The 57671-nt window shown below is 68.7% G+C and carries 54 protein-coding genes and 1 other RNA gene (2 of these 55 cut by a window edge); 30 read left to right on the top strand and 25 right to left on the bottom strand.

Annotated elements, in window-relative coordinates; translation table 11 throughout:
* From hisS to KF709_00515, 6 genes are all read left to right on the top strand, one after another.
* Positions 1–794: the 3' portion of a histidine--tRNA ligase gene (hisS, locus tag KF709_00540; GenBank protein MBX3172876.1), read on the top strand. 574 nt of this gene lie to the left of the window's left edge; only the last 794 of its 1368 coding nucleotides appear in the window; its start codon lies beyond the left edge, outside the window; its stop codon occupies positions 792–794.
* Between the two features lie 26 nt (positions 795–820).
* Positions 821–2293, top strand: a complete 1473-nt coding sequence (proS, locus tag KF709_00535) for a proline--tRNA ligase (protein MBX3172875.1) — start codon at positions 821–823, stop codon at positions 2291–2293.
* On the top strand, positions 2293–3582 hold the full coding sequence (lysA, locus tag KF709_00530; GenBank protein MBX3172874.1) for a diaminopimelate decarboxylase: 1290 nt from the start codon (positions 2293–2295) through the stop codon (positions 3580–3582). Before proS ends, lysA begins: the two co-directional genes overlap by 1 nt.
* Positions 3582–4091 (top strand): YfcE family phosphodiesterase, encoded by a 510-nt coding sequence (locus KF709_00525; protein MBX3172873.1) that lies wholly within the window; start codon positions 3582–3584, stop codon positions 4089–4091. The genes lysA and KF709_00525 overlap by 1 nt, the downstream gene beginning before the upstream one ends.
* A complete protein-coding gene (guaA, locus tag KF709_00520) occupies positions 4088–5641 on the top strand; it encodes a glutamine-hydrolyzing GMP synthase (GenBank protein MBX3172872.1) in 1554 nt (517 codons plus the stop codon). The genes KF709_00525 and guaA overlap by 4 nt, the downstream gene beginning before the upstream one ends.
* 288 nt (positions 5642–5929) lie before the next feature.
* Positions 5930–7258 (top strand): MATE family efflux transporter, encoded by a 1329-nt coding sequence (locus KF709_00515; protein ID MBX3172871.1) that lies wholly within the window; start codon positions 5930–5932, stop codon positions 7256–7258.
* Here KF709_00515 and KF709_00510 read toward each other — a convergent pair.
* Positions 7255–8802, bottom strand: coding sequence for a DUF853 family protein (locus KF709_00510; protein MBX3172870.1), 1548 nt, complete (start codon positions 8800–8802; stop codon positions 7255–7257). The genes KF709_00515 and KF709_00510 overlap by 4 nt on opposite strands.
* Before the next feature lie 241 nt (positions 8803–9043).
* Positions 9044–9496: a PTS sugar transporter subunit IIA gene (locus KF709_00505; GenBank protein ID MBX3172869.1), complete on the bottom strand. Its 453-nt coding sequence runs from the start codon at positions 9494–9496 to the stop codon at positions 9044–9046.
* Between the two features lie 82 nt (positions 9497–9578).
* Here KF709_00505 and dusB point away from each other — a divergent pair, with 82 nt between their 5' ends.
* The 4 genes from dusB to ssrA all read left to right on the top strand — a co-directional run bounded on the left by dusB (position 9579) and on the right by ssrA (position 13434).
* Entirely contained in the window at positions 9579–10577 is a 999-nt protein-coding gene (gene dusB / locus KF709_00500) for a tRNA dihydrouridine synthase DusB (GenBank protein MBX3172868.1), read from the top strand.
* Between the two features lie 61 nt (positions 10578–10638).
* Positions 10639–11388, top strand: a complete 750-nt coding sequence (gene larB / locus KF709_00495; GenBank protein ID MBX3172867.1) for a nickel pincer cofactor biosynthesis protein LarB — start codon at positions 10639–10641, stop codon at positions 11386–11388.
* A gap of 10 nt (positions 11389–11398) precedes the next feature.
* Entirely contained in the window at positions 11399–13030 is a 1632-nt protein-coding gene (locus KF709_00490) for a GGDEF domain-containing protein (GenBank protein ID MBX3172866.1), read from the top strand.
* A 43-nt stretch (positions 13031–13073) separates the two neighbouring features.
* Positions 13074–13434, top strand: a transfer-messenger RNA (tmRNA) gene (ssrA, locus tag KF709_00485).
* A gap of 152 nt (positions 13435–13586) precedes the next feature.
* Here ssrA and KF709_00480 read toward each other — a convergent pair.
* Both KF709_00480 and chrA read right to left on the bottom strand, forming a co-directional pair.
* Positions 13587–14027: a GNAT family N-acetyltransferase gene (locus KF709_00480; GenBank protein MBX3172865.1), complete on the bottom strand. Its 441-nt coding sequence runs from the start codon at positions 14025–14027 to the stop codon at positions 13587–13589.
* Positions 14028–14092: 65 nt separating this feature from the next.
* Positions 14093–15295, bottom strand: a complete 1203-nt coding sequence (gene chrA / locus KF709_00475; protein MBX3172864.1) for a chromate efflux transporter — start codon at positions 15293–15295, stop codon at positions 14093–14095.
* Positions 15296–15501: 206 nt separating this feature from the next.
* On the opposite strand from chrA, the gene KF709_00470 reads away from it, so the two are divergent.
* Complete coding sequence (locus KF709_00470; GenBank protein ID MBX3172863.1) at positions 15502–17655, top strand: hypothetical protein; 2154 nt, start codon at positions 15502–15504, stop codon at positions 17653–17655.
* A 4-nt stretch (positions 17656–17659) separates the two neighbouring features.
* Here KF709_00470 and KF709_00465 read toward each other — a convergent pair whose 3' ends face one another.
* Positions 17660–18052: a Rid family detoxifying hydrolase gene (locus KF709_00465; GenBank protein MBX3172862.1), complete on the bottom strand. Its 393-nt coding sequence runs from the start codon at positions 18050–18052 to the stop codon at positions 17660–17662.
* A gap of 106 nt (positions 18053–18158) precedes the next feature.
* Positions 18159–19025: an HDOD domain-containing protein gene (locus KF709_00460; protein MBX3172861.1), complete on the bottom strand. Its 867-nt coding sequence runs from the start codon at positions 19023–19025 to the stop codon at positions 18159–18161.
* Between the two features lie 149 nt (positions 19026–19174).
* Between KF709_00460 and KF709_00455 the strand changes: the two genes are divergently transcribed.
* Positions 19175–19987 (top strand): creatininase family protein, encoded by an 813-nt coding sequence (locus tag KF709_00455; GenBank protein MBX3172860.1) that lies wholly within the window; start codon positions 19175–19177, stop codon positions 19985–19987.
* 61 nt (positions 19988–20048) lie between these two features.
* Here the strand turns inward: KF709_00455 and ppdK are convergent, their stop codons facing one another.
* The 13 genes from ppdK to truA all read right to left on the bottom strand — a co-directional run bounded on the left by ppdK (position 20049) and on the right by truA (position 34482).
* A complete protein-coding gene (ppdK, locus tag KF709_00450; protein ID MBX3172859.1) occupies positions 20049–22721 on the bottom strand; it encodes a pyruvate, phosphate dikinase in 2673 nt (890 codons plus the stop codon).
* Positions 22722–22753: 32 nt separating this feature from the next.
* Positions 22754–24130: an amidophosphoribosyltransferase gene (locus KF709_00445; GenBank protein ID MBX3172858.1), complete on the bottom strand. Its 1377-nt coding sequence runs from the start codon at positions 24128–24130 to the stop codon at positions 22754–22756.
* A gap of 3 nt (positions 24131–24133) precedes the next feature.
* The gene (gene purL, locus KF709_00440) at positions 24134–26344 is read right to left on the bottom strand and encodes a phosphoribosylformylglycinamidine synthase subunit PurL (GenBank protein ID MBX3172857.1); all 2211 of its coding nucleotides are present in this window, start codon (positions 26342–26344) and stop codon (positions 24134–24136) included.
* Between the two features lie 92 nt (positions 26345–26436).
* Positions 26437–26748, bottom strand: coding sequence for a zf-TFIIB domain-containing protein (locus KF709_00435; GenBank protein MBX3172856.1), 312 nt, complete (start codon positions 26746–26748; stop codon positions 26437–26439).
* A gap of 71 nt (positions 26749–26819) precedes the next feature.
* Positions 26820–27512: a phosphoribosylformylglycinamidine synthase subunit PurQ gene (purQ, locus tag KF709_00430; protein MBX3172855.1), complete on the bottom strand. Its 693-nt coding sequence runs from the start codon at positions 27510–27512 to the stop codon at positions 26820–26822.
* Positions 27509–27766 carry a phosphoribosylformylglycinamidine synthase subunit PurS gene (purS, locus tag KF709_00425; GenBank protein MBX3172854.1) on the bottom strand — a complete coding sequence of 86 codons (258 nt, stop codon included), beginning with the start codon at positions 27764–27766 and terminating at the stop codon, positions 27509–27511. Before purS ends, purQ begins: the two co-directional genes overlap by 4 nt.
* The gene (gene pssA / locus KF709_00420) at positions 27763–28572 is read right to left on the bottom strand and encodes a CDP-diacylglycerol--serine O-phosphatidyltransferase (GenBank protein MBX3172853.1); all 810 of its coding nucleotides are present in this window, start codon (positions 28570–28572) and stop codon (positions 27763–27765) included. The genes purS and pssA overlap by 4 nt, the downstream gene beginning before the upstream one ends.
* Complete coding sequence (locus KF709_00415; protein MBX3172852.1) at positions 28569–29219, bottom strand: phosphatidylserine decarboxylase family protein; 651 nt, start codon at positions 29217–29219, stop codon at positions 28569–28571. Before KF709_00415 ends, pssA begins: the two co-directional genes overlap by 4 nt.
* Positions 29216–30148: a phosphoribosylaminoimidazolesuccinocarboxamide synthase gene (locus KF709_00410; GenBank protein MBX3172851.1), complete on the bottom strand. Its 933-nt coding sequence runs from the start codon at positions 30146–30148 to the stop codon at positions 29216–29218. Before KF709_00410 ends, KF709_00415 begins: the two co-directional genes overlap by 4 nt.
* Positions 30145–31584 (bottom strand): adenylosuccinate lyase, encoded by a 1440-nt coding sequence (locus KF709_00405; protein MBX3172850.1) that lies wholly within the window; start codon positions 31582–31584, stop codon positions 30145–30147. Before KF709_00405 ends, KF709_00410 begins: the two co-directional genes overlap by 4 nt.
* On the bottom strand, positions 31581–33005 hold the full coding sequence (locus KF709_00400) for a trypsin-like peptidase domain-containing protein (GenBank protein MBX3172849.1): 1425 nt from the start codon (positions 33003–33005) through the stop codon (positions 31581–31583). The genes KF709_00405 and KF709_00400 overlap by 4 nt, the downstream gene beginning before the upstream one ends.
* 11 nt (positions 33006–33016) lie before the next feature.
* Positions 33017–33685, bottom strand: a complete 669-nt coding sequence (locus KF709_00395; protein MBX3172848.1) for a hypothetical protein — start codon at positions 33683–33685, stop codon at positions 33017–33019.
* Positions 33685–34482 (bottom strand): tRNA pseudouridine(38-40) synthase TruA, encoded by a 798-nt coding sequence (gene truA / locus KF709_00390; protein MBX3172847.1) that lies wholly within the window; start codon positions 34480–34482, stop codon positions 33685–33687. The genes KF709_00395 and truA overlap by 1 nt, the downstream gene beginning before the upstream one ends.
* 170 nt (positions 34483–34652) lie before the next feature.
* Between truA and KF709_00385 the strand changes: the two genes are divergently transcribed.
* Both KF709_00385 and trpD read left to right on the top strand, forming a co-directional pair.
* Positions 34653–35954 (top strand): GAF domain-containing protein, encoded by a 1302-nt coding sequence (locus KF709_00385; GenBank protein MBX3172846.1) that lies wholly within the window; start codon positions 34653–34655, stop codon positions 35952–35954.
* Positions 35955–35958: 4 nt separating this feature from the next.
* Complete coding sequence (trpD, locus tag KF709_00380) at positions 35959–36981, top strand: anthranilate phosphoribosyltransferase (protein ID MBX3172845.1); 1023 nt, start codon at positions 35959–35961, stop codon at positions 36979–36981.
* A gap of 39 nt (positions 36982–37020) precedes the next feature.
* Here the strand turns inward: trpD and lexA are convergent, their stop codons facing one another.
* Complete coding sequence (lexA, locus tag KF709_00375; GenBank protein ID MBX3172844.1) at positions 37021–37629, bottom strand: transcriptional repressor LexA; 609 nt, start codon at positions 37627–37629, stop codon at positions 37021–37023.
* Between the two features lie 97 nt (positions 37630–37726).
* On the opposite strand from lexA, the gene KF709_00370 reads away from it, so the two are divergent.
* Genes KF709_00370 through KF709_00335 form a run of 8 tightly spaced genes read left to right on the top strand, consistent with a single transcriptional unit; the run spans position 37727 to position 45411 of the window.
* Positions 37727–38551, top strand: coding sequence for an indole-3-glycerol-phosphate synthase (locus KF709_00370; GenBank protein MBX3172843.1), 825 nt, complete (start codon positions 37727–37729; stop codon positions 38549–38551).
* Positions 38544–39200 (top strand): phosphoribosylanthranilate isomerase, encoded by a 657-nt coding sequence (locus tag KF709_00365; protein ID MBX3172842.1) that lies wholly within the window; start codon positions 38544–38546, stop codon positions 39198–39200. Before KF709_00370 ends, KF709_00365 begins: the two co-directional genes overlap by 8 nt.
* Entirely contained in the window at positions 39200–40390 is a 1191-nt protein-coding gene (gene trpB, locus KF709_00360) for a tryptophan synthase subunit beta (GenBank protein MBX3172841.1), read from the top strand. The genes KF709_00365 and trpB overlap by 1 nt, the downstream gene beginning before the upstream one ends.
* Positions 40387–42135: a HEAT repeat domain-containing protein gene (locus KF709_00355; GenBank protein ID MBX3172840.1), complete on the top strand. Its 1749-nt coding sequence runs from the start codon at positions 40387–40389 to the stop codon at positions 42133–42135. The genes trpB and KF709_00355 overlap by 4 nt, the downstream gene beginning before the upstream one ends.
* On the top strand, positions 42132–43640 hold the full coding sequence (locus KF709_00350) for an HD-GYP domain-containing protein (protein ID MBX3172839.1): 1509 nt from the start codon (positions 42132–42134) through the stop codon (positions 43638–43640). The genes KF709_00355 and KF709_00350 overlap by 4 nt, the downstream gene beginning before the upstream one ends.
* Before the next feature lie 5 nt (positions 43641–43645).
* Positions 43646–44413, top strand: coding sequence for a tryptophan synthase subunit alpha (trpA, locus tag KF709_00345; GenBank protein MBX3172838.1), 768 nt, complete (start codon positions 43646–43648; stop codon positions 44411–44413).
* Between the two features lie 24 nt (positions 44414–44437).
* On the top strand, positions 44438–44974 hold the full coding sequence (locus tag KF709_00340) for a hypothetical protein (GenBank protein MBX3172837.1): 537 nt from the start codon (positions 44438–44440) through the stop codon (positions 44972–44974).
* Positions 44974–45411, top strand: coding sequence for a LytR C-terminal domain-containing protein (locus tag KF709_00335; GenBank protein MBX3172836.1), 438 nt, complete (start codon positions 44974–44976; stop codon positions 45409–45411). Before KF709_00340 ends, KF709_00335 begins: the two co-directional genes overlap by 1 nt.
* Here KF709_00335 and rlmN read toward each other — a convergent pair.
* Positions 45340–46413, bottom strand: a complete 1074-nt coding sequence (gene rlmN, locus KF709_00330; GenBank protein ID MBX3172835.1) for a 23S rRNA (adenine(2503)-C(2))-methyltransferase RlmN — start codon at positions 46411–46413, stop codon at positions 45340–45342. The genes KF709_00335 and rlmN overlap by 72 nt on opposite strands.
* 85 nt (positions 46414–46498) lie before the next feature.
* Between rlmN and KF709_00325 the strand changes: the two genes are divergently transcribed.
* Genes KF709_00325 through meaB form a run of 7 tightly spaced genes read left to right on the top strand, consistent with a single transcriptional unit; the run spans position 46499 to position 53341 of the window.
* Positions 46499–46897 (top strand): VanZ family protein, encoded by a 399-nt coding sequence (locus KF709_00325; GenBank protein MBX3172834.1) that lies wholly within the window; start codon positions 46499–46501, stop codon positions 46895–46897.
* Positions 46894–48687: an aspartate--tRNA ligase gene (aspS, locus tag KF709_00320; GenBank protein MBX3172833.1), complete on the top strand. Its 1794-nt coding sequence runs from the start codon at positions 46894–46896 to the stop codon at positions 48685–48687. Before KF709_00325 ends, aspS begins: the two co-directional genes overlap by 4 nt.
* Positions 48684–49646, top strand: coding sequence for a PhoH family protein (locus KF709_00315; GenBank protein ID MBX3172832.1), 963 nt, complete (start codon positions 48684–48686; stop codon positions 49644–49646). Before aspS ends, KF709_00315 begins: the two co-directional genes overlap by 4 nt.
* On the top strand, positions 49646–50107 hold the full coding sequence (gene ybeY / locus KF709_00310) for an rRNA maturation RNase YbeY (protein ID MBX3172831.1): 462 nt from the start codon (positions 49646–49648) through the stop codon (positions 50105–50107). Before KF709_00315 ends, ybeY begins: the two co-directional genes overlap by 1 nt.
* Entirely contained in the window at positions 50104–51354 is a 1251-nt protein-coding gene (locus KF709_00305; protein MBX3172830.1) for an HlyC/CorC family transporter, read from the top strand. The genes ybeY and KF709_00305 overlap by 4 nt, the downstream gene beginning before the upstream one ends.
* Complete coding sequence (locus KF709_00300; GenBank protein ID MBX3172829.1) at positions 51354–52313, top strand: DUF21 domain-containing protein; 960 nt, start codon at positions 51354–51356, stop codon at positions 52311–52313. Before KF709_00305 ends, KF709_00300 begins: the two co-directional genes overlap by 1 nt.
* Positions 52310–53341, top strand: a complete 1032-nt coding sequence (gene meaB, locus KF709_00295; GenBank protein MBX3172828.1) for a methylmalonyl Co-A mutase-associated GTPase MeaB — start codon at positions 52310–52312, stop codon at positions 53339–53341. The genes KF709_00300 and meaB overlap by 4 nt, the downstream gene beginning before the upstream one ends.
* Positions 53342–53415: 74 nt before the next feature.
* Here the strand turns inward: meaB and KF709_00290 are convergent, their stop codons facing one another.
* Complete coding sequence (locus tag KF709_00290; protein ID MBX3172827.1) at positions 53416–54387, bottom strand: ParB/RepB/Spo0J family partition protein; 972 nt, start codon at positions 54385–54387, stop codon at positions 53416–53418.
* A gap of 178 nt (positions 54388–54565) precedes the next feature.
* Here KF709_00290 and KF709_00285 point away from each other — a divergent pair, with 178 nt between their 5' ends.
* Positions 54566–55336: a methyltransferase domain-containing protein gene (locus KF709_00285; protein ID MBX3172826.1), complete on the top strand. Its 771-nt coding sequence runs from the start codon at positions 54566–54568 to the stop codon at positions 55334–55336.
* 85 nt (positions 55337–55421) lie between these two features.
* Here KF709_00285 and KF709_00280 read toward each other — a convergent pair whose 3' ends face one another.
* The 3 genes from KF709_00280 to KF709_00270 all read right to left on the bottom strand — a co-directional run.
* Positions 55422–56594 carry a DUF2156 domain-containing protein gene (locus KF709_00280; protein MBX3172825.1) on the bottom strand — a complete coding sequence of 391 codons (1173 nt, stop codon included), beginning with the start codon at positions 56592–56594 and terminating at the stop codon, positions 55422–55424.
* Positions 56595–56728: 134 nt separating this feature from the next.
* Entirely contained in the window at positions 56729–57535 is an 807-nt protein-coding gene (locus KF709_00275) for a transporter (protein MBX3172824.1), read from the bottom strand.
* A 7-nt stretch (positions 57536–57542) separates the two neighbouring features.
* Positions 57543–57671, bottom strand: the final stretch of a protein-coding gene (locus KF709_00270) for a branched-chain amino acid transaminase (protein ID MBX3172823.1). 795 nt of this gene lie beyond the right edge of the window; 129 of the gene's 924 nt are visible here — the last part of the coding sequence; its start codon lies off the right edge, out of view; its stop codon occupies positions 57543–57545.

The raw sequence follows: 57671 nt of genomic DNA, 5'->3' as shown, positions 1-57671 counted from the left end.
CGCGGCAGCCGCGTGAGGTGAGCGCGGAGAAGCTGGCGGCGGCTGGGCTTTCGGCGCAGCTCGTGGAGCGCGTGCTTGAATTGGCGAGCGGGACGACATTCGAGACGCTCAAGGAGGAGTTCGGTTCGGCGTCCGCGGCGACACCTGCCCGCGAGGCGATCGCGCGCTTCGAGAGGTATCTCGAGCACTGCGAAGCGCTGGGCATCGGCGACTGGGTCACGCTCGATCTCTCGATTGTCCGCGGCCTGGCCTACTACACGGGCGTGGTGTTCGAGCTCTTCGACGCCAAGGGCGAGCTGCGCGCCATCTGCGGCGGTGGCCGATACGACGACCTGCTGAAGGCCTTGGGCGGCGCCGACCTCCCCGCGCTGGGCTTCGGCATGGGCGACGTGGTGCTCGGCGAGTTGCTCACCGAGCGCGGCCTCTGGCCCGAGGACAAGCAGGACGCCCTCGACTTCCAGGTTGTGACCGGCAACGGATCGCTCGCGCGTCCCTACGCGGACGCGTTGCGTATGGCGACGGCACTGCGCGCCGCGGACTTCAGCGTCGCGCACGGAATGAACGAGGAGCGCTACAAGACGCAGGCGACGCGCAACCAGGTGGACGGCGCAGTGAAGGCCGGCGCCAGCGCGGTGATCTACTTCCGCGAAGACGGGGCTGTGGAGGCGATGAGCCTGCTCGGCAAGCTGACGGGGGCCGCGACGCACGCGGTGGATGCCGGCGCGCTGCTCTCGGGCGACGCGCAGGTGATGCAGGGCCTACGCCACTGGCTGCAAACGCAGCGCCAGCGTTAGGCGCGGTTCTATCTGACGACGAGACGATGGCTGACGACAAGAAGCTGACGACCCGCGCGGAGAACTTCTCCGACTGGTACAACGAACTGGTGCTGCGCGCCGAGCTGGCGGACTACTCGCCGGTGAAGGGCTCGATGGTCATCCGGCCCAACGGCTACGGCATCTGGGAGCGGATGCAGCGCGCGCTGGACGACATGTTCAAGGCCACGGGCCACGAGAACGCGTACTTCCCGCTGTTCATTCCGCAGAGCTTCCTGAGCAAGGAGGCGCAGCACGTCGAGGGTTTCGCGCCGGAGACGGCGGTGGTGACGCACGGCGGCGGCAAGGAGCTGGAGGAGCCGTTGGTCGTCCGGCCGACGTCGGAGACGATCATCTACCACATGTTCGCGAAGTGGACGCAGAGCTATCGCGACCTGCCGATCCTGATCAACCAGTGGGCGAATGTCGTCCGCTGGGAGATGCGCACGCGGCTCTTCCTGCGCACGCTGGAGTTCCTCTGGCAGGAAGGCCACACGGCGCACGCCACGCACGACGAGGCCGAGGAAGAGGCGCGTCGCATGCTCGGCGTGTATCGCGAGTTCATGGAAGGCTTCATCGCGATGCCGGTGGTGACGGGACAGAAGACCGAGAGCGAGAAGTTCGCCGGCGCGCTGCGCACGTACTCCTGCGAAGCGATGATGCAGGACAACAAGGCGCTGCAGGCCGGCACCTCGCACAACCTCGGGCAGAACTTCGCCAAGGCCTTCGAGCTGCAGTTCCAGGACGAGAAGGGCGACATGGCCTTTGCCTGGAACACGAGCTGGGGCGTGAGCACGCGCATGATCGGCGGGCTGGTGATGACGCACTCCGATGACAACGGCTTGGTGACGCCGCCGCGACTGGCACCCACTGAGGTGGTGATCGTCCCCATCTACAAGTCGGACGACGAACGTGCCCGCGTGGTCGAGGCGGCGCACAAGGCCAAGGCCGAGCTCACGGCGTGGACGGGTCGTGGCGCGACGGACCGCCTGCGGGTGAAGGTGGACGACCGCGACGGCATCAAGCCCGGCGCCAAGTACTACGAGTGGGAGATGCGCGGCGTGCCGCTGCGCCTGGAGATCGGGCCGAAGGACCTGGAGAAGGGCAGCGTGTTCTCCGCGCGTCGCGACATTCGGGCCAAGGCAGCGCTGCCGATGGCCGGCCTGCCGGAGACGGTGGCCAAGTTGCTGGAGACGATCCAGGGCGACCTGCTGGCGGCGGCGAAGGCGCGCCGCGAGGCCAACTCGCACCGCAACGTGACCTCCTATGCGCAGTTCAAGGAGATCATGGAGGGCCCCGGCGGCTTCGTGTACGCGGGATGGAACGGCGATCCGGCGGTGGAGGCCAAGGTGAAGGAGGAGACCAAGGCGACCATCCGCGTGATTCCCGATGCGGAGTTCCGATCGCCTGATGCGCCGACGACCTGCCTCGTGACGGGCGAGCCAGCCAAGCACGAAGTCGTGTGGGCGAAGGCGTACTGATGGCGCAGGGCCTGGAGACCGCGACGGGATTCACGCGACGCAATGGCGAGCTGCACGTCGACGGCGTGCCCTTGTCGCGCATCGCGGAGGTCGCGGGCACGCCGAGCTACGTGTACAGCGCGTCGGTGCTGCGCGAACGGGCGCAGCGGCTGACGCAGGCGTTGGCGGGCATCCCGCATCGCGTGCACTTCGCGGCCAAGGCCAACGGCAGTGCCGCGGTGTTGCGCACGCTGCGCGAGCAGGGCATCGGCGTGGATGTAGTCAGCGGCGGCGAGCTGTTCCAGGCGCTGCGCGCCGGCTTCAAGCCGGAGGACATCGTGTTTGACGGCGTCGGCAAGACGCCGCGCGACATGTCCGAGGCGCTGGACGCGGGCGTGAAGCTGATCAACCTCGAGAGCGAGGACGAGGCGCGCCGACTGTCCGCACTGGCCGTGAAGCGCGGCCGCAACGCCACCGTCGGCCTGCGCGTGAATCCCGACGTCGAGGTGGAGAACGCGCACCACTACATCGCCACGGGCGACAAGGAGCACAAGTTCGGCGTGCCGTTGGACGACGCCGCGCGTGTGGCCCGTGTGATCATGGGACTGCCGGGCCTCACGCTGAGCGGCTTCCACATGCACGTCGGCTCGCAGCTCTTCTCGTATGGCGCCTACGACACGGGCTCGCGCAAGCTCGTGCAGTTGGCGCACACGCTGCGCGGCGAGGGTGCGCCGATCAAGTATCTCGACCTCGGCGGTGGCCTGCCGGTGCCGTATCGTCCCGAGGAGCCGGAGCCGGATCTCGCGGCCTATGCCGAGTTGATGAAGCGCGCCGTGGACGCCCTCGGCGACGTGGAACTAATTCTCGAGCACGGCCGCTACCTCGTGGCCGCCTCAGCGGTGCTGCTCACCGAGGTGCTGTACCGCAAGCACAACGGCGGCGTGGAGTTCGTGGTCTGCGACGCCGGGATGACCGAACTGATTCGCGTCTCGCACTACGATGCGTATCATCACATTGAGCCGGTCGCGCAGCACGGCGGCGAGATCGTGGCCGACGTGGTGGGCCCGGTCTGTGAGAGCGGAGACTTCCTCGGCGTGGATCGCACGCTGCCCGACGTGCCCGCCGGTGCGCTGATGGTCGTGCACACAGTGGGCGCCTACGGCGCGGCAATGGCCTCGCGCTACAACGGCCGCCCCTTCGCGGCCGAGGTGATGGTGGATGGAACACGGTTCGCCGTGGTGACCGAGCGCGAGGCGTACGATGCCCTCGTGCGGCAGGACGTGGTTTCCCCCCAGTGGCAGGAGGCGTGATGCGGATCGGCCTGTTGGCAGACACGCATGATCGGGTTCCGGCGGTGGACGCGCTGTTGCGTGAGTTCCTCAAGCACGAGGTCACCTTCGTGCTGCACGCGGGCGACTACTGCTCGCCGTTCGCGCTGAAGCCCTTCCAGGATCACGGCATCGCCATGGCCGGCATCTTTGGCCGCAATGACGGCGACCCCGAGGGCCTGCGCGGCGCGGCCGCCCAGGGCATGGGCCTCGAACTCTTCGAGTCGCCGCACGCCATGAAGGTCGGTGACCACAAGGTGCTGATCGTGCACGACATCGGTGAGGTCGTGGAGCGCTCCGTGCTCGCGCACTCGATTGTGGTGCACGGCCACACGCACCTGCAGGAAATGAAGACCCGGAACGACACCTTGATCGTGAATCCCGGCGAGGCCTGTGGTTGGCTCTACGGGGCACCGTCCGCGGCGGTGCTTGACCTTGATACCAAGCGCGTCGAGTTCATCAAGCTCGACGGCGCGGAGTGGAAGACGTGACCCACGAAGGCTCGCGCGTCCTGATCCTCGACTGCGGATCGCAGTTCACCCAACTCATCGCCCGCCGCGTCCGTGAGGCGCGCGTGTTCTCGGAGATCCATCCGCCGGACCGCTCGCTGCAGTGGATCAAGGACTGGAAGCCGACGGCGATCATCCTCTCGGGTGGCCCCAGCTCGGTGACCGACGCCGATGCGCCGGACTTCGATCCGGCCATCCTCGACCTCGCGCCGATGCTCGGCGTGTGCTACGGGATGCAGTGGCTGGCGAAGCTCGCCGGCGCCGACGTGAAGGGTGGGGGACGCCGCGAGTACGGACGCGCCGAGATGGAGGTCAAGGAAGCGTCGGGCCTGTTCGCCGGTTTCGACGTCGGTGAGCGCTCCGTGGTGTGGATGTCGCACGGCGACCACGTGGAGACGGTGCCCAAGGGCTACGTGCTCACGGCGGCCAGCGACTCGAACCCGGTGGTCGGCTTTCGCCACGAGTCGAAACCGATCCATGCCATCCAGTTCCACGCCGAGGTGGCGCACTCGGTGCGCGGCGCGGAGATGATCCAGAACTTCCTGTTCCAGGTGGCCAAATGTTCGCCGGACTGGACGCCTGGGCACTTTATCGAGCAGGAAGTCACGCGAATCCGGGAGTTGGTAGGCGACGCGCAGGTGATCTGCGGGCTCTCGGGCGGCGTAGACTCGTCCGTAGCGGCCGCGCTGGTGCACAAGGCGATCGGGGACCAGCTCACCTGCATCTTCGTGGACACGGGCCTGCTGCGCCTCCACGAGCGCGAGCAGGTCGAGCGCACGATGGGGCAGCACCTCGGCATCAAACTGATCACGGTGCGGGCGGAGGATCGCTTCCTGAACGCGCTGAATGGCCTCGACGACCCGGAGAAGAAGCGCAAGGCGATCGGCCACACGTTCATCGACGTGTTCGAGGACGCCAGCGCCGAGGCGGGGAAGGACGCGAAGTTCCTGGTACAGGGCACGCTGTATCCGGACGTGATCGAGTCGGTGAGCGCGAAGGGCGGCCCCAGCGCGACGATCAAGACGCACCACAATGTGGGCGGCCTCAAGCCGGACATGAAGTTCAAGTTGATTGAACCGCTGCGCGAGCTGTTCAAGGACGAGGTGCGGAACGTGGGCCGCGAGCTGGGCCTGCCGGAGGAGATGGTGGGCCGGCATCCGTTCCCGGGGCCTGGCCTGGCGATCCGCGTGCTGGGTGCGGTGGATCCGGTGAACGTCGAGACACTACGACGCGCGGACGCGATCTACCTCGAGGAGATCCGCGCGGCGGGCCTGTACAATGAGATCTGGCAGGCCTTCGCGGTGTTCCTCCCCGTGCGCTCGGTGGGCGTGATGGGAGACGGGCGCACCTACGAGCACGTGATCGCGCTGCGCGCGGTGACGAGCACGGACGGCATGACGGCGGACTGGTACCAGTTCCCGCACGAGGTGCTGGGGCGGATTTCGAACCGCATCATCCGCGAGGTGCGCGGGGTGAACCGCGTGGTCTACGACGTGAGCTCCAAGCCGCCGGCCACGATTGAGTGGGAGTAGGGCAGGGTTTGGTGCGCTGAGCTTTTTTGCCACAGAGGCACAGAGACACAGAGGGTACTCGCGCGAGCCGAGACCTCTGTGTCTTCTTTCTTTGAGTGCTTTGGGGTCTGGTCGCAGGGATCTCTCCCCCCGGACCCCTTAGAATTCCATTGAAGCGGCCACGGCACGATGCACCTGCGCCCCGTGGCCCTCTGTGTCTCTGTGCCTCTGTGGCATCCCCAAGGATTCATCCAAGAGAAGATGCCCGCTCTCACCCACCTGATCCCAAAGAGGCATGAGCTAAGAGAGATGGCGCGCCTCGCGGCGCCCATCGTGCTTGTGAATCTTGGGATGCACGGCATGGGCCTCGTGGACGCGGCGATGCTCGGGCGTGTCTCGGCCGCCGACCTCGCGGCCGGCGGGCTCGGCAACTTCTACTTCTTCGGCGTCGCCATTATTGGGATCGGCATCCTGATGGCGCTCGATCCCGTGATCGCGCAGGGTGTGGGCGCCGAGGACGAGGCGCAGATCGCGCGCGGCATCCAGCGCGGCGTGTTGATGACGGCGCTGATCAGCGTCGTGGTCTCGCTCAGCTTCCTCGCCGCGCGACCCGTGTTCAGTGCGCTGCGCCAGCCGGCCGAGGTCGTGCCGCTCGCCGCGGGCTACGTGCTCTGGAGCATCCCGGGCATGCTGCCGTTCTTCGCGTTCAACATGCTGCGGCAGACGCTGCAGGCCTTCCATCGCGTGTGGCCAGTGGTGCTGTGCGTGGTGGCCGGCAACCTCGCGAATGTGTTCCTCAACTGGGTGCTGATCTTCGGGCACCTGGGATTCGAGCCGGGTGGCGTCATCGGCTCCTCGCAGGGCACGGCCATTGCCCGGTGGGTCATGGCGCTGGTGCTCCTCGCGGCGAGCTGGCGCGAGTTGCGGCCATACCTCACGGCCTGGCGCCCGGAATCGTGGCGCTGGGGTCCGCTGTCGCGGATGTTCCGCCTTGGCTTCCCCATCGGCCTGCAGTTCCTAGCCGAAGCCGGGGCCTTCGGGTTTGCGACGGTCATGAGCGGGTGGTTGGGCACCATCGTCCTGGCCGGGCACGAGATCACGTTGGCGCTGGCGGGCATGACCTTTATGGTGCCCATGGGCGTGGCGGCTGCTGGCTCGGTGATGGTGGGGCGCGCGATCGGGCGCGGCGACGTCGCCGCCTCGCGCCGCGACGCCGTCGCGGCCTTGGTCGTCGGCGTCGGGTTCATGGTGTCGACCGCCATCGTGTTCGCCATCGTACCGAACGGACTCGCCGGGCTCTTCACGGTCGACGCCGCCACGCGGCAGCTCGCCGCGCTGCTGATTCCCATCGCCGCGGTGTTCCAGGTCTTCGACGGCACGCAGGTCATCTCGGCGAGCATCCTGCGCGGCGCGGGGGACACGCGCGTCCCAGCCATCCTACACGCGCTGAGTTTCTGGGCCGTGGGGGTGCCGCTTGGTGCGTGGCTGGCCTTCGGCCGCGGGATGGGCGCGGCCGGCATCTGGTGGGGCCTGACCGCCGGGCTCTCGGCGGCCGCCATCCTCCAGTTGCAGCGCGTGCGGCGGAAGCTCGGACGCGAGGTCGCGCGCGTGATTATCGACCACGCGCACGCGCCCTAGCGGCGCTTCGACCCGCCGAGCAATCCGCCCAAGACGCCGCGCATGATTGAGCGCGAGATGGCCGTCCCCGTGCTGCGGGCCGCGCTCTTGGCCATGATGTCGAGCAGTCCGTCACGCTTGCCGCCGCGCGGGCCGGTGCTGCCGAAGATCAAGCCGCCGAGCGCACCGGCGATGCCGCCGGCGGCTGCGGCGCCGCCTGCGCTCGCCGCACCCCCACCCATCAGGCCGCCACGACCTTGCGCCTGCTGCGGTGCCTGCGCCGCCGCCGACTCGGCGCGTGCCTTCAGGAGTTCGAACGCCGACTCCCGGTCCTGCGCCTGCTCGTACACGCCTGCCACCACTGACTGTTGGATGATGCCCTTGCGCTCGTCGGCGTTGATGGGACCAAAGCGCGAGCCCGGCGCCAACATCCACGCGCGCTCCGTGATGCCCGGGCTGCCCTTGGCGTCGAGCAGCGAGACCAGCGCCTCACCCACTGACAGCTCAAGGATGGCCTGCTCGATGTCGATGGCCGGGTTCGGTCGCATCGTCTCGGCGGTGGCGCGCACCGCCTTCTGGTCGCGCGGCGTGAAGGCGCGCAGGGCGTGCTGGATGCGGTTGCCCAGCTGGCCGAGGACCTTGTCGGGAATGTCGATGGGATTCTGCGTGACGAAGTACACGCCGACACCCTTCGAGCGAATGAGCCGCACCACCAGTTCAACCTTCTCCAGGAGCGCCGCCGGCGCATCAGCGAACAGGAGGTGCGCCTCGTCGAAGAAGAACACCAGCTTGGGCTTCTCCGGATCGCCGACCTCGGGCAGGTTCTCGAACAGCTCGCTGAGCAGCCAAAGCAGGAACGACGCGTAGAGCCGTGGGCTCTGCATCAGCTTGTCGGCGGCGAGGATGTTCACCACGCCGCGGCCATCGACCGTCTGCATCAGGTCGTCGATGTTGAGCATCGGCTCGCCGAAGAACCGCTCGGCGCCCTGCTGTTCGAGCTGCAACAGCCCGCGCTGGATCGCCCCGATGCTGGCCGCCGACACGTTGCCGTATTGCGTCTTGATCTGCGCGGCGTTGTCACCGATGAACTGCAGCATCGAGCGCAGGTCCTTGAGGTCGAGCAACAGCAGGCCGTTGTCGTCGGCGACCTGGAAGGCAATCGACAGCACGCCTTCCTGCGTGTCGTTCAGGTTGAGCAGCCGCGCGAGCAGCAGCGGCCCCATGTCGGAGATGGTCGCGCGCACGGGATGCCCCTGCTCGCCGAACACGTCCCAGAAGGTGACGGGGCACTCGCCGAAGCTCGGTTCGGGGAGCCCGAGTTTCTCGAGCCGCTCCTTGAGCTTCGGGCTCATCTGCCCGCTGGCCGCGAGACCGCTCAAGTCGCCCTTCACATCCGCGAGGAACACTGGCACGCCGATGCGGGAGAACTGCTCGGCCAGCACCTGAAGGGAAATGGTCTTGCCCGTTCCCGTCGCACCCGTGATGCAGCCGTGGCGGTTGGCGAGAGCGGGAAGCAGGGCCAGTTCAGTGGCCGCGTTCTTGGCGATGGTGAGGGGATTGGTCATGGCAGCATTCTGGTGTCGGGGAGTGGGTTTGGGAACTGCTGGCCACAGAGGCACAGAGACACAGAGGGTCTCGAGCGCACCGATGCCTCGGTGCGAAGTCCAACTGCCAGTTCACGAATGGGGCGGCGAACGGATCTCTGCGCCGAGCCACCGTCAGTCCCAAAGAAAGAAGACACAGAGGTCTCGGCTCGGGCCGAAGGTCTCTGTGTCTCTGTGCCTCTGTGGCAAAGCAGTTCGCCTTTTAAACGCCCTTCTCCTTCAGCAACGCCATGAACTGGGCGGGCTCCGTGAGTCCCAGCAGCTTCTCCGGCACGTCCGGCTCCTTGGAGAACTGGGCGATTTTGCCCAGCACCGGGAGGTATTGGTTGGACACCTCCAGCGGCGGCGCGACGATCAGGAAGAAGAAGTGCACCGGCTTGTCATCGATCGCCTTGAAGTCCACGCCGGCCTTCTTGCGGCCGAAGGCCACGCGAAGCTTGCTCACGACGAGCGAGCGGCAGTGGGGGATGGCGATCCCGCGCCCGATGCCTGTGGAGCCGAGGTTCTCCCGGCGCTTGAGCATCTTGTAGAGCATCGCCTCGTCCTTTTCATCGAGGCGGAGGAGCCCGATGAGCTCCTTGATGATGTCGTCCTTGTTGGTGCCCGCGAGTTCGAGTTGAATCGCGTCTTCAGAGAAGAATTCCCGGAGTTCCATAGAGGGGAATGGTAACCCCACCCCCGAGGGCCGTCAAACCGTGATGTTGCAAGCGTTTGGGGCACTTTCTAGCTTTCCCTGAATGGCCTTCCCGTACCCCACCGGCCCCGCCGCCGTCCCCGTGTTCCTGGCCCCGATGGCCGGGGTCTCGGAGTCGCCCTTCCGCCGTCTCTGCCGGCGATGGGGCGCGGATGTCGTCGTCACGGAGTTCCTGTCCGCCGAGGGCATCCGTCGGGAGAACGAGGCCACCATCAACAAGCTGCGCTTCACGCCGGATGAGCACCCGATCGGCGTGCAGATCTTCGGTGCCGAGCCGGACGCGATGCGCGAGGCCGCGGCGCTGGTCACCGATGTGTTCCAGCCGGACTACATCGACATCAATTTTGGTTGCCCGGTCAAGAAGGTCGTGAAGCGAAACGGCGGCTCGGGCTGCCTGCGCGATCTCGACTTGGTGCAGCAGGTGATTCGGGCCGTGATTGCCGGCACGCACCTGCCCGTGACCTGCAAGATTCGCAGTGGCTGGAGCGAGGAGATGCGCGATCCCGTGAAGATCGCGCTCAAGTGCCAGGACGCCGGCGTGAAGGCCATCGCGCTGCACCCGCGCACGCGCACGCAGATGTACACGGGGCACGCGCGCTGGGAGGAGATCGCGGCGGTGAAGGCGGCGATCTCGATTCCGGTGATCGGCAACGGCGACATCAAGACCGCCGAGGACGCGTGGCGCATGCAGCGCGAGACCGGCTGCGACGGTGTGATGATTGCCCGCGGCAGTTTCGGCCAGCCGTGGATCTTCCAGCAGGCGCGGGCGCTGCTCGACGGCAAGCCCGTGCCCGCCACGCCAGGCGTCGAGCAGCGATTCCACATCGCGTTGGAGCACGCGCGGATGGTGCAGGCGTACGAAGCGGATCCGATCGGTGCGGCCATCGAGTTCCGCAAGCACCTTGGCTGGTACGTGAAGGGTCTTCCCAACTCGGCGGACCTGCGCAAGAAGCTGCACGCGGTGAATAGCTTCGACGAGGTCGAGGGCATCTTCGTCGAGTATCTCGCCAGCGACTGGGCGCGCGCGGCGGAAGCCGCATGAGCGCAGGATCCCGCCCATCCGCCCGCAGCCGGCGGCTGCAATGCGGTGATGGTGAGCGCCGATGAGACGTGAACGCGTTCGCGCCCTGCTCGACGATGTCGCGGCAGGGCGCTCGACCGTCGAGGCTGCGCTTGCGCAGCTCGACGCAGCACCCGTGGATGAGCTGCCGTTCGCGACGCTCGATCGCCATCGGGCGCTGCGGCAGGGCTTCCCTGAGGTCGTGTTTGGACAGGGAAAGACTCCCGAGCAGCTGGTGGCCATTACGGAGCGGCTGGCGGAGCACGGCGAGGGATTTCTTGTCACGCGAGTGGACGAGCAGGCGCAGGCGGCACTCGTGAATCGGTGGGCGAAGGCGGAACGCAACGCACTGGCGCGAACAGTGTTGCTGCGTGGCCCCAATCCGCCGGCAAGCGGGACGCGCGGTGTGGCGGTGGTCACCGCCGGCACCAGCGACCTCCCGGTCGCCGAGGAAGCCGCGGTTACACTCGATGCCATCGGGCACCCTGTGCAACGCGTGACCGATGTCGGCGTGGCCGGCATCCATCGCGTGTTGGCGCGTCGCGAGACCTTGGCCGAGGCTGCCGTCGTAATCGTGGTGGCCGGCATGGACGGCGCGTTGCCGTCTGTGGTTGGCGGTCTCGTGCGCGTGCCAGTCATCGCCGTGCCGACCAGCGTGGGCTACGGGGCAGCGTTTGCGGGCCTGGCGCCGCTACTGACCATGCTCAACTCCTGCGCCGCCGGCGTGACGGTCTGCAACATCGACAACGGGTTCGGCGCCGCTGTGGCTGCTGCCCGCATCCTCGAAGGCTGAGGCCGCGACGGTGTTGTGGATCGGGCTGATTGTCGTGGTGGCGGCGGGAGCCTGGCTGCTGCGTCGTCGCGGCGTCCCGCGCCTCGTCTGGCCCGGCGACGACTCGCAGCCGATCGTCGAGCGCTCCTCGGTGCCGCCGTTGCCGATGGCCTCCGAGGAGCAACGGAAGAGCCGCACGCTGCTCACGGCGTTCCGCTCGGACGAGTTCCCCGCGCCGGTGGATGCGGAGCAGGAGGATCGTCGTGTCATCGAGCGAGCGCTGCAGCTGCTCGCCGAACACACGGGCGCCGCGCAGTCCGTGCTCTGGCGACCCGACGACGAGCACGACGGCGTGTTGACGGCGGTCGCGTGGTCGCCGGGTGCGGAGCCGCCGGTCCTGCACGAACAGCACGCGCTGCTCGTGCGGCTGAGCGCGCAGGAGCAGCGTTCCACCTACAATCCCGGTGGCCCGCACCTGGAGGTCGTGTCCGTTGGTGCGATGCTCGGCGTCGAACGCGGGGCGGTCAGCGTGCACTTCCGCGAGCTGCCCGTGGACGACCGCACGACGATCACCGAATGGGTCACGCGGCACGGGCGTGGAATCGCCGACCTCTACGACGCGGTGCGCGCCCGCTCGGTGCTGGCCACGCGCACGAACAAGCTGCGGGCGATGGTGCGCACGGCCACCACGCTGCAGGGCAGCCGCGACCCGATGGCGCTCGAGCGTGGCCTGGTGCGTGATGCCTGCACCGTCACGGGCGCCGAGTGGGCGACGATCGTGCGCTGGAACAATGAGGAACGCCGCGGTGAGCTCTCGCACTCGGGAGAGTCGGCGCCGGACTTCGGGCCGCGTGTGGTGGCGGGCCCATCGTCGTTGGTCGGCGAGGTCTGCAGCTCGGGCCAGCTGCGGGCGTTTCCCGACGCCCGCCCGCTGCACGACCCTGATGAACAGGTCTTCGATCACGTGTCGTTGCCGCACATGGTGCGGTCGTTGTGCATTGCGCCGCTGCGCCGTGGCGGAAACGAGGCCGCAATCGGCGCCATTCTTCTCGGCCACTCGGGACGCGGGCGATTGGCGCACAATGACGCGCACGCGGCCGCTGACCTGGGTGTCATCGCGGCGGGCGCGCTGGAGACCGCGTGGGCGGTGCGTGAGGCGACGGAGCGCGCGCGCACCGATCAGTTGACGGGCTTGCCTAATCGCCGGGCCTTCGACGAAAGCTTTGGGCGGATCGTGGCCGAGACCGATCGCTACGGTGGTGCGATGGCGCTGGTGTTGGCGGACATCGATCACTTCAAGCGTGTGAACGACACGTATGGGCACGAGGCGGGCGACCAGGTGCTCAAGGCGGTCGGTGCTGTCCTCACGGGAGCGCGACGCGGCACCGACGTCGTCGTGCGTCTTGGTGGTGAGGAACTGGCCCTCTTGCTGCCGCAGACCGAGGCGCAGGGCGCCGCCGAGGTGGCGGAGCGCCTGCGGGAGGCGATCGAGGCGCTGCGCGTGCGCACCTCGGCGGGAGAGATCCGCGTGACCTCAAGCTTCGGTGTCGCCCTGTACGAGGCGCGCTCTGGCAGCGCGACCACGTTGTTCGAGCGCGCCGACAAGGCCTTGTATGCGGCCAAGCACGGAGGCCGGAACCGGGTCGAGCTGGACGCATCCTGATTGAACTCCGGAGGCCGTCCGGGTATTCATTCAGTGTACGTCAGGGGGCGACTGGTTTCGATTGTGTAGGTGGCTCCGTGGCTGCGCGCCCAGGTCCTCGGGTCCCTGGTAAAACACTCGGGAAATTCTCAACTGCGAATAACAACTTCGCTCTCGCTGCGTAAAGCCTAGCTTTACCGTAGCAGTGCCTGAGAGGTAGCCCCGCCCGGGGCGGCACTCAGGTATCGCAAATCCGGGCTGGCTTGCTGGCGCGTCCTCCGCCAGCCGGCAAGATCAAGATGGACTCACTGGGGCGACGGCGGCCTGTCGGCCAGCGCACCAGGAAACCAATCGACGGGATACGCGCGTAGACGCTGTGGATGATCTTATGCAAGACGAGGGTTCGAATCCCTCCGCCTCCACTTCTGGGATGAAGGTTGTAGGATGAAGGATGAAGGTGACTACGCGACGGGTGGCCAGGCACTGATGCCGGGCCACCCGTTCGGCGTTTGAGGCAGCTGCGCTCCCGTCAGCTCCCGTCAGCTTCCGTCAGCTTCCATCCTTCATCCTCCATCCTTCATCCAAAAGAAAGCCTCATCACTACCGCCGTCGCCGGGCACGCGCCCTGCAGTTCGGCCGACGCGTGCATCGCCTCGGGCACCTCCGCGCGCGTGATGCGCGTGAAGCCAAAGCGCGGGAACCAGTGCTCCGCAGTCGTGGTGAGCAGCACGAGGTCGCGGATCCCCGTGGCTCGCGCGTGTTCGAGCAGGGCGTGCACGAGTTGTGCGCCGAGTCCGGTGCCGCGCAGGGCAGGCGCGACGACGGCGCTGCGCAGCAGCGCCGAGTCGCCGTAACGCTCAAGGCCGATGGCGCCACGCACGGCATCGCCAGAGTCGGCGACCAAGAAGTCGCGCTGGTTGCCGAAGTCGTCAGGCAGTCCGTCGAGCGGCAAGGAGGCGTCTTCCAGCAGCCGATGGACGGCTGGCGTGTCGCCGGCGAGGGCTGGTCGAATCAGCATAGGGCAGGGCACCGGGTTGCGGCCACAGCCTCAAGATAGCCAGCGGCGGCCCTCGTCGCCGTTCATCAGAGACGGCCGCCGACGGCCGCCACGGCCACACTGCCCGCCACGCCTACGACGAGCGCCCAGAGCGCAGATCGACGCTCAGGCCAAATCGCGACGAGGGCAAGCGTTGCGATGGCGACGTCAGCGCCGGAGTGGAGTGCCTTTGACATCACCGGGTCAATCAACGCCGCCAAGAGCAGTCCGACGACCGCCGCGTTGACGCCCGCGACGAGCCGTCGGGCGGAGCCGGCGTGCGAGAGTCGTTCCCACAACGGCAGCGCGCCAATCAGCAAGAGAAAGCCCGGAGCGAATATGGCGAGCGTGGCCACGAGCGCCCCAGCGGCCGGGTGTGCCGCGGTCGGGATCTGCGCACCGAGGAAGGTGGCGAGTGTGAACATCGGGCCGGGAACTGCCTGCGCCGCGCCGTAGCCCGTAAGAAAGGTCTCCACGGAGACCCAGCCCGGCGAGACCGTGGCGTGTTGCAGCAACGGCAGCACCACGTGGCCACCACCGAAGACCAACGAGCCCGCGCGCCAGAAGACCGCAGCAATGGCGACGAGGGTGGGTTCGGTTGCGGGCAACAGCAGCGCGAGCGCCAGGAGCACCCCGGCGACAACAAGAGCTGCCGCGCCGCCGCGGACTCCGGCGGCAGTTGGCGATGCCGGCATCGCGCCATCCGTCGCGTGAGAGAGGAACACGAGCCCGGCCAAGGCGCCGCCGACGATGACGGCCAACTGCAGCCACGGCAGTGAACCCAGAAGCATCACGGTTGCAGCGACCAAGGCCAGAACGGCACGTGGCAGATCAGGCGTGAGCCGCTGGGCCATCCGGGTCACCCCGTGGGCGACGATCGCCACGGCGGCGAGCGCGAGGCCGTGCAGCACTCGCTCGGCGAACGGTGATTGCAGCCGCGGAAGGCTGGTACCGAAGGCGAAGAGGAGCAATGCCGACGGCAGGGTAAAGGCAACGAACGCCGCGAGAGCGCCGCCCATGCCCGCGCGTCGTAGTCCGATCGCAAAGCCTAGCTGGCTGCTCGCCGGTCCGGGCAGGAACTGGCTGAGCGCCACGAGTTGGGCGAACTGCGCATCGCTCAACCACGCGCGGCGTTCAACGAACTCGCGGCGGAAATAACCGAGGTGCGCAACGGGACCTCCAAATGCGGTGAGGCCCAGTTTCGCGAACGCCCGAAACACCTCCTGCGGAGAACCCGTGCGCCAAGGCATCGTGGAAACTTTCAGACGTACGCAGGCGGGGGCAATACGGAAGACTGTGCGGACTTTGCCTACGCGCGGCAGAGCGGCGCCCGAGCGTTGCTCGACAAAGTCTCGTTGCGCGCTCGAAGACTCTCGACGCCTCCTGTACCGCGGGGCATATTGCGTTCAGCAACCGAATCTGGCCCACCCCCACCACCAGACCGAGAACTCTGGCCATGGCCCAGCATACTTGGCGCTTCTTCCGCGCCGGCGGCTCCGATCAAGTCTCCCTCGAGACCGCCGATGACCTCCGTAACCTCCGCCAGCTCGACCAGAAGCTGTGGGTCGCGCTCGCCTGTCCGGTGAAAGGCCTGGAGTTCGACGACCGCACACTGGAGCTGATCGACGCCGACGGCGACGGACGCATCCGTGTGCCCGAGCTGCTCACGGCCGTGGAATGGGCCTGCAGCATGCTCAAGGACCCCGCTGTCCTGTTCACGGGTGGGGATCTCGCCCTCGCGTCCATCAATGACGCCAGCGAGGATGGCGCGCGTCTCAAGGCATCGGCGCAGGCCATCCTTCGCAACCTCGAGAAGCCGGACGCCACCAGCATCGGCGTCGGCGACACGATGAAGCGTGATGTCGTCTTCTCACATTCGCGATTCAATGGAGACGGCGTGGTGGTGCTCGACAGCATCACGGACGAAGGGGATCGCAAGGTGGCCGAGGAGATCCTGGCGACGCAGGGACCGGTCGTGGATCGCAGCGGGCGACCGGGTGTGACGTCAGACACTGTGAAAGCCTTCTTCGAGGACTGTGTCGCGTTCGCGGGTTGGTACGGGCGAGCAGAGCAGGAGCAGGCCGCCTTGCTGCCGCTTGGGGAAGCGACGATGGCTGCCGTCGCGGCTCTGCAGGCGGTGCGCCCCAAGATTGATGACTACTTCGGCCGCTGTCGGCTCGCGGCGTTCGACGCACGGGCTGCCGGAGCGCTGAACCGCGCCGAGGCGGAGTACGCCGAGATCGCGGCCAAGGACCTGCATATCTCGGCTGACGAGGTCGCGGGCTTCCCACTGGCACGCATCGAGGCGGGTCGTGCGTTGCCGCTCGCCGAGGGCGTCAATCCCGCGTGGGCGGCCAAGCTGTCGACATTCGCGAGCGCGGCAGTGACGCCGGTCCTCGGTCAGCGCAGTACGCTGTCGGAAGCCGATTGGGCGCAGCTACAGGCGAAGTTCGCGGACCACGAGGCCTGGACGGCCGGCAAGGCAGGACACAAGGTGGAAAGCCTGGGTATCGCGCGTGTGCGCGCGATCCTCGCGGGCGGCAGCCGTGCGGCGCTCGATGCCTTGATCGCCGAGGACGCGAAGCTCGCCCCGGCGATGAACGCGATCGACAACGTCGAGCGGCTCGCCCGCTATCATCGCGACCTGGTCTCGCTGCTCAACAACTTCGTGGCCTTCCGCGACTTCTATGGTCGCGTGCGGCCCGCGGTGTTCCAAGCCGGCACTTTGTATCTGGACGGCCGCAGCTGTGATCTCTGTGTGCGCGTGGATGACGCGGGCAAACACGCCGCGCTCGCTGGCTTGGCCAAGTGCTATCTGGCCTACTGCAACCTCTCGCGCAGCAGTGGCGAGAAGATGACCATCGCCGCGGCTTTCACCGGCGGTGACGCGGACTTCCTGATGGTCGGCCGCAACGGCGTCTTCTACGACCGAGACGGCCGCGATTGGGATGCGACCATCACGAAGGTCGTGGAGAATCCCATTAGCATCCGGCAGGCCTTCTGGTCGCCGTATAAGAAGCTGGTGCGATTGATCGAAGAGCAGGTGGCCAAGCGCGCGGCGGCGGGGGAGTCCGCGGCGGACGCGAAGCTCGGCGCGGCCGCCTCGTCCACGGCCAATGTTGACAAGGCTGCGAAGGCCGAAGGGCCCAAGAAGATCGATGTGGGAACTGTGGCAGCGCTCGGCGTGGCCTTCGGTGCCATCGGCACCTTCCTCGCCACGATGGTGGGTTATCTCACCGGGATTCTGACGCTCCCGTTCTGGCAGGTCTGCCTGGCCTTGGCCGGCATCCTGCTCGTGATCTCCACGCCGTCGATGTTGATCGCCTGGCTCAAGCTCCGGCAGCGAAACCTCGGGCCGATTCTCGACGCCAACGGCTGGGCCGTGAACGGCCGCGTGAAGATGAACGTGCCATTTGGCGGCGCGCTCACGAAGGAAGCCGAACTGCCATCCGGCGCTGGCTCGAGCTTCGCCGTGAAGTACCCCGAGCCACCCACCGCACTGCCGCGCTTGGTCGCGCTGGTGGTGATCATCGCCTTCCTGATCAGCTTGGCGAACTACTTTGGCGTCGGTGGGGAGGGCGGTCTGCTCTCAAGCCTGCTGTCGCCGTGACCGCTCAGGCAGCCGCTCGGCGCGCGATGCACTCGATCTCGACCCGCGCGCCGAGCGGCAGTCCCGCCACCGCGACCGTGGTACGCGCGGGGTGGGGCGCCGCGAATCGCTCGCCGTAGGCCGCGTTCATCGCCGCAAAGTCCGCCATGTCGGTCAGGTAGACATTGCACTTGATGACGTCGGCGAGCGACAGGCCCGCGGCGGCAAGCACGGCGGCCAGGTTGTCGAACACGCGATGTGTCTGCGCGCCGACATCGCCGTCGATCAGGCGACCGGTCGATGGATCAATCGGCGTCTGGCCGGAGCAGAAGAGCTCGTGGCCGTTCCAAATGGCCTGCGAGTAGGGGCCGATCGCCTTGGGCGCATCGGCGGCGGACACGGATTGGCGGGTCGTCATGCGCCAAAGCTATCGCGAGCGCGCCGTGGACGGCGAGGAGCCACGCGCCGGAGTTGCCAACGGGACCCGACGAGGAACCGGCGCGAACCCTGCGCCACGGGACCGCTTACGCGAGAAAGCTGCGCGACTTCTCGTGGACCTTCGGGATGTCGGCGATGATCTCGTCCACCTCGCGCGGCGGGATGCCCAGCTGCTCGAGCGCAGCACGCGCCGTCAGCATGGGGCGGCCCTCGAACGGCAGCTCCGCGCCGGCCTCCCAGCACAGCGACTCCGCGGTCTCCACGATCTCCGCCAGCTGGCGGCAGGAGTCGGGCGCCGAGGTCGGGTGGTGATGGTGCGCGACGGTCTCGCCGACCACGGCGGGGAGGGACCAGCGGCCCAACAGCAATCCGGCGATGGCGCCGTGGTCGAGGCCGAGGTGCTCTTCCTCGAAGGGCCAGAGCTCGGCCTCGGGGTCGGGCCGATGCTGCAGCAGCTCCGCCAGGTCCTCGGCGAAGTGTTGGTCGAGGATGAGCAGGCCCACGTCGTGCAGCAGGCCAACCGTGTACGCGTCCTCGGGCGTGATGTCGCGCGCCAGTCCGATGCGGTCCCACAGCTGGGCGACGATCGTCGCCACCGTGACCGAGTGTGCCCAGAACACGCGATGGTCCAGCGTGCCCTTCTGCCGGCCGGCAAAGGCATTCACGATGGACAGCACCAAGCAGACCGCCCGCACTTGGTTCATGCCCATTCGCGTGATGGCCGCGTTGATGGACGTGATGGCCTGGCCGCCGCGCGAGAACGCGGCGCTGTTGGCCGCGCGCAGAAGGCGCGCGGTCAGGGCCGGGTCGCCCTCGATGACGGCCGCGACGTCACCGGCGCCCTTCGACGGGTCGTCGAGGACGCGGTGCAGGCGGAGGACGATTGTCGGGAGCGTCGGCAGGTCCTCACCACGGTTGATGAGGCCTGTCAGTCGGTCGAAGATGTAAGCCACGGTTCGGATTCAGGGGACGACACCGGAAGTATCGGCAGGACTTCGGGTTGGATGACCAAAGCGGCTGCGGCGTGCTAGGTTCTGTCGCGCGACTCCTGACCCCTCCGGCCCCACCCCCGATGAAGCGCCTTCCCCTGCTTCCGTGGCTTGTGCTCCCTGCCACTATTCTCACGTTCGGTGCCACCGCGGCGGCGCAGTCGGCTCCACGCACCCGCGCGATGGACGACCTCAATTGGATGGAGTTCGCCGAGCTGGTCCCGGCACGGGTCAAGACGGTCATCCTGACCGTCGGTACGCTGGAGCCGCACGGCGTGGTCAACAACGGGGCGGACAACACGGCTCCCGTGGCGATTGCCAGGGGCATCGCGGCGGACGCCGGCATCAACGCGCTGATCGCCCCGCACCTGCCGTACGGCATCACCGGTGCCATGGCACCGTACCCCGGCGCCTTCGCCATCCCCGAGGAGGCGTATCGCCCGTTCATCCGAGCGGTGCTTGACGGGCTGTCGGGCAACAAGTTCCGGGACATCATCATCATCAACGGTCACGGCGGGCCACAGACGGCCATCCTCAACGAGGTGGCACGTGAGGTCTCGCTGGCGCGTGGGGTGAACACCTTGGTCATCAACTGGTGGTCGCTGACCACGGACATCTCACGTGAGGTGTTCGGTTCGGATGGCGGCCACGCCGGCGTGAACGAGACGGCGTTCATCCAGGCCACGGATTCGAGCCTCCTGCGACGCGAGCGCTACACCGGGCCGGACATGGCGACGCCAAACCCCGTCGCTGGCGCCTGGTCGGCCGTACCGTTTCCCTCGAGCATCACGCTGTACAATCCGGGCTCGGGCTGGCCGACGGACTTCGACCCCGTGAAGGCGCGACGGTACCAGCAGGCGGTCATAGCCCGTGTGCGCGACCTAGTGCGGGACACGATCGCGAAGTGGCGACGCGCGGGGTTCTAGCGAGCGAAGGCACGTTTGCCTCCGCGTCGCGAGCCCCGTGCGCCGAGAGGCGCAGCGATTCCTACGCCTTGACCGCCTGCGCCGCCGCCAGCCGCGCGATCGGCACGCGAAACGGCGAGCAGCTCACGTAGTCCAAGCCCGTGTCGTGGCAGAAGCCCACGGACTTGGGCTCGCCTCCGTGCTCGCCACAGATGCCGACCTTGAGGCCGTCGCGTGAGGCGCGGCCGTCGCGCGTGGCGGCGGAGATGAGCCGGCCCACACCCTCCACGTCCAGCACCTGGAAGGGATCCTCGGCGTAGATGCCGCGCTCCACATAGAGCGGCAGGAAACGGCCGGCGTCGTCTCGGCTCAAGCCGAGCGTGGTCTGCGTGAGGTCGTTGGTGCCAAAGGAGAAGAACTCCGCCTCCTTGGCGATCTCGCCCGCCGTCAGGGCGGCGCGCGGCAGTTCGATCATCGTGCCGCAGAGGTAGGCGACCTTCACGCCCGTCTCGCTGGCCACGCGCTCGGCCATACGGTCTACGATGGCCTTCTGGTGCCGGAACTCGCGCACCGTGCTCACCAAGGGGATCATCACCTCGGGCTGAACCTTGATGCCGCGCTGCTGACACGCCGCAGCGGCCTCGAAGATGGCCCGCGCTTGCATCTCCGTGATCTCGGGATACGTGACGCCGAGTCGGCAGCCGCGGTGTCCAAGCATCGGGTTGGACTCGCGCAGGGACTCGACCACGCGCATCAGCTCGCGGCGCGTGACGCCGACGCGGCGGGCCAGGAGCTTGGCTTCCTCGCCGCCGTGCGGCAGGAACTCGTGCAGCGGCGGGTCCAGTAGGCGGATGGTGACGGGGAAGCCATCCATCGCCGCGAAGATTCCCTCGAAGTCCCCGCGCTGCATGGGCAGCAGTCGCGCGAGGGCACGGCGGCGGCCGCCCTCATCGTGCGCCACGATCATCTCGCGCATCACGTGGATGCGATCGCCATCGAAGAACATGTGCTCGGTGCGGCAGAGCCCGATGCCCTCGGCGCCGAAGCCGCGGGCCACCGTCGCGTCGTGTGGCGTGTCGGCGTTGGCGCGCACCTTGAGTCGGCGGCGCTCGTCCGCCCACTGCAGCAGTTCGGCGAATCCCTGATAGACCGGCGCATCCTTCGCCGCGAGTGTCCCGGCGTTCACCTGCATCACCTCGCTGGGCATCGTCGGCAGGTCGCCGAGGAAGACTTCGCCGGTGCCGCCGTCGAGTGTGATCCAGTCGCCTTCCTCGACCTCTGTCTCGCCGACGAGGAATCGCCGCTTGCCAACCTGCACCTGCATCGCATCGCAGCCGACGACGGCGCACTTGCCCATGCCGCGCGCCACGACGGCGGCGTGCGAGGTCATACCGCCGCGCGCCGTGAGCACGGCCCGCGCGGCCACGATGCCGTGGAAATCCTCGGGCGTGGTCTCGTCCCGCACGAGGATGACGTGGTCGCCGCGCGCTGCACGCGACTCGGCCTCGTCGGCGTCGAACACGGCGATGCCACTTGCCGCGCCGGGGGAGGCGGGCAGGCCCTTGCACAGCACGCCGTGCTTGGTGGAATGATCGATGATCGGATGCAGCAGCTGATCGAGCTGTCGCGCCGGCACACGCGCCAGGGCCTCGGCCTTGCCGATCAGACCCTCGGACACGAGCTCCCGCGCAATGCGCACGGCCGCGGCTGCCGTGCGCTTGCCGGTGCGCGTCTGCAGGAGGTACAGCTTGCCGCGCTCCACCGTGAACTCGAGGTCCTGCATGTCGCGGAAATGCGTTTCGATCAATGCCTGCGTGCGCAGCAGGTCCTTGTAGGCCTGTGGCAGGCGCTCGCCCATCTGGTCGATCGGTTCCGGCGTGCGGATGCCCGCCACCACGTCCTCGCCCTGCGCATTCACCAGGAACTCGCCGTAGAAACGCTTTTCACCCGTGCTGGGATCGCGTGTGAAGGCCACACCGGTGCCGGAGTCGTCGCCGAGGTTGCCGAAGACCATCGCCACGATGTTCACCGCCGTGCCCGGCGTCTCGCCGATGCCGTTCACGCGGCGGTAGTCGACCGCCTTCTTGAGCGTCCACGAGCGCCAGACGGCCTCGATGGCGCCCCAGAGTTGCTCCCGCGGGTCGTGCGGAAACGCCTTGCCGGTGGCGGACTTGATGAGCGCCTGGTACTCCCCGACCAAGGCCTGCAGCGCCTCGGCGGGCAGTTGCGCGTCCGTCTTGGCGCCGCTCGTGAGCCGCTTGGCGGCCAACAGGTGCTCGAAGTCGGCGAAGGGCACGCCGAGCACCACATCGCCGTACATCTGCAGCAATCGCCGATACGAATCGTAGGCGAAGCGCGGACTGCCGCTCTGCTCAGCCAGCCCGCGCACGGTGTCGTCGTTGAGCCCGAGGTTGAGGATGGTTTCCATCATGCCCGGCATCGAGACGCGGGCACCGGAACGCACGGAGACGAGCAGGGGATTCTGCGCGTCGCCGAGCTTGCGGCCCGCGGCTTCCTCAAGGCGCGCGAGGGAACGTTCGACCTCAGCCGGCAGTCCCTCGGGGATCTTCCGCGTCGCGAGGAAGGCATCGCAGAGCGTACACGCGATGGTGAAGCCCGGCGGGACGGGCACGCCGAGGTTGGTCATCTCCGCGAGGTTCGCGCCCTTGCCGCCGAGCAGGTCGCGATCGGCGGCGGTCGCCTCGGCTTTGCCGTTGCCGAAGAAGAAGACGGACTTTGAACTTGTATCGGGCACTGCAGGTCCTCCCGCCGAAAGGCGGTGGGCCGCTACTTGCGACGGAGCGTGACCGGTCCGGTGCTGGGCGGCTTGGTGGGGTATTGCCCCGAAAAACAGGCGTGGCAGAAGCCGTCGGGGCCGCCGGGGACGGCGCCGAGCATGCCCTCAAGGGAGAGATAGCCCAAGGTGTCCACGCCGATGATCCGGGCGATCTCCTCGACGTCGTGCTTGGCCGCGATCAACTGGTCGCGGTCCGGGGTGTCGATGCCATACCAGCAGGGTCCCGTGATTGGGGGCGATGACACCCGCATATGCACTTCCCGTGCCCCGGCCCCGCGGATCAGCGAGACGAGCCCCTTGGTTGTCGTTCCACGGACGATGGAATCGTCCACCATCACGACCGACTTGCCCTCGAGGATCTCGCGCACTGGGTTGTACTTGACCTTCACCTTGGCGTCACGGCCCGACTGCGTGGGCTGGATGAACGTGCGGCCCACGTAGTGGTTGCGGATGAGCGCCAGTTCCTGCGGCAGGCCACTCACCTCGGCGAAGCCAAGCGCAGCCGAGTTGGACGAGTCCGGCACGGCGAACACGAGATCGGCGCCGGGCACGGGGTGCTCCTGCGCGAGGCGGCGGCCCAACGCGCGTCGCGCGCGGTCCACGCTGCCGCCGAACACACGTGAGTCGGGGCGGGCGAAGTAGACATACTCGAACACGCAGCGGTGCAACTTCGATGCCGCGCCGCGCTCCAGCGTGCGCATCGTGCCGTCGGGCGCGATGGCGATGATCTCGCCGGGCTTCACGTCGCGCTCGACCGTCGCACCCACGATGTCGAGCGCGCAGGTCTCCGACGCGAACACGTAGGCGCCGTTCAGCCGGCCCATCACCAGCGGGCGCCAGCCCAAGGGATCGCGCGCGGCGACCAGCGTGTCGCCGATCATCACCAGCAGGGAATACGCGCCCTCCACACCGTCCAGCGCCTCGGCGAGCTTCTCTTCGGGCCTTTCCGCCCGCGACTTGGCGAGGCGGTGCACCACGACCTCGGAGTCCGCGGACGAACTGAAGATGGAGCCCTCGTCCTCCAGGGCGCCGCGCAGCTCGACCGCGTTCGTCAGGTTCCCGTTGTGCGCCAGCGAGATGTGGCCACCCTTGAAGCGCACCAGCGCGGGTTGCGCGTTCTCGATGCTGCTGGACCCTGCCGTGGAGTAGCGCGTGTGGCCGAGGGCCATCGGCCCCGTGAGGGTGCGCATCTTCTCGGCCGAGAACTGGTCCGAGACCAGGCCCATCGCGCGGATGGCGTGCACGTCGCCGTCATCGACGGCCACGATGCCCGCGGACTCTTGTCCGCGATGCTGCAGCGAGTACAGGCCGAGGTGCGTGAGGGCCGCCGCCTCGTGGTGTCCGCTGATTCCAAAGATGCCGCACATGGCTTAGGCCTCCCCGACCAGCGCCGGATCCTCGGCGACGACTTCCGCCACGGCGCGCGTCATCGCACGAGGGATGGCCTCGTGATACGCGTCAATCAGTGTGTCGAGTGACGCGCGCAGGCTGCCGCTGCCGGTGGTGATGCTCAATCCGTCGGCGGCTGGCGTCACCTTACCGATCACCTGCGCCGGCACGCCGTGGCGCTTCGCGACGGCGAGTACCTCGGCCGGCACCGCGGTGGAGACGACGACGCGGCCCTGCGCCTCGCCGAAGAGCAACGCGCGTGTCTTGAGCGAAGCCCAGGCGCCGAGATCCACGTTCGCGCCGAGCGGTGCGGTCCGATCCGCGATGCAGGACTCTGTCAGCGCTACGGCCAAGCCGCCCTCGGAGCAATCGTGCGCCGAGCGGACATGCCCCGCACGGATTGCCTCAAGCAAGGCGTCGATCAGCTGCTTCTCACCCTCGAGATCACAAGCGGGCGGCGCGCCAGCCACCACGCCGTGGATCCAGGCCAGGTACTCGGAGCCACCGAGCTCATTCGTGTTCTCGCCCAGTAGCACTATGCTGTCGCCGGCCGTGGTGAAGCGAAGGCCCGTGGTGTGCGAGGCGTCGTCGAGCACGCCCACCATGCCGATGGTGGGCGTCGGGTACACCGCGCCCTGCGGATTCTCGTTGTAGAGCGACACGTTGCCGCCGGTGACCGGCGTCTCCAGCGCGCGGCAGGCATCGCCCATGCCGTAGACGGCCTCGCGGAACTGGAAGAAGACGTCGGGCTTCTTGGGATTCCCGAAGTTCAGGCAGTTCGTGATGGCGCGCGGCGTCGCGCCCGTGCAGGCCACGTTGCGCGCGGCCTCGGCCACGGCAATGCGGCCGCCGACCCGCGGATCCAGGAAGACATAGCGGCCGTTGCAGTCCGTCTTCACGGCCAGCGCCTTGTTCGTGCCGCGGATGCGCAGCACCGCGGCGTCCGCGTGGCCCGGGCCGAGCACCGTGTTCGTGCGCACGGTGGAATCGTACTGGCGATGGATCCAGTGCTTGCTGGCGATCGTCGGCGCCTGCAGCAGGCGCGTGAGCGTCCAGGCCGGATCCTTCTCGTTTGGCAGCTCGGCGATGGCGTGCACGTCGCGCTCGCGGCGCGCGATGGCCTCGTCGCTCTCCTTGGCCTCGGGATGGTACTGCGGGCAGTCGGTGACGAGCCGAGTGCCGGGGAACTCGGCGACGACGTGGTCGCCCTCCGTCACGCGGTACACTGGCTCCGCGATGACCTCACCGATGACCTCGGCGGCAAGGTCCCACTTGGCGAGGATCTTCTTCACCTCGGCCTCGTGGCCCTGCTTGGCCACGACGAGCATCCGCTCCTGCGACTCGCTGAGCAGGATCTCGTAGGGCGTCATGCCTTCCTCGCGCACCGGCACCTTGGTGGTGTCGATGGTCACGCCGACGTCGCCGCGCTCGGCCATCTCGGCGCTGGAGCTGGTGAGGCCGGCGGCGCCCATGTCCTGGATGGCGACGATATGCCCGCTGCGGATCAACTCCAGCGAAGCCTCGAGCAGCAGCTTCTCCGTGAACGGGTCGCCGACCTGCACGCGGGGGCGCTTTGCCTCGTTCTCCTCGGAGAGGTCCTCGGATGCGAACGAGGCGCCGTGGATGCCATCGCGCCCCGTTCGCGCGCCCACCGCGATGACGGGATTGCCGATGCCTTCGGCCTTCGCGCGGATCAGCTCCTCTTCCTTCATTAGGCCGACGCACATCGCGTTGACCAGCGGATTGCCCTCGTACGCCGCGTCGAACATCACGTCGCCGGCCACGGTGGGGATGCCGACGCAGTTGCCGTAGTCGCCGATGCCCTTCACGACGCCGCCGACGAGGTAGCGCACGCGCGGCGTCTCCAGCGAGCCAAAGCGCAGGGAGTTGAGCATGGCGATCGGCCGTGCGCCCATCGTGAACACGTCGCGCAGGATGCCGCCCACGCCCGTTGCCGCGCCCTGGTAGGGCTCCACCGCCGAGGGGTGGTTGTGCGACTCGATCTTGAATGCCACCGCGAGCCCGTCGCCGATGCTGATTACGCCGGCGTTCTCGCCCGGGCCCTGCAGCACCCACGGTGCCTTTGTGGGCAGGGTCTTGAGCACGGGGCGCGAATGCTTGTAAGAGCAGTGCTCGCTCCAGAGCGCGGAGATCACGCCAAGCTCGGTGAGCGTGGGCGTGCGCTCGAGCATCGCAACCAGCTTCTCGTACTCGAAGGGCGTGAGCCCGTGCTCGGCCACGAGCGCGGGGGTGATGACCGGATCGCCGGGGCGGGGCGTGGCGCTCACTTGTTGCGGAGTCCCTTGAGGATGTCCTTGAGGAAACCGCCGACGGCGGAGTCCTTCACCTTGGTGATCATCTCGAGTTCACCGGCGTCGAGCCACATCCCATTGCAGTCGGGGCAGACATCGACCTTTACCGGGCCGATGGACTGCTCCTTGATGTCGGCGCCGCACTTGGGGCACTTCATGTAGTGCTCGGCGCGCTCGGCGGCAGCACGCTGGGCGTCGAGCTTGGCGCGCTGGTTCTTGATCAGCTCGGCGTCCTGGAGCAGGAAGTATTCGTCTTCGTTCTTGGACGGCTTGTCGGTGGACATGACGGGCAGTGGTGAGTTGTGAGTCGTAAGTGGTAAGTGAACGGCGATGCGGGGCGGGATGCGGGGCTTGGCTACGCGTTCACTGTCGTGAGCAGGCTTTGGAACAGCACGAGGCCGTCGCTGGAGCCAAGCAAGGGCTCGAGCGCGCGCTCGGGGTGGGGCATGAGGCCGACGACGCTGCCGGATTCATTGCTGATGCCGGCGATGTTGTTCGTGGCGCCGTTGGGGTTGGCGGCGGCGGTCGGGTTGCCGGCGGCGTCGACGTAGCGGAACACCACGCGGCCCTCGGCCTCCAGTTGCTTGATCGTTGCGTCGTCGGCGGTGTAGCGGCCGTCGCCGTGGGCAATCGGCATCGTCAGCAATTGGCCCTTCGTCGCGGCGCGCGTGAAGATCGTGTCCGTGTTCTCCACGCGCAGCGTGACGGGCATCGAGCGGAACTGCAGGCTCTCGTTGCGCAGCAGGGCGCCAGGGAGCAGGCCGGCCTCGCAGGCGATCTGGAAGCCGTTGCAGATGCCGATCACCGGGCCGCCGCGCTTTGCGTGCTGCACGACCTCCTGCATGATCGGGGAGAAGCGGGCGATCGCGCCGGAGCGCAGATAGTCGCCGTAGGAGAAGCCGCCGGGCAGGATGATGACGTCCGCGCCCTGCAGGTCGTGGTCCTTGTGCCAGAGCAGCACGGCTTCTTCGTGCAGCTGCTCCACGACGGCGAGGACGGCATCCTCGTCGCAGTTGGAGCCGGGAAAGCTCACGACGCCGACCTTCATTGGGCCTGCACCCCAGCGATCTCGAAGTCCTCGGTCACCGGGTTGGCGAGCAGTCGCGCGCACATATCACGCACCGCGGACTCGGCGTGGGCCGCGTCCGTCGCCTTGGCCTCGATCACCAGGTGGCGCCCGACGTGCACGTCGGTCACGGAGTTGAAGCCCAGGGTGTGCAGCGCGTCGGCGACGGCCTTGCCCTGGGGGTCAAGCAGGCCCTTGCGGGGGACGATATGCACGGCAACACGGAACGACTTCACGAGAGCGATTCCTCGGCGAGGGAGTCGCCGTTCTCCTCGAGCTCATCCGGCTCGTCGAACGGCGAGGGGAGTTCCAGCACGCCGCGCACGATGGCCAGCACGACGCCCGTCAGCACATACGCGATGCCCATCGGGAAGAAGTAGTGCTGCGGCAGGAAGAACAGGGCGAACAGGCTCGACACGAACACGATGATGGCCGCCGTGCCGTGCACGGTCTTGAACGTGAACTTCGTCCAGCCAGGGAAGGGCACGTTGCTGATCATCAGGAAGGCGAGGCCGGCCATCAGGAAGCGCAGGATCGTCTCCCAGGGCCAGGCGCCGATGAACGTCTCGTTGTACAGCGGCGTCTGGCTGAACCAGTAGTAGGTTGCCAGCGTGCCTCCGGCCGCCGGGCTCGGCAGTCCCTTGAAGTAGGACTTGGCCTTGCCGGCCGACTCGATGTTGAAGCGCGCCAGGCGCATCACGGCGCAGGCGCTGTAGAGGAACACCAGCACCCAGTCCCAGCCGCTGTGCCGCAGCACGGCGAAGTACATCATCAGGGCCGGCGCGAGGCCGAACGAGATGGCGTCCACCAGCGAGTCGAGCTCCTCGCCGAAGGCGCTGCCGGTGTTGGTGGCGCGGGCAATGCGCCCGTCCAACATGTCGCAGAACGCGCCGATCACGATGTACCAGCCCGCCTGCATGTGCTGGCCGCGCGAGGCCGCGACGATGGCGAAGATGCCGAAGAACAGGTTCGCCAACGTGAACCCGTTTGGCAGCATCACCAGCGAAGGCCGCGGGAAGCGGCGCCGGCGCGCGGCCGTCACTGCGGCAACTCCGCGAGCACGGTGGTGCCGGCCACGGGCTTCTCGCCGAGCTGCACCTTGATGGTGCTACCGACGGGCACAAACACGTCCACGCGCGAGCCAAAGCGAATGAGCCCCATGCGTTCCCCCTGCTCAGCGTCGTCGCCGACACGGCTGTAGGTCACGATGCGCCGCGCCACCAGCCCCGCAATCTGCCGGAACAGGATGCGACGTCCCTTCGACTCCACGCCCACCGACATCTGCTCGTTCTCCAGCGAGGCCTTGTCCGCGGCCGCGTTGAGGAACTTGCCGGGGTTGTAGTGCACGTAGGCCACCTTGCCGCTCACCGGATACCGGTTCACGTGCACGTTGAAGACGTTCATGAACACCGAGATCTTGATGGCCCGGCCCTGGATGAAGCTGGGCTCGTCCACCTCGGTGATGGCGATGACGCGGCCGTCGGCCGGCGAGATCACGTACTGGTCGCCGCGCGGACCGGTGCGCTCGGGGTCGCGGAAGAAGTACGCCACCCAGAGCACGAGGATGGTGAGCACGAACGCCAGCACCCAGAGCGGCCAGGAGCGGCGCATCAGGGCGAGCGTGTAGCCCGCCGCGGCCAGCGCCAGGGCGATCAGGATGAATGGGATGCCTTCGCGGGCGAAGTTCACGGGAGTTGGGTGATGTCGAGGGGGGAACCGGTGAGGCGCTCGTAGGCCTCGAGGTAGCGACGGCTGGTGGCCGCCACGACGTCGTCCGGCAGGGTCGGCGGCGGGGCCTCGCCGTTCCAGCGGCCGGCGGCACGCTCCGCGGCGAGCCAGTCGCGCAGGGGCTGCTTGTCGAAGCTTGGCGGGGCCTTGCCTTCCGTCCACTGGTCCGCCGGCCAGAAGCGGGAACTGTCGGGCGTCATCACTTCGTCAATCAACAAGGTGTTGCCGTCGGCGTCGCGGCCGAACTCGAACTTCGTGTCGGCGATGATGATGCCGCGCTGTGCCGCGAGGTCGCGGCCGCGCGAGTACACGAGGCGCGAGAGGCGCTCGAGCTCGGCGGCCGTGTCGGCGCCGACAACCTTGCCCATCTGGGCGATGGTGATGTTCTCGTCGTGGCCCGACTCCGCCTTCGTGGCGGGCGAGAAGACCGGCGGATCGAAGCGCGAGCTCTCCTTGAGGCCGGAGGCCAATCGCTCGCCCGCCAACGTGCCGCTCGCGGCGTACTCCTTGAACGCCGAACCGGCGAGGTAGCCGCGCACTACGCACTCCACCGGAAAGACATCCGTGCGACGGCAGAGCATCGCGCGGCCCGCCAACTCATCGCGGTGCATCGCGATGGCCGGTGCCCTCGCGACGATCTCGTCCACGTCGCAGGACTCCATATGGTTCGCGACCTCACCCGCGAACTGCCGCAGCCACCACGCGGTGAGTTGCGTGAGCACGGCGCCCTTGTACGGCACGAGCTCGCGCATGACCACGTCGAAGGCGCTCACGCGGTCGCTGGCCACGAGCAGCACGAGGTCGTCGCCCACGGCGTACACGTCCCGCACCTTGCCGCGGCGCAGCATCGGCAACGGCAGCGTCGTGCGCCCGACGAGCAACGAGGTCATACGCGCACCTCCTCGCGGGCCGGGGCGGCCTCGCCGGCCGCCACGAGGATCGGTTGCACGACCTCGGCGAGGAACTCATCCACCTGCTGCGGGGCGCGGCCCACGAAGCGCGTCGGATCTGTCACGGCGGCGAGATCCTCGCTCGGGACGGGGAAGGCGGGATCCTTGGCCAGCCGCTCCAGCATGTCGTTGTGCTTGCCCTCGTCCTTCATCGCGCGCGCCGCGGCAATCGAGTGGACGCGAATCACCTCGTGCACGGCCTGGCGGTCGCCACCTGCCTGCACGGCGCGCACGATCAGCGCCTCAGTGGCCATGAAGGGCAACTCCTCGTTCAACCGCTGGCGGATGCGCGCCGGGTGCACCTCCAACCCGCTGACGATGTTCTCCAGCAGGATCACGATGGCGTCCGTCGCCAGGAAGGCCTCGGGTATCGTGATGCGGCGGATGGCCGAGTCGTCGAGGGTGCGCTCGAAGTACTGCACGCTGTGCGTCTCGTTCGCCGTGCCGGCGATGCTCAGCACGAAGCGGGCAAGCGAGTTGATGCGCTCGGAGCGCATCGGGTTGCGCTTGTAGGCCATGGCGGAGGAGCCGATCTGCTCCTTGCCGAAGGGCTCCTCGATCTCGCCGAAGCTCTGCAGCATGCGCAGGTCGCTGGCGAACTTGGCTGCGCTGGCCGCGATCCCCGCGAGGACGTCGAGCACCTGCTGGTCGATCTTTCGCGAGTACGTCTGGCCGCTCACGGGAATCGAGCCGGGGAATCCCATCGCGTGGCAAACCTTGGTGTCGAGCTCGCGCACCTTGCCGTGGTCGCCGCCGAAGAGCTCGAGGAAGCTGGCCTGCGTGCCAGTCGTGCCCTTCACACCGCGCATGGGGATGTTCGCCAGGCGCAGGTCGAGGTCCGCGAGGTCGAGCACCAGGTCCTGCATCCACAGCGTGGCGCGCTTGCCGACCGTGGTGAGCTGCGCCGGCTGCAGGTGCGTGTAGCCAAGGGCCGGTTCGTCGCGCCACTGCTTGGCGAAGGCGGCCAGTGCGCGGAGCACCGACACCAGCCGGCCACGCAGCAGCTCAAGGCCGCGCCGCATCTGGATCAGGTCGCCGTTGTCGGTGACGAAGCAGCTCGTGGCCCCGAGATGGATCACACCCTTCGCCGCCGGCGCGACGTCGCCGAATGCGTGGATGTGCGCCATCACGTCGTGGCGGAAGCGCTGCTCGTACTCGGCGACCTTCGCGAAATCGATGTCGTCGAGGTGCGCGCGCATCTGCGTCAGCGCGTCCTCGGAGATCGAGACCCCGAGTTCGCGCTCGGCTTCGGCGAGCGCGACCCAAAGGCGGCGCCACAGGCCGTGGCGCGTCTGCAGGCTCCACAGCTCCAGCATCGCCGGGCTGGCGTAGCGGTCGGCGAGCGGGGACCGGTAGGTCGAGTGGCTGCTGGTCATCGAATGCGGAAGTCGGTCGTGTACACGGTGCCGTTGCGCTCGAAGAACATGCGGATCGGCCCGCGGCCGATGTAGTACTCGAGCACGCGCGCAGCCTGCTGCGCGTCCGTCACCGGCGTGCGGTTCACCTGGATGATCACGTCCCCGGCGCGGATGCCGAGGTCCTGTGCAACGCGGTCGGTCACGCGATACACGACCGCACCTTGCTGCGATGCCACGCCGCGTTCGGCGCGGATGGCGGGGGAGAGCGACACGAGTTCAAGTTCGCGGAGCACGGCGACCTTCTCGGCCGTGACCTCGGGCAGGTCCTGCACGCGCACCTGCACGCGCTGGTCGCGACCCCCACGGCGCACGGTGAGGTCCGCTGTGTCACCGACGCGCAGCTCGAGCAGCTCCGCTTCCCAGTCGTAGGGGTTCCGAATCTGTCGGTCACGCGACTGCACGATCACGTCACCGGTGCGAAGGCCGGCCGTGGCTGCCGGGCTCCCCGGCACGATGGTTTCGATGGTCGCACCAGTGTTGAGCCGTCCGCGCGCCGCCGTGGCGCCCAGTTGCTGCGTCTTCACGCCGATCCACGGCCGCCGCACGCTGCCGTGGGCGAGCAGGTCCTCTGCGACGCGTCGCGTGCGATCGATCGGGATGGCGAAGCCGAGTCCGATGCTGCCGCCGCTGGGCGTATAGATCGAACTGTTCACACCGACGACTTCGCCGGCCGCGTTGATCAATGGGCCACCGGAGTTGCCGGGGTTGATGGACGCGTCCGTCTGGATCATGTCCACGTAGACGCCGGGGCCGTCACCTCGGCCCGTGAGGTTCCGGCCCACGCCGCTCACGACGCCGGCGGTGACGCTGGGCTCGGAGTTGCCGAGCAGGAAGCCGTAAGGATTGCCGATGGCGACGACCCACTCGCCAATCAACAGGCCGCGAGAAGTGCCGAGCGGGGCGATCGGGAGGCCCGCGGCTTCGATCTTGAGCACGGCGAGGTCGTTCAGTTCGTCCTCGCCGATTACCGTCGCCGGATACGAGGTGCCGTCGCGCAGGGCGACGTTCACCGTGGTCGCGCCCGAGACCACATGGGCGTTCGTGACGATGACACCGTCCTCGCGCACGATGAAGCCCGAGCCGATGCCCGGCCGCACGGTCTCGCCCGAGCGCGTCCCGAAGAAGACGTCGAAGGGCGACATCGCCGCGCGTTCGACGCGCTCGGTCTGCACGGTGACCACGGCGGGCGCGACACGCGCGACGGCTTCCGTGATGGCCGTACGCCGCGAGGCGTTGATGGCATCCGGTGACGGGGCGGGGAGCCGTTCCGCAGGAGCGGCCGGCAGCGCCTGGGCCACCGAGGTGTTGGGCGAGGCGCCTTCGCAGGCGGCGGCCGCGAGGACCAGCGCTGCGAGCGCGGAAGGGCGAAGGAGTCGCATCAGGTGCTGGGTCACTTGGCGCGGCGCGGTTTGGCGCGCCGACTCACGTCCACGAGGAAGCGGTCAATGCCGCGGTCGGTCAACGGGTGCTGCAGGAAGGAGCGCAGGGCGTCCGGCGTCACGACGGCCGCGTCCGCGCCGGCGGCTGCGAGTTCGCCGAAGCGCGCGGCGTTCGGGACGCCGGCCACCACGACATCGCACTCGACGGCATCGCGGGCGAACACGGCGTGGAGTTCGCGCACGACGTCGTCGGCCCGCGTGCCGACGGCTTCGAGCGCGTCGACCGCGAGGACCACCTTCGTGGCTCCGGCCTTGGCCGCGAGGATGCCTTGCGCCACGGAGTGCACGAGCGTGGCGGCGACGGGCACGCCGGCACTGGAGAGCTCGTGGATGGCGGAGAGGGTGTCCTCGACAAACGGCACGGCGATGATGACGCTTTCGCTGAGTCGCCCGAGCTCGCGGCCTTCCCGCACGATCACCGCGGGATCCAGCGAGCCGACGCTCACGAAATAGTGGACGGGCAGTCCCTCGCCGATCAGCTCCGTTACGACCTCGCGCTGGTCTGCCTGCGGCATCGTCGCGGCGATGACACTCGGCGTCGCGACCACGCCATCGAGCATCCGGGCGCGAAGGGCCCAGCGAATGTCGTCGGCGTCGATCGTGGCGAGGTAGAGGCGCATCAGGCGGTCGTCGGCGGGTCGAGGTAGAGATCCTGCGGGTACGTCACCTGCTCGAGGCAGAGGCCAACCGGCGGGGCCGGAGGCGAGACCTCGTCGTTCGCGGCGGCGGTGAGCAGCGCCGTGAAATCGTCGCGCGGGCGCGCCCCGCCGGCCACCGCCAACATTGTCCCCACGAGGAACCGCACCATGTGGTGCAGAAAACGATTCGCGGCGACGTCGAACACCAGCGTCCGGCCCTCGGCGTGCGTCTCCGCGCGCCAGCGGGCCAGCGAGACCTCGCACACGTGGTCGTCGGTCTCCGGCGCGGTCCCGCGCACGGCGAACCCAAAGAACGCGTGTCGCCCCAGCAGTTGCCCCGCGCACCAGTCCAAGGCTGCCCGGTCGAGGTCCCGATCCCACGGGAGCGCCCAGCGTCGCCGAAAGGGCGAGCCCGCCTCCGCATCGAGTCCCACCGTGTAGCTGTAGCGCCGGCCGGTCGCGCTGAAACGGGCGTGGAACTCGGGGCGCATCTCCTGCGCCGCCGCCACCCAGAGGTCTGCGGGGAGCTGGTCGTTCAGCACCCGTCGCATCCGCTCCGCCGTCCAGATCACCGGCACCGTGACGCTTGCTGCCTGGCCCCGCGCGTGCACCCCCGCGTCCGTCCGACCCGCGCCGGTGACCCGCACCGGAGACCCGCACAGACGCGCAAGCGACCGCTCCAACTCTCCCTGCACGGTGCGCTGCCCGGGTTGGACCTGCCAGCCGGCGAATGCCGTGCCGTCGTAGTGCAGGACCAGCTGGAGGGTGCGCTCCGCCATCGGAGGAAAGTTACCCGGCTGAGGGGCACCGTTCAAGGAACGCGCGGGCGAGCGCGCGTGCATCCGCGCGGTCCTGCGCGTCTGGGCGCTCGCGGGCGCGCGATTGACACCGCCGCGGTGGCTGGTGAACCTTCGGACTCCGTGCCGCGCCGCGCCCCCGCCACCACCTGATGCTCCAACGCTCGCTGCCGTCGCTCGCCTTCGCCTTGGGTGCGGCGACCGACCTCGAAGACGCCTTCTGCCGCCTCGCCGAGGCCCTCGCGGAATCCGACCGCGAGACCTCGCTGGCCTTGCTGCGCGTCGAGGCGCGCACGGGGCTGATCCGCGAGCGTCTTCGCGCTGGTGAGGGCGGCAAGGTCGAGCGCGAGGCGCTGGAGACCAACGTCGAGCAGTTGCCATCGACTGTCCTCCGCACCGTCCAGGAGGGCGGGAGCTTCGCCGAGGTGGCGGATGAAGCGGCGGCGTACGCGCGCTTGCTGCGGCTCGCGCCGCCGGAGAGCGGGGGCGCGCTGATGCTGCGCGGCATTCGCGCCGATCGCACGCTGGTGAGCATCATCGCCGTCACGGAGCCGCGACGGGTGTTCGGCACGCGTGTCACGGAGCGGCTGAATCCCCTGATCTCACTCTTCGAGTTGGCGCACGTGCGCTTCATCGAACGTGAGGCGCGCGAGGAGGCCACGCGCACGCTCGAGGCAGTCACACAGAAGGTCCACCAGGACTACGAGCAGCGCCTGGCGGAGCTCGAACGTCGCTTCCTCGCGCAGACGAACGAGATGCGCGCCGTCGGCGCGGCGGACCGCGTGGCCCGCGAGCGGGAGGAAGCCCGGCGCGCCGAGGAAACGCGCCGGGCCGCGCGCCAGCTCACGGTGCTCGAGCAGCAACTGATGGCCTCCATCGGCCAACTCGAGCAGGCGCACATCGAGCTGCACCGGCGCTCAGAGGCCCTGCGGCAGCGCACCCGCACGCTCTACCTCCTGGACCGCGTGCTCACGATTGCCAGCGGCACGGAGTCGCCGCGCTCCCTCATCGAGAGCCTGCTCGGGCTGCTCGGCGACGACATGCAGGCGCTGCGCTGCTCGATCTTCCTCCGCCAGCCCGGGTCGGACACGCTGTATATGGCGGCCGCGCGCGGGCTTCCGCCCAGCGTGCAGCTGGGCCACACGATCCGCATCGGCCAGGGCATCGCCGGTCGCGTCGCGGAATCGCGGGAACCGCTCCTCGTGGTGGACGTGCAGGAGGCCGTGACCCACTCGCTGCTGCGCGACGACTATATGACCAGCGGCTCCTTCGTCTCCTTCCCGCTGGTGCATCACGACGCCTTGGTCGGCGTGGTGAACCTGACCAACCGGGTGCAGCGCGGCCTGTTCGTCGAGGAGGACGTGGAACGCGTGCGCCTGCTGGGCCTTGTCGTGTCGCTGGTGGTCTGCGAGGCGCAACTCGCGGAGAAGCTCGCGCGGACTGCGCGTGAGTAGTGCGGTGCTGCAGCAGGTCCTGCGGCAGCTGGCCGCAGGCGAGACGCTGGACGCGACGCAGGCCGCCGAGGCCTTCACGGCCGTGATGCGCGGCGACGGCACGCCGGCGCAGCTCGGCGCGCTGCTCATGGGCCTGCGAGTTCGCGGCGAACGCCCCAGCGAGGTCGCCGGCGCGGCGCTGGCCCTCCGCCAGGCGATGACGCGGCTCGAGTCCGCGGCGCCCGACGCGCTGGTGGACACCTGCGGCACCGGCGGCGGCAGCGTCGGCACGTTCAACATCTCGACGGCCGCGGCGATCCTCGCCGCCGGCGCCGGCGCACGCATCGCCAAGCACGGCAACCGGAGCTTTACCTCCAAGTCCGGCTCGGCCGATGTGTTGGAGGCGCTGGGCGTGCCGATCGACGTCCCCGTGGAGAAGATGCGCGACGTGCTCGACGACGCCGGCATCGTCTTTATGTTCGCGCCCACGATGCACCCCGCGATGCGCCACGTCGGACCCGTGCGCCGCGAGATGGGGATCCAGACGGTGATGAATCTCGTCGGCCCGCTGGCGAACCCTGCCGGAGCCGGTCGCCAGGTCGTCGGTGTGGCGGATCCCGCACGCTTGGAGCTCATCGCGGGCGCGCTGCACGAGCTCGGGACCGTGCACTCGCTCGTGGTGCACGGCGAGCCGGGGATGGACGAGATCTCGCCGCTGGGACCCACGCGGATCATCGAGCTGCACGGCGGCAGCAAGACGGAGTGGACCTTCGATCCCGCGAGCCTGGGCTACGGCGGCATTCCGGCGGCCGAACTCGCCGGCGGCGAGCCCGATCAAAACGCCACGATCATTGAGCGCGTGTTGCTCGGCAAGGGCACGCGCGGGGCGACGGCGGCCGTGCTGCTCAATGCCGGCGCCGCGCTCTATGTGGGCGGGATGGCCGAGAGCCTTCCGACAGGCGTGGAGCGCGCACGGAAGGCTCTCGATGACGGGAAGGGCTGGGACGCGCTCGGCCGGCTTCGCAGCGCCACGGCCTCGCGGCGTTGAGCGGCGCGTGCCGCTGAGAGCGGCCGGGCCGGACGGGCGCTAGTAGCGCCGCATCACCCCGACGACGATGCCGCGCACCGACACCTCGTCTGCGCGGGCGTAGATCGGTTCCATGGTGGCGTTGGCCGGCTGCAGGCGGATGCGGCCGTCGCGCTCGCGATAGAAGCGCTTCACGGTCGCGCCGGAATCCTCGAGCATCGCAATCACCATCTCACCGTTGTCGGCCGTTGGGCGATCGTGCACCACGACGTAGTCGCCGTCGCTGATCTGCTCGTCGATCATCGAGTTGCCACGCACGCGGAGCACATAGTGCTCGCCGGCGCGGCGCACGAAGGTGTCAGGGACGGCGATGGTCTCGCTGCTCTCGAAGGCCTCGAGTGGCAGGCCCGCGGCGACCGTGCCGCGGATTGGCAGCTCGATGGCCTTCGGATACACGTCGCTGGGCAGGATCTCGATGGCCCGGGACTCGTTGAACGACTTCCGGATGTAGCCCTTGCGATCGAGGTTGAACAGGTGCTCGTGCACCGTAGCCAGCGAGTTATAGTTGAACGCCTCGGCGATCTCCTCGAAGCTTGGCGCGTAGCCGTGCTCGTTGGAGTAGCTCTGGAGGTAGTCGAGGATGCGACGCTGAACCTTGGTGAGCGGCATACCGTGCGCCCCGAAAAGGGTGGGTGGAGACCGTGGAGCCGAGGGCCTGACGAGAATTGGACGCCCGAATAGTCCCCGAAGTAACGGTAGCCGAACATTGCCCGAAGCACAAGACATCGGTTGGCTGGCCCCCGGGGGGCCCTTGGGTGCGCTGACCGGGGCCTCCCGGGTCCGGGCGCGCGAGAGCGCGCTGGCGCGCGCTGAGCTCGAGGTCATCTGTGCGTCTCTCGCGCCGGCGCCTCGGTTTTCTGACGCGCTGCGCGGTGAGCGGGTGGCGGTCATCGCCGAGCTCAAACGCTCGTCGCCGTCGAAGGGCACATTGGATGAGGGACTGGTCGCGGCCGAGCGCACGCGCCGCTACGTGGCGGGCGGGGCGGCGGCGCTGTCCATCCTCACCGAACCATCGCGGTTCGGGGGGAGCCTGGCCGACCTGCGCGAAGCGCGTGCTTCGGTCGGGGTGCCGTTGCTGCGCAAGGACTTCGTCACGCACCCGACGCAACTGCTCGAGGCGCGCGCGTACGGGGCGTCGGCGGTGCTCCTGATCGCGCGCGCGCTGCCGCCGACCGAGCTGTCACTGCTGGCCCAGGAGGCGGTCGCCGTTGGCCTCGAACCGCTGATCGAGGTGCGCGACGAGGCTGAGCTTGCCCGAGCCATCGCGGTTCCGGAGGCGTTGATCGGCGTGAACAACCGGGACCTTGAGACTTTGGTGATCCATCCCGACGTGGGCGCGCGCCTGATTCCCCGGGTCCCGTCGGACCGCATCGCCGTCTATGAGAGCGGCATCGCCGACGTGGCTGGCGTGATGGCGGCCGCCCGCGCCGGCGCGGATGCCGTACTCGTCGGCTCGGTGTTGTCGGTGGCCGAGAACCCCGAGGCACTGCTGCGAGAGTTCACCGCGGTCGCACGGCGCGCGCGTGACTGACATCAAGTTCTGCGGCCTGACGCGCCCGGAAGACGCCGCGCTCGCGGCCGCGCTCGGGGCGCGCTTCGCGGGTGTGATCTTCGCAGGCGGCCCGAGGCAGCTCACGCCAGCGCGTGCGCGGGAGGTGCTCGCCGGCCTTCGCGGCCGCGACGTGATGAGCGTCGGTGTCTTCGGTGGGCAAGCCGCCGCCGCGATTGCCGAGATGGCCGCCGACGCGGGGGTCGACGGCGTGCAATTGGCCGGTGGCGTCTCCCGTGACCACTTGATAGCATTGCGGCAGTCATTCTCCGGTCCGATTTGGGCGGTGCTGCACACGGATCCGGCGACGTCGCGCCCCGCTGGCAATGCGTCCGAGTGGTATCATTATGGATGCGAGGCCGTGGTGCTGGACGCCGCGGTGCCGGGGAAACTCGGCGGGACGGGAATGACGCTCGATTGGGCCGCGCTGGCTCCTGCCGTGGCTCGCTTGCGCGGTGTCGGTCGTGTGGTACTGGCCGGTGGGCTACGGCCGGAGAACGTGCAGCAGGCCGTGCAACTCGCGCGGCCGGATGTCGTCGATGTGTCGTCGGGCGTCGAGTCGGCGCCCGGCATCAAGGACCCTGAACGGATGCGCGCATTCGTCGCTGCCGTGCGCGCAGGCGAGGTGTGATGACGGGTGTGGTGACGGATCGGTTCGGTGCCTTTGGCGGACGCTACGTCCCCGAGACCCTCGTGCCGGCCCTCGATGCGTTGGAGCAGGCCCTCGCCGAGGCGATGGCTGATCCAACCTTCGAGCGTGAACTCACGCACCTGCTCGAGACCTACGTCGGGCGCCCGTCGCCGCTGAGCGAGGCCCCGGGCCTGTCTGCCCGCGTCGGTGCCGCGGTTTGGCTCAAGCGCGAGGACCTCAACCACACGGGTGCGCACAAGATCAATAGCGCCCTCGCCCAGGCGCTGCTGGCGAAGCGGATGGGTAAGCGCCGCATCATCGCCGAGACGGGGGCGGGGCAGCACGGCGTGGCTACGGCCACGGTCTGTGCGCGCCTGGGCCTCGAGTGCGTCGTGTACATGGGCGAGGAGGACATGCGTCGGCAGGCGCTGAATGTCTTCCGGATGCGCCTGATGGGGGCGACGGTCGTGCCCGTCACCGCCGGGACGCGCACGCTCAAGGACGCCACCAGCGAAGCGATCCGCGACTGGGTCGCCACCTGCGAGGACTCGCACTACATCATCGGGTCAGTGGTCGGGCCGGCACCGTACCCGCGGATGGTGCGCGACTTCCAGGCCATCATCGGACGTGAGGCGCGCGCGCAGATGCTTGCGCAGGCCGGGCGCCTGCCCAGCCACGTGGTCGCCTGCGTCGGCGGGGGCTCCAATGCGATGGGCATCTTCCACGCCTTTGTCGATGATGCGAGCGTCCAGCTCATCGGCGTGGAGGCGGCCGGCGAGGGCCTCGGCAGCGGTCGGCACTCGGCCTCGCTCACGGAAGGTAGGCCCGGCGTGCTGCACGGCACGCTGAGCTATCTGTTGCAGGACGAGAACGGGCAGGTGCACCCCGCGCACAGCGTGAGCGCGGGCCTCGACTATCCGGGCGTGGGTCCCGAGCACTCCTATCTCCGCGACGCGGGCCGCGCCTCGTACGTGTCCGTCACCGACGCCGAGGCGCTCGAGGGGTTCCGCCTCCTGAGCCGGCTCGAAGGCGTGATTCCAGCTCTCGAGACATCGCACGCGGTGGCGTGGATCGACCAGCAGTCGGGGCGCCTCGCGCCTGATGACGCCGTGTTGCTCTGCGTGAGCGGACGCGGCGACAAGGACGTGTCCACGGTTGCCGAGTTGCTCGGGGAGTCGCTGCGCGCATGACCGGGCCCGACACCACCGACACTATCGAAGCCCCGCCGTGTCCGCCGGCCGTGGTCGAGGACATGTTCCGCGTCTTCGACAAGGCAGTGAAGGCGCGGCAGCTCTACATGCCGAACAATCCCACCTACCAGAAGGCGTTGGCGAACGCGAAGGCCGCCATCGAGCCGCTGTGGGATCAGATGGGCAGCTTGGTCCTGCAGGTGACGGACACGCAGCTCAAGTGGTACGGCAAGGTCGTCAACGAGCATCCCGAGAAGAGCGGCGATTCGTTGCCGTGGCTGCTCTTTAAGGACGGCTTGCGCGAGCTCGCGCTGTTCCCGGGTTTTGAGGACGAGGAGCTGGAGCGCTTCCTCGCGCTCATCCCGCGCGTGCGCCACGCACAACCGCACGAGGACGACCTGCTCACCATCCTCTGGGAGCAGGATTTCCAGTGCCTGAAGTACCGCTACGTCGAGATCAACGACCCGGCGGCACCGTTGGAGTCGATGGAGGCCACGCCCGGCCGCTGGCCCGCACCCGAGGGCAAGGCGCACGAGCCGACCACCGAGGCGATCGACGAGGCCAAGGACGTGCAGGACGGCGCCGAGTCCGGTGAGGAGCAGCCCAAGCGTCCAGGCGTCATCTCGATGGAGGACTTCGACGCCTCGCTGTACTTCCTCGACCCCAACGAGATCGAGTACCTGCGCACGGAAACGGAGCGCGAGTATGCACTGGACCTGCGGCGCCTCACGCTGCAGGCGCTGCTGGACATCTTCGAGCTGCAGGTCGACCCGCTGGTGCGCGGGGAGGTGGTGGGGGACATCGAGGTCCTCGTGCTGCATATGCTCACCGCCCAGCAGTACTCGACCGTTGCCTACCTGCTGAAGGAAGTCGAGGGCACGTTGCAGCGCGCGCGCGAGGTGCGCGCCGAGGAGCGCGAGCGCCTCGGCAAGCTGGCCGACCGGCTCAGCAACCCCGATGTGCTCGGCCAGATGCTACAGGCGCTCGAGGAATCGTCGCAGCTGCCGAACAAGGACGACCTCGCGCAGCTCTTTGGGCAACTGAAGCCCGCCGCGCTCGGGACGCTGCTCGACCAGATCGACCGTACCCAGAACTCGGGCTTGCGGCCGCTGCTGGAGACGTCGGCTGAACGCCTGGCGCAATCGAACACCGGTGAGCTGGTCCGTCTCGTGAAGGACGCCAAGACCTCGGTGGCGCGCGAGGCCATCCGCCGCGCGGGTGCGATGAAGACGGCCGCCGCGGTGCCGGCCCTCGGCGAGGTCCTCGGCAGCGGCGTGGAGCGCCCCGTGCGTTCGGCGGCGGTGACGGCGCTCAACGACATCGGCACACCGGGTGCGATGAGCGCCCTCGAGACCGCACTCAGCGACGACGACCGAGATATCCGGTTGGCGACCGTGCGCGCCCTGATGGCGCGCACGCATCGGCCGGCGCTGCAGAAAGTGCAGGCCCTCGTGACCGGCGCGCACGCGAAGGACATCGACCGCACCGAACGCATCGCGCTGTTCGAGTTGTACGGGAGCATCTGCGGCGACGCGGGCGTGAAGATCCTCGATCCGATCCTCAACGCGAAGTCGGGCCTCTTCGGGCGCAAGGAAGACCCGGAGCTGCGTGCCTGCGCCGCGGTCGCGCTCGGCAAGATCAACACCGATGCGTCGCGCGCTGCGCTGCAGAAGTCTGCCGCCGAGAAGGATGTCATCGTGCGCAACGCGGTGAGCCGCGCGTTGCGGGGCGGGGGTGCCTCGTGACCGATCCGCGCGACGGCACACCCTCCGGCGAGGGGCGCCCCAGCCTCATCTCGCGCAACACGCAGGCCGTGCAGGCCGCGGGCTTGGGCGAGGGCACGGTGCGGCGCATCGGGCGCACCTGGGTGACGGCCGTGTATGTCGCCCTCCGCAACCTCAAGATGTATCCCCTCGAGAATGCCGTCGTGCAGAAGGGCCTCGAGGACCTGACCAAGCTCTCGGCCGAGTTGATCGACGGTGACGGCGAGTGCGAGTTCCGCCTGGCGGGCGAGTTCCTGTTCCTGAACGCCACGCGGATGAAGCTGGACCTCGACAACTTCACCAGCTTCAGCTTCCTGCTGCAGCGCTGCCGCGAATCGGGCGTTGGCTTGATCCGGTTCGCGAGCCGGCCGAGCGTCCGTGACTGGACGGTGCTGCTGTCCTTCATGGTCAAGCCGGTGGGCAAGGGCGGTGCCGAGCGCTTCGCCAACCTGCAGCAGCGCCTACTCGATACGGGCATCACCGTGTTCGACCTCGCCGCGCCGACCGACAGCGAGGACGACCCCGAGGACGACATCGAGGCCAAGGAGCGCGCCAAGCGCACCTACCAGCAGTCGGTCGTCACGACCAAGGAAGTCATCAACTCGGTGCGGATGGGGCAGAGCCCCAACGTCAAGAAGATCAAGCGCGTGGTGCAGGGCATCGTCGACCAGATCCTCAACGATGAGACCTCGCTGGTCGGCCTCACGACCATCCGCGACTACGACGACTACACGTTCACGCACTGCGTGAACGTGGCCATCTTCTCGATCGCGCTGGCGCGGCGCCTCGGGCTCTCGCGCCTGCAACTCTACGATGTCGGCCTTTCGGCGCTCTTCCACGACATCGGCAAGTCGCGCGTGCCGATCGACGTGATCCGCAAGCCGGACTCGCTCGAGGAGGAAGAGTGGCGCCTCGTGATGGCGCATCCCTGGCTGGGTGTGCTCGCGCTGTTCCAGGTGCGCGACCACTCCGAGTTCCCGTATCGCGCGATGCTGGTGGCCTACCAGCATCACATGAAGCGTGACCTCACGGGCTATCCGCGCTCCCTGCGGATGGCGGAGATGACCTTCTACAGCAAGATCGTCGCGGTGGCCGACGGCTTCGACGCCGCCACCTCGCGCCGCGTCTACACGACAAAACCGCTGAGCCCGGCCGAGGTGTTGCAGGAGATGCGCGACAACCCGCGGCGCGGCATGGACCCGGTGGTGGTGAAGGCCTTCGTGGCGCTGCTCGGCGTCTATCCCGTTGGCACGCTGGTGGTGCTGGACTCCTTCGAGCTGGCCATCGTCGAGAAGGTGAACCCCATCCCGGAGATGCTGTCCCGGCCCATCGTGCGCATCATCAGCGACGCATTGGGCAACGTGCAGCACCCGGGCGAGGAGTTCGACCTGGCGCAGCAGGACGAGGCGGGTGCCTTCCTGAAGTCCATCATCAAGACGGCGGACCCGGAGCGCTACGGCATCCGCGTCGGCGACTACTTCCTCTGAGTTCCGTGCTCTCCGAACGTCTCGCGGCGCTCCGCGCGTCGGACCGTCGCGCGTTGGTGTGCTACGTGACCGCGGGGCATCCCGATCCCGCGGCCACGGAGCGTCTCCTGCGTGAGCTGCCCAATGCGGGCTGCGATGTGATTGAGCTCGGCGTGCCGTTCTCGGATCCGCTCGCGGACGGGCCCATCATCCAGGGCAGTTCGCAGCGCGCGCTGGAGCAAGGCGTGACGTTGGACACGACGCTGCAAATGGTGGCGGCGGCCAAGCCGCCGGCGCCCGTCGTGCTGTTCTCGTACCTGAATCCGCTGATGGCGGCGGGGCCCGACGTGCTGTCGCGCGCAGCGACGGCCGGGGTGTCCGGGGTGCTGGTCACCGACCTGCCGGTCGGCGCCGATCCGGAGCGCGAAGCCTGGCTTGGGTCGGGGCCGCTGGAGTTCGTGCGATTGGTGGCGCCGACCACGCCGCGCGCGCGGATGGCCGAGATCGCGAAGCACGGCAAGGGGTTCGTATACCTGATTAGCCGCCTTGGCGTGACAGGCCTGCACCAAGGTGTGGCGAGTTCGCTGCCCGATGTCGTCGCGCGCCTGCGCGAAGTGTGCTCGCTGCCGATCTGCGTGGGCTTCGGCATTTCGACGCCGGAACAGGCTCGGGCAGTCGGCGAGGTGGCGGATGGTGTCGTCGTGGGATCGGCGCTCGTGGATGCACTGGAGAAGGGCGGGGTGGACGCCGCACTGACGCTGGTGCGGAGACTGCGGACGGCGCTCGATGCCTGAACGGCGAGATGCCTGAGGCGCGCGATGCCTGAGCCGCAGCTTCCCTCGTGGGCCGTCGTGACCGACAGGCGGCGCGCGCACATCGCGCGCGTGACGGAGCTGCTGGATCGCTGGGCGGTGGAGCTGGCGCTGGATTCCGCCGAGGCGCAGGCCTGGCACGACGCCGGCCGCTGGCACGACGCGCTGCGCGACGCGGATGCCGAGACGCTACGGCGGTTGGCCCCTGACCCGGAACGGCCGCTGGAGACCCTGCATGGTCCCGCCGCCGCCGCGCAGCTCGAGGCCGACGGCGAACGCCGGCAGGGACTGCTGGACGCCGTGCGCTGGCACACGGTCGGCTTCGCCGACTGGGACCGCACGGGGCAGGCGCTCTATATGGCCGACTTCCTCGAGCCTGGCCGACAGTTCGCGCGGGCCGATCGCGCGTTCCTCGCCGACCATCTCGCCAAGGACTTCAATGGCGTCTTCCGTCAGGTCGTGCGGATGCGGATCGAGTGGACGGTGCGTGAGGGCAAGGCGCTGTTCCCGGAGACCGTGGGCCTCTGGAATCGGGTGCGCTGATGCGCGTGCGTGGGCGCTGGATCCTGATCGCGTTGCTGCTGCTCCTCGGCGCTGGGTGGTGGACCTACCGCAGCTTCGGCGCCGACGCGGACCAGGGGACGCGTGAGCTGGCACAGCGCGTGGAACGCGTGGTGCCCGCCGATGTGCGCATCAAAGTCGAGGTGTTGAACGCGTCGGCCGTGCGGGGACTCGCGCGCCAGGCCACGTTCTTCCTGCGCGATGCCGGCTTCGACGTCGTTGGCAACGGCAACAGCAGCGAGCGGCCGGACTCGACGGTCGTGCTGGTGCGCAGCGGTCGGATGGACTGGGGCGAGCTGGCGGCGAAGGCCTTGGGCGGGGCGCGCGTCGAGGCACGCCCCGATAGCTCACGCTATCTCGATCTCACGATCCTGCTCCACGGCAGCTGGCGGCCGCCGGCGGAGTCGTTCCACCCGTAGCTGCCCGCAGGCCGCCGCGATGTCCATCCCGCGGCTCTTACGGATGGCGACTTCTACGCCGTGCCCACGAATGCGCCGCGCAAACTTCGCGATGGCCTCGGGCGATGTCGGCGAGAAGCCCATCGCGCCGCCGGGATGCAGCGGGATCAGGTTCACGAAGGCGCCGCAATCCTTCGCCAGGCGCGCGAGTTGATCCGCGTGCTCGGGCCGGTCGTTCACGCCGCCGAGCATCACGTACTCGAAGGTCACGCGGCGCTGGAACTCCGCCGCCGCGCGAATGACATCGGCGAGCGGGTACTTCGTGTTCACCGGCATCAGGGTCGCGCGCAAGTCGTCCGACGGCGCGTGGATCGAGAGCGCGAGTCGGAATTGCTCCTTGCGCTTGCCCAAGGCCACGATGCCCGGCAGCACGCCAACCGTCGAGACCGTGATGTGCCGCGCACCGATCCCGAAACCCTTGGGGTCGTTGAGGATCGTGAGCACGTGCTCGACCGCCTTCCAGTTCATCAGCGGCTCGCCCATCCCCATGAACACGATGTTCGTGGCGCGCACGGGCGGGTCGAGCAGCGCCAACTCGCGGACTTGCAGCGCGATCTCGTGCACGGCGAGGTTGCGCGCGAAGCCCATCGCCCCCGTGGCACAGAAGGCGCACTGGAGCGCGCAGCCCACCTGCGACGAGATGCAGAAGGTCATCCGATCGCCATCGGGGATGGCCACCGTCTCCACGCTCTGGCCGTCGTGGAGCTTGAACAGGAACTTCCGCGTGCCGTCCACCGACTGCTGCTGTGTGAGCAGTTCGAGTCGAGGCAGGGCAAAGTGCTCGGCGAGCAGCGTCCGAAACGCCGCGGGCAGGTCCGTCATCTCGGCGAAGGACGCGACCGGCTTCTGCCAGAGATGGGGCAGCACCTGGCTGCCGCGATAGGCTTTCTCGCCCTGCTTTTCGGCGAACTCGCGGAGGAGGCGTTCGGCCTCCGTCGGGGCCAAGTCGAGCAGGTTCAGCATCTTGGAGAGTAGGGGGTTCTGGGTGTCGCGCGCAATGGGGATTGCCTACCACCAAGTCCCTACGGGAGTTAGATTTAGCCGCTCAATGCCATCCGACAGTAGCCCTGCCGCGACCCCCTCGGTTGCGGCGCGTTGGACGCCCCCCGCCGTCTGGGTGGTCCTCATCCTGATCGCGACTTCGTGGCCCGGCATCTCCGTCGGCCCCGACACGCTCGCCCTCGACAAGGTCTTTCACTTCACGGCGTACGCTGTGCTGGCGGCGTTGCTGCTGCGGGCGTCATCCCGGCCGCGCCTCGTCACGGCGCTCGCCGTCTGGGGCATCGTCGCGGTCTTCGGGGCCGTGGACGAGTGGCATCAGTCGTTCATACCGAGCCGCTCGATGAGCTTTGCCGACTGGATCGCTGATTCCTCGGGCGCCCTCGTCGGCATCATTGTCGCCCGTCTCATCCCACCCTGGCCGCGTCGCCGCACCGCCTCCTCGTGACCTTCTCGCCCGACCCTCTCTCCACGAGCCTGCGCAGCACGCTCGGCGGTTCCCTGCGGCCCGAACACGAAGGCCAGACCGTGCGGCTCGGCGGCTGGGTGCACAAGTCGCGCGACCTCGGCGGCCACGTGTTCATCGACCTGCGCGACCGCGAAGGGCTGGTGCAGCTCTCGTTCAACTTGGACTGGACGCCGGCCGCCGTGCTGCAGGCGGCGACGCAGGTGGGTTGGGAAAGCGTGGTCCTCATCGAGGGTGTGGTGCACCTGCGCCCCGAAGGCATCCGCAACCCGGAGCTGCCCACCGGAGACATCGAGGTGCGGGCGACGTCGCTGCAGGTGGTCGGGCCCGCAGAGACGCCGCCCATCCCGGTCTCCTTCGGCAAGGATGCCAAGCTGCCGGCCGAGGATCTGCGGCTGCGGCATCGCGTACACGACCTGCGTCGCGCCGAGTTGCAGCACGCACTCAAGCTGCGGCACCAACTGATGCAGGCCACGCGACGCTATCTGAGCGACGAAGGCTACCTCGAGCTTGAGACGCCGATCCTGACCAAGCCCACGCCGGAGGGTGCGCGCGACTTCCTCGTGCCCAGCCGCGAGCACGCGGGCGAGTTCTTCGCGCTGCCGCAGTCTCCGCAGATCTACAAGCAGCTGTTCATGTGCGCCGGCTTCGACCGTTACTTCCAGGTCGCCCGTTGCTTCCGCGACGAGGACCTGCGTGCCGATCGCCAACTCGAGTTCACGCAGATCGACATCGAGGCTTCCTTCGTCACGCGCGAGGACATCATCGCGATGGCCGAGGGCCTGATGCAGGCGCTGTGGATCGAGGCGGGGCACGACATCCAGGGCCCGTTCCCGCGGATGACCTACGCCGAGGCGATGGAACGCTACGGCTGCGACCGGCCGGACCTCCGCTACGGGCTCGAACTGCGGGACTACACCGAGGTGTTTCGCGCGAGCGAATCAGGGATCATTAAGGGCGCCATCGAGTCTGGCGGCCGCGTGCGCGCCATTGTCGTGCCGGGCGCCAGCGGCTGGAGCCGCAAGCAGGTGGACGAGCTCGAGGCCATCGCCAAGAAGGCCGGTGCTGGCGGACTGTTGCGGCTCAAGTTCGCGAACGGCGTGCTCGAGGGACCGCTGGCCAAGTTCCTGCCGTCGGACGCCGCTGCGCAACTCGGACTTGTCGAGGGCGATCTGCTGCTCGGCGTGGCCGGGCCGGATCGTGTCTCGAGCCCCGCGCTCGATCGCGTGCGGCAGGAGTGCGCCGAACGGCTCGGCCTCGCGGATCCCAACAACCGCCAGTTCCTGTGGGTCGTGGACTTCCCGATGTTCGCAAAGGATCCGGAGACCGGCGAGCTGGCGGCGGTGCACCATCCGTTCACGTCGCCCAACGCGGAGGACATGGCCGCGCGACCCGACGCGCCGGAGACCTGGCGCGCGCTGGCCTACGACTGCGTGCTCAACGGCACGGAGCTCGGCGGCGGGAGCATCCGCACGAGTGACCCGGCGGTGCAGGCGCGCATGTTCGAGCTGCTGGGCATTCCCGTCCGCGCGGACCAGGAGCGTCGCTTCGGCTTCCTGCTCGAGGGCCTGCGCGCCGGCGCGCCGCCGCACGGCGGCATCGCTTTCGGATTTGATCGCATCGCGATGATTCTCGCCGGCGCCGAATCGCTGCGCGACGTGATTGCGTTTCCCAAGACCACGGCGGCGCGCGCGCTGTTCGAGAACGCGCCGTCGCCGGTCCCCCAGCAAGACCTGGACGAACTGCACATTCGCCTGCAGGAGGGCAGATGACCGACGGCACGATGGCCGGCGATGTCGTCACCACCAAGCTGACGACCGAAGGCGCCGACTTGCTGACATTGGCCGGTGTGGCGGACGCGAACCTTGCCGAGCTGCAGAAGCTGTATCCCGTGCGCGTCACGCTGCGTGGCGAGTCGATGACGATCCAGGGCGCGGCGGACGCGGTGGAGAAGGCGGCCGCGGTGGCGCAGCGGATGATCGACCACGCCAAGCAGCGCCAGCCGCTCGACGCCGACGACGTGCTGCGCTTCTCCATGGAGGGGCCGGCGAAGGACGCCGGGGCGCCGGGCCGCATCGTGCTGCCGGGCGTGCGCAAGATCATCCAGCCCAAGAGCAACGGGCAGGCCGACTATATGCAGGCGATGCTCGACAACGAGATCGTCGTGGGTATCGGGCCGGCGGGCACGGGCAAGACGTACCTCGCCGTCGCCGCGGCCGTGGATGCGCTGGCCCGCAAGCGGGTGCGGCGCATCGTGCTCGCGCGACCGGCGGTCGAGGCCGGTGAGTCGCTCGGCTTTCTCCCGGGCGATATGCAGGCCAAGGTGGATCCGTACCTCCGTCCGCTCTACGACGCGCTCGACGACCTGATGCCCCCCGAGCGCGTGGCCCGGGCGCTCGAGACGCGCGTAATCGAGATCGCGCCGCTGGCGTACATGCGCGGTCGTACGCTGGCCGACGCCTTCGTCATCCTCGACGAGGCGCAGAACGCCACCAACGCGCAGATGAAGATGTTCCTCACGCGACTCGGCCTGAACTCGCGCGCGGTGATCACCGGCGACAAGACGCAGATCGACCTGCCAAAGCGAGAGGAGAGTGGCTTGCTGCAGGTGGAACGCATCCTGCAGGGCATCGACGGCATCGCCTTCCACTACTTCTCGGATACCGACGTGGTGCGCCACCGGCTGGTGCGGGACATCGTGCGCGCCTACGCCGCGGACGCCGGCGCCTGATGGCCAGGGGCGCCTCCCGCGGGACCGCGGGCGTTGTCGTGGACGTCAACACCGAGGGCCTGCGCGCACCGGCCGCGGCGGCGCGCGTGCGCGATGCCGTCGCCGCGGTGATGCGCGCCGAGCGGGTGCGTCACGCGTTGGTGAGTGTCACCTTGCTCACGTCGCGCCGCATGGCGGCGATGAACCGCAAGCACCTTGGGCACGCAGGCGCGACCGACGTCATCACCTTCGGCTTCCGTGATCCGGCCGGCGCGGTCGTGGGCGACGTGTACCTCTGCCTTGACGTGATTGCGGAGAACGCGCGGCGCTTCGACCGGCCGAAGCGCGAAGAGTTCCTGCGCACCGTGGTGCACGCGGCGTTGCACGTGCTAGGGTATGCGCACCCTGACGGTGAGTCGCGCACGCGCTCGCCGATGTGGCGCCGCCAGGAGCGCCTGCTACGGCGGGTCCTGTCGGCGTGAGCCTGCTTTTCGCGGCCTTCGCCCTCGCGGCGACGCTCGTGGCTGGCATCTGTGCCTTCGCCGACGGGGCGCTGCTCGGGCTCGATGAGGACGAGCCCCCGAGCGAGTCGCGGCTGCGCGCCTTGTTCGAGCGTCGCGAACGGGCGCATCGCGCGTTGGCCTTCGGCCGCATTCTCGCACAGCTTGCCGCGGGTGCCGCGGCCTCGGTGGCGATGGTCGTCAGTACCTGGGTGCCGGCTGCGCTACTTGCTCCCTTGGTGGTATTGGCGGGCGTCTCCCTGGTCGGCATTGCCGAGGTCGGTGCTCGCGCGGCCGGCGACGCCGCGGGCCTGCGCGGACTGCGCGCGGTGATCGGCCTCATCGAAGGCGTCGAGATCATCTGCGCGCCGGTAGTCGCCTTCGGCAGCTGGGTTGAGGCCACGCTACAGCGCCTCCTGCCAGCGCCCCCAATGGACGAGGCGGATCGCGAGGACGCCGTGGAGCGATTCCGCGAGGTCGTGGCTGCCGAGGCCGACACCGACGAGCGCGGTGAGGTGATGATCCACGGCGTCTTCTCACTCGGCGACACCAAGGTGCGCGAGATCATGGTGCCGCGCGTGGACATCGTCGGGCTGGAGCGCGACACGCCGTGGTCGGAAGTGGTGGACCGGGTGCGCAGCGCGCGACACGCACGCTTGGTCGTGTTCGACGGCACGCTCGATGAAGTCGTGGGCGTGCTCTACGCCAAGGACCTACTGCCGGCGCTGCTTTCCGACAGCGAACCGACCGGCGGATGGCAGTCGCTGGTGCGGCCGGCGCAGTTCGTGCCCGGTGCCAAGACAGTCGAGGCCCAGCTGCGTGACTTCCGCGCCTCGCGCCGACACCTCGCCATCGTCGCCGACGAGTTCGGCGGCACCGCGGGCCTGTTGACGCTCGAGGATGTGCTCGAACTCATCATCGGCGACATCCAGGACGAAGGCGACCTCGAGCTACCGGACATCGAGCGCGAGGACGGCGATCGATTCTGGGTGGCGGCGCAGGTGAGCCTCGAGGCGCTCAGCGAACTGACCGGGCAGGACTTCACGCGCGGCGACGTGAATACCGTCGGCGGGCTGGTGATGGAGCTCCTCGGCCGCGTCCCCCACCCGGGCGAGACGCTGACCGTTGACGGCTATCGCCTGGTCGTCGAGAAGGTCCTGCGTCGTCGGATCCAGCGCGTGTATCTCGAACCGGTGGAGTCCGGTCCCTCGACGGAGGACCAGCGCTGATGGCGTTCTGGACGATCCTCATCCTCGTCAGCGTGGTAGGCGTGCTGACCTCGGCCGCCACCGCGCTGCGTACCGTGAGCCGCATCTGGCTGCGTCACTGGGCCGAGCGACGCCTGGCGGGTGCGGGCACGGCGACGCTGTACCTCGAGCGCCCGCAGCGCCTGCTCATCGCTGCGGGCACGGGTATCGCCGGGGTGGTGTTCGGCCTTGGGGCCGTGCTCGGCCTGCAGCGCGGGGACAACGCCGCGCTCCTGGCGCAGGACCTGCTCATCGCGGCGGCCCTGCTGTTGGTGATTGGGCAGCTGCTGCCGCGTGCGCTTGCCCGGCGCTGGCCGGCGGAGGTGCTGCCGCTGGTGCTGCCGATCCTGCGCGTGATGGAGCGATTGACGGCGCCGCTCGCGCTGGTCGCGATGCGCCTGGTGCGCCGGCTGCGTGGCCCGCTGCCGGTGGAGGCGTCGGGCCCGAACGCGGCACTCGACGAGTTGCTGCGCGAGGGCGAGATGGAGGGGATGGGCGGCGCCGAGGAACGCGCAATCATCTCGGGTGTCGTCGAGTTCGGTGACACGCGCGTGCGCGAGGCGATGACACCGCGATCGGAGATCGTCGCCGTGGACCGCGCAGCGCCGGCGGACCAGGTGGCGCATCTCGTGGCGCAGTCCAAGTACACGCGCGTGCCGATCTATGACGGCACACTCGACCACGTCGTCGGCATGGTCACCAGTTGGGACGTGATCGCGCGCCCCGAGGCGCCGCTCCGCGCACCGCGTCCGGTCGCGCTGGCCGATCCCGACGAGCCCTGCCACGCGCTGATGCGGCGGATGTTGCGCGATCGCCGCCACCTGGCCATCGTGCGCGGCCGCTCCGGCGAGACCCTCGGCCTGGTCACGTTGGAGGATTTGGTCGAGGAGTTCGTCGGCGAGATCCAGGACGAGCACGACGATCCCACGAGCGATCGATGATCGAGACCCTGCTGCCCGCGCTGTTCGAGGGCCGCAAGGCGGCCATCGCCCGGGCCGTGAGCATCGTCGAGGACCGGCGCGACGGCTGGGAGCGATTGCTGGCGGCCTGTCATCCCCGCATCGGCGGCGCGCGGCGGATTGGTATCACGGGACCGCCCGGGGCGGGGAAGTCCACGCTCACCACGTTGCTGGCCGAGTTGTATCTCGAACAGGGCCTGCGCGTCGGTGTCGTGGCGGTGGATCCCACCTCGCCCTTCACCGGCGGCGCGTTGCTCGGCGACCGTATCCGGATGGAGAAGGTCGCACTGCGCGAGGGTGTGTTCATTCGCTCGATGGCGACGCGCGGATCGCTGGGCGGGCTCGCCGCTGCGACGCGCGAGGTCTGCGACGTGCTCGACGCGGCCGGGATGCAGCGCATCCTCGTGGAGACCGTGGGTGTGGGGCAAAGCGAGTTGGAGATCGCCCGGCTCGCTGACTCCAGTGCCGTCGTGCTCGTGCCCGAGAGCGGCGACTCGATCCAGACGCTCAAGGCCGGCGTAATGGAGATCGCGGACCTGTTCGTGGTGAACAAGGCGGACCGGCCCGGTGCGGAGCGGCTGGGGCGCGAACTCGAGTTGATGCTTGGCCTCCGCAGCGGTCGGACGATGCGCGACGTGCCGGCGCACGGCGGCGATGCGTCCCACTCTGGCGCCACGGCCACTGGTGCTGATGATGCCACAGCGTGGACGCCGCCCGTGCTCCAGACCATCGGCGCGACTGGCGACGGTGTGCCGGCACTGGCCGAGGCCTTCGAACGGCACTTCGCCTACCTCGAAGCCTCCGGTGCGCTGCAGGCGCGGCGGCGCGCCCGACTGCGGGAGCGCGTGGTGGACGCCGTGCACGAGGAAGTGCGCGCCCGCCTCTGGCGCGACGCGGATCTCGCTGCCTGGCTCGACGGGCGGCTCGGCGCGCTCGAGCGCGGGACCACGACGCCCTTGGCCGAGGCCAAGGCGTTGCTGGCGCAGGCCGCGTCACGCGGATTGTTCTAGCGAGCACTCCGCGTGCGGCGGTGACCTGCTTCCGCGCGCGCCGGCACGTCAGCCCGCTTCCGCCGCTGCTCGCGCTAGCCTTCGTCCGACGCCGGCGCGCCACCACTGCGCGCCACCTGATCCGGCTTCACGTTCCCCGCGTTGAAGCGCTTGGCCGCGCCGAGGATCTTGTCGAGCGTGCTGTCGAAGTCCGGATGCTTGTCCTTCACGAAGCGCAGGTGGTTGATGCGCGCCACGACGAAGGCCTTGAGGTACGGACTCTCGAGCCCGCGCTCCTTGAGTGCCTTCACCGCGCTGTTCACGTGCTGGTTGAGCTCCAGCAACTTGGCCGCCCGCGCGCGCCGTTCGTCGAGCGCAACCGGCAGGCGCATCGTGAGGAACTGATCGACCCGCTTGAGGATGGGATGGTAGACGCTGCCCGAGAAGCGGCCGTCCTCCATGTAACAGAGCCCCAGCGTGATGAGGGGTGCTTCCTCAAAGACCTCGGCGTAGGACTTCTCGGGTCCGGCGTCGAGTTCAGCGAGCGCCTCGGCCAAGCGCGCCACTTCGAGCGAGCGCTCGCGGAGGTTGTGCGCCTTCTCGGTGTTCAGCGCGAGGATGCGGTGCGCGACTTCCGGCTCGGGCACGACCAAGGCCGTGATGGCCTTGGCCCCAAGCTGCCGCATCGCGCCGAGGCGATGGTGCCCATTGGGCGTCCAATACATGCCGTCATCCGCCGGCACGGCGACAATCGGATCGAGGAAGCGGTCGAGCTTGTCGATGGCATCGGCAAGCCGCGCGACGTGCGTCTCGGAGAGGTCGCGCTGATAGGGCGTCGGCGCGACGGCATCAATCGGCAGCGCCGCGAGCAGTTGCCAGCGACTCCCCAGCGGATCACGATAGGTCCCGAGCACATCGCCGCCATCGTTGGCAATCCGCGCGGCCAGCGCCCGCACCGCCGCCGGCGGCTCCGCCCCCGCCAACTTCCGCGCCTCCAGCCCGCGCGTCTTCGCAGCCGCAGCCTTCTTGGACTTCTTCGCGGCCCGCTTCTTCTTTGCCGTCGCCATTCTGATAGTATGCAGAGGAATCCCGCAGCCCGCATCCAGCGGTTCCCCGCATCCCGCATCCCGCATCCCGCATCCCGCATCCAGCGGTTCCCCGCATCCAAGGTTGCGGCATCGGAACACGGATGCGGGACGACTCCGTCTCCCGCATCCCGCATCACCCCCGTTTCCCTCTTCGCCCGTGCCCTCCCGCACCCCGCATCGCAGTATCGAGTGGTGGAAGTCCTACTTCGACCAAGGCTACCTGAACGAGTACTCCCCGCTCTTCAATGAGCAGGAAGATCGCGCCCAAGTCTCCCGCATCCTCGACTTGCTCGAGCTGCCAGCCGGCTCGCGAATCCTCGACCTCGCCTGCGGCCAGGGCCGCCACGCCCAGTTGCTCGCCGAGGCCGGCCATCAGGTGGACGGCTACGATTTGAGCAAGGAACTCCTCGCCGAAGCCAAGCGTCGCCGCGGCGGAAGGAATCCGCATTACACCCGCGGCGACATGCGGCGTTTGCCGCTGCGCTGGCGGCGACGCTTCGACGCCGTGCTGAACCTCTTCACCAGCTTCGGCTTCTTTGACGATCCCGCGGACGATGCCAAGGTGATGGTGCAGTGTGCGCGCGTGCTCAAGCCGGGCGGCGTGATGCTCTGGCAGGGCGGCAGTCGCGATGGCGTGATGGCCAAGTTCCTCTCGCGCGATGGCTGGGAGGCGACCGATGGCACGATTGTCGTGCAGGATCGCAGCTTCGATCCGCTCTCCGGATTCCTGACGATTCGCTCCACCTGGCAGTCGCGCCGGAAGACGGAGCATCGCGAGCACAGGATCCGCCTCTACACCGCGACGCATCTGGCCGAACTGATGCGAGCGGCGGGACTCGTGGTGGAGCAGGCCTGGGATTCCTTCACTGATGGACCGCTGACGCGAAGGTCCAGCGAGATGCTGCTCGTGGCGCGGCGCGAGGCATAGGAGCGCCGCATCGGTCCGAGGCACCGGCGCGAGGCGCCGGCGCGCGGGTCGCCGTCGCGCGCACGTGGGCATCTTGTCGCGCCGCCTACTCGATTCGCTGCGGCGCGCGCTCGCGGCGGTACGCGCCCCAGAGCAGCACCGAGGCGGCCGCCGGTCCGAGCAGCCCGATCGCGAGGACCACGGCATCGCTTGGACCCTGCATCCGCGCCGCATTCCAGGCCGCGATCTGCCACCCCGTCAGCATGGCATCCATCGTCGTTGCCATCGCGAGCCAGGGACTGAGCCACGCGCGCCGTCGCTTGCGGCGCAGGCGCAGTGCACTCCACAGCGCGATGTCGAACAGGACCCAGGCCAGATGCACCGACACGGACGGGAACCACCGATCCGTCGGCACCATGGCCAACAGGGCCGTCCACGGGACCAGCAGCCACTCCAGCAGTCGCAGGGCCCAGGTCGGGCCGCGCACGATGCTTGCCGCGGCGAATCGCAGCAGCGAACCCTCGGCGAAGGCGCGCAACGAGTCGAGCAGCGCACGCACGGGGCCGATGCTACGCGGATACGCGAGGTAGATCGGCGTCCAACTATCAGGCTGGAGCTTGCGCTTGAACGCCGCCAGGCCCGCGAAGTTAAATAGCGGACGGGACAGGGTCCGCGCCACACGCAGCCACCAGGTGATGTGACCCGCCAACGGCGCGAGCCCAAGCGACACCGCCGTCGCGCCTTCGGCCGCGAGCCGTTGCATCGCGTCGTGGATCAACAATTCCGCGGTCCCATTCGGCGCGTCCGGCGCGCGCAGCAGGTGCTCGGCCAGCCACGCGTCGGGACCCATCGGGACCAGGCTGAGCAGTCCGACGGGGCGCCCCTCGCGTTCGGCCACGAGCAGGCGGCGCTCCGGCGCGTGCAGGAAGGGCTCGGGATGCACGAGGAACCCCATCGTCGCCATCGGCCGTGCGGCGCGCCAGGCCTCGAGCAAGCGCGCGAGCGGCCCGTGACCCGCAGCGGCCTCGGCGCGCTCCGCCGGGTCGTGCGATTCCCGGACGCCAACGCCCTTTGCACGTGCGCGGCGCAGTTGCTCGCGCAGCGAGCGGTGCTTGGCGAGCCGCGCGCTCCAACGGACCGGTTCCCAGGTGGGTTGCTCGCCGATGCGCAGGCGGGCGAACGCAGGTGCCCCGGCCAGTCCGCCCTCCGTCCCGAAGAACACGGCCCGGTTCCCGGCGTGGCCGGCGGCCTCGACGAACGCGGCTGCAAGCGCGGGCACTGTCGAGGAAACGGCGATCGGTTCGCCCGCCGCGACCCACGCGCCACGTACCTCGGCGAATGCGACGCCCTCGCCAACGCCGGCATCCCACCAGTGCAGGACGGGCGAGCGCGAGCGGAAGGCGGTGGCGGTAGTCAGCGCGCGACGGAGAGGCCGATGCCCACGTCGCGGTATGCCGACGCCGGTCCACGACGACGATGCGCGAGATCGAGCTGCAGGCGCGGCGTGAGCAGGTAGGTGGCGCCGAACACCGAGAGTGTCTTGCCCCAGCTGGCATCGGAGCGCGCCAGCGCCGCTTCGGCGAAGAGGCCTAGGCGCGCGCCCACGGTCGCCGACAACACGCCGGTCGCCGTGGGTTGGGGGTCGCCGTTCTCGACGGCGACGAGGCCGACGTTCGTCGCGAAACCGAACCCGCGCGGCAGCGACCAGTTGGCAATCAGCGTCGCGCTGGGGAGGGCGCGCGTGGCGCCGAACTCGCTGCCCGTTGGAATGGTCGTGCCGGCGAGGAGCGCGAGCGTCGGCGTCAGGCCCGACTGGGCATCAGGCGCGTAGAGCGCTGCGCGCAGGGCGAACAGGCCGTCGGTGAGACCGCGGGTCTCCTGCGAGAATGCGCTGCCCGTAACCGTCCGCTGTTCCACTGCGCGATAGCTTGGCAGGCCGACGTTGAGTTCGAACTGGTCCGACAGCCCGTGGCGAATGACAACTTCGCCGGCTTGCCGGAAGCGTTCGTCGCCATCTTCGCCGACGACGGCACCGCTTTCGACCAGCGTGCGCCCCGCTGGCACCAGTGCCTGTGTGGCGGACACGCTGGGGCGGTCCGTCGAAATCGGGAAGGGCGCGCGGTCTCCGGCCGTCGCGGCGCAGGCAGCCAGCAGGAACGGAGCAAACACCGCGAGCGGCGAATGCAACGTCGGCGGGCGCACGAGACGCCGCGGTCTCACCGCGGTCTCACACGTACGTGAGCCATCCGCGCGTATCCTCTACGCGGCCATTCACCACGTCGAGATAGAGCTGCTGCAGCTTCCGCGTGACCGGTCCGGGTTTGCCGTTGCCGACCGGCAACTTGTCCACGCTCTT

The organism is Gemmatimonadaceae bacterium (genome assembly GCA_019637445.1).
Lineage (GTDB): Bacteria > Gemmatimonadota > Gemmatimonadetes > Gemmatimonadales > Gemmatimonadaceae > Pseudogemmatithrix.
The sequence above is the reverse complement of the archived record's forward strand: the minus strand, read 5'-3'. Positions and strand labels throughout refer to the sequence as shown.

Excerpts from the sequence above, each read along its gene's own strand:
- proS (MBX3172875.1), top strand. The coding sequence starts at position 821 with ATGGCTGACGACAAGAAGCTGACGACCCGCGCGGAGAACTTCTCCGAC.
- lysA (MBX3172874.1), top strand. The coding sequence starts at position 2,293 with ATGGCGCAGGGCCTGGAGACCGCGACGGGATTCACGCGACGCAATGGC.
- KF709_00525 (MBX3172873.1), top strand. The coding sequence starts at position 3,582 with ATGCGGATCGGCCTGTTGGCAGACACGCATGATCGGGTTCCGGCGGTG.
- KF709_00515 (MBX3172871.1), top strand. The coding sequence starts at position 5,930 with ATGGCGCGCCTCGCGGCGCCCATCGTGCTTGTGAATCTTGGGATGCAC.
- KF709_00510 (MBX3172870.1), bottom strand. The coding sequence starts at position 8,802 with ATGACCAATCCCCTCACCATCGCCAAGAACGCGGCCACTGAACTGGCC.
- KF709_00505 (MBX3172869.1), bottom strand. The coding sequence starts at position 9,496 with ATGGAACTCCGGGAATTCTTCTCTGAAGACGCGATTCAACTCGAACTC.
- dusB (MBX3172868.1), top strand. The coding sequence starts at position 9,579 with ATGGCCTTCCCGTACCCCACCGGCCCCGCCGCCGTCCCCGTGTTCCTG.
- larB (MBX3172867.1), top strand. The coding sequence starts at position 10,639 with ATGAGACGTGAACGCGTTCGCGCCCTGCTCGACGATGTCGCGGCAGGG.
- KF709_00480 (MBX3172865.1), bottom strand. The coding sequence starts at position 14,027 with ATGCTGATTCGACCAGCCCTCGCCGGCGACACGCCAGCCGTCCATCGG.
- chrA (MBX3172864.1), bottom strand. The coding sequence starts at position 15,295 with ATGCCTTGGCGCACGGGTTCTCCGCAGGAGGTGTTTCGGGCGTTCGCG.
- KF709_00470 (MBX3172863.1), top strand. The coding sequence starts at position 15,502 with ATGGCCCAGCATACTTGGCGCTTCTTCCGCGCCGGCGGCTCCGATCAA.
- KF709_00465 (MBX3172862.1), bottom strand. The coding sequence starts at position 18,052 with ATGACGACCCGCCAATCCGTGTCCGCCGCCGATGCGCCCAAGGCGATC.
- KF709_00445 (MBX3172858.1), bottom strand. The coding sequence starts at position 24,130 with ATGTGCGGCATCTTTGGAATCAGCGGACACCACGAGGCGGCGGCCCTC.
- purL (MBX3172857.1), bottom strand. The coding sequence starts at position 26,344 with ATGCTCGAGCGCACGCCCACGCTCACCGAGCTTGGCGTGATCTCCGCG.
- KF709_00435 (MBX3172856.1), bottom strand. The coding sequence starts at position 26,748 with ATGTCCACCGACAAGCCGTCCAAGAACGAAGACGAATACTTCCTGCTC.
- purQ (MBX3172855.1), bottom strand. The coding sequence starts at position 27,512 with ATGAAGGTCGGCGTCGTGAGCTTTCCCGGCTCCAACTGCGACGAGGAT.
- KF709_00410 (MBX3172851.1), bottom strand. The coding sequence starts at position 30,148 with ATGACCTCGTTGCTCGTCGGGCGCACGACGCTGCCGTTGCCGATGCTG.
- KF709_00405 (MBX3172850.1), bottom strand. The coding sequence starts at position 31,584 with ATGACCAGCAGCCACTCGACCTACCGGTCCCCGCTCGCCGACCGCTAC.
- KF709_00400 (MBX3172849.1), bottom strand. The coding sequence starts at position 33,005 with ATGCGACTCCTTCGCCCTTCCGCGCTCGCAGCGCTGGTCCTCGCGGCC.
- KF709_00395 (MBX3172848.1), bottom strand. The coding sequence starts at position 33,685 with ATGCGCCTCTACCTCGCCACGATCGACGCCGACGACATTCGCTGGGCC.
- truA (MBX3172847.1), bottom strand. The coding sequence starts at position 34,482 with ATGGCGGAGCGCACCCTCCAGCTGGTCCTGCACTACGACGGCACGGCA.
- KF709_00385 (MBX3172846.1), top strand. The coding sequence starts at position 34,653 with ATGCTCCAACGCTCGCTGCCGTCGCTCGCCTTCGCCTTGGGTGCGGCG.
- lexA (MBX3172844.1), bottom strand. The coding sequence starts at position 37,629 with ATGCCGCTCACCAAGGTTCAGCGTCGCATCCTCGACTACCTCCAGAGC.
- trpB (MBX3172841.1), top strand. The coding sequence starts at position 39,200 with ATGACGGGTGTGGTGACGGATCGGTTCGGTGCCTTTGGCGGACGCTAC.
- KF709_00355 (MBX3172840.1), top strand. The coding sequence starts at position 40,387 with ATGACCGGGCCCGACACCACCGACACTATCGAAGCCCCGCCGTGTCCG.
- KF709_00340 (MBX3172837.1), top strand. The coding sequence starts at position 44,438 with ATGCCTGAGCCGCAGCTTCCCTCGTGGGCCGTCGTGACCGACAGGCGG.
- KF709_00335 (MBX3172836.1), top strand. The coding sequence starts at position 44,974 with ATGCGCGTGCGTGGGCGCTGGATCCTGATCGCGTTGCTGCTGCTCCTC.
- rlmN (MBX3172835.1), bottom strand. The coding sequence starts at position 46,413 with ATGCTGAACCTGCTCGACTTGGCCCCGACGGAGGCCGAACGCCTCCTC.
- KF709_00325 (MBX3172834.1), top strand. The coding sequence starts at position 46,499 with ATGCCATCCGACAGTAGCCCTGCCGCGACCCCCTCGGTTGCGGCGCGT.
- KF709_00315 (MBX3172832.1), top strand. The coding sequence starts at position 48,684 with ATGACCGACGGCACGATGGCCGGCGATGTCGTCACCACCAAGCTGACG.
- ybeY (MBX3172831.1), top strand. The coding sequence starts at position 49,646 with ATGGCCAGGGGCGCCTCCCGCGGGACCGCGGGCGTTGTCGTGGACGTC.
- KF709_00300 (MBX3172829.1), top strand. The coding sequence starts at position 51,354 with ATGGCGTTCTGGACGATCCTCATCCTCGTCAGCGTGGTAGGCGTGCTG.
- meaB (MBX3172828.1), top strand. The coding sequence starts at position 52,310 with ATGATCGAGACCCTGCTGCCCGCGCTGTTCGAGGGCCGCAAGGCGGCC.
- KF709_00290 (MBX3172827.1), bottom strand. The coding sequence starts at position 54,387 with ATGGCGACGGCAAAGAAGAAGCGGGCCGCGAAGAAGTCCAAGAAGGCT.